Source organism: Bacillus cereus group sp. BceL291 (genome assembly GCF_051776705.1).
Classification (GTDB): Bacteria; Bacillota; Bacilli; order Bacillales; family Bacillaceae_G; genus Bacillus_A; species Bacillus_A cereus.
Map to the genome: position 1 here is coordinate 1 of NZ_JBPWAP010000048.1, position 40,771 is coordinate 40,771.

Genomic DNA, 40,771 nt, shown 5'->3' on the forward strand with positions numbered 1-40,771 from the left:
CTAATATTAAGAAAAAACATTCAATTTCTTTATATTCTATCACGAATATAAAGAAAGGATGGCATTTTTTACTTTTGGGGATAGTTAACACTTTTAAGTTGATGGGCATGCGGTTCAACCCCAGCATGTACAAATATATACTCTTCTGTTTCAATGTAATGATCTAATTCTTGAATAAACTTTATATGTTCCTCTAATACACGAGAGTGTAAAATCGGTTTTTGGAAGTCTTTCTCATTAACCGCAATATCTTCTTCTACAAATCCATAGCTATATAATGTCTTATCTCCACCATTTCTTTTTACCCAATGGTTCCATGAATGTTCCTCATTTGTCGTTAACGCCTTAATCATCATATCTTCATGATTTCCCTTTAAAATGAGTGCTCCCTCTTCTTTCAATTCTCTTACCTTTTCAATTACAGCACGCGCATTTGGACCACGATCTACATAATCTCCCAGTAAGATTAATTGATCCTGTTTCGCATCATATTGAGCTTCTTCCAATAACTGTTCAAACTTTTTTATCTCTCCATGAATATCACTAATAACAAGAATTCTTTTCATATTATCCCCTTCTTTCTAAACCACTCTCTTTCTAATTATAGTTCAAAACGGCAGAAATTTCTGAACTCAAATCTAAAATCACATTTATTACAAATAAAATGATTATCCTTACAACGATGTAAGTCTCTTGTCATCCAATTCGATAGTTGTAATTACTGTATTTCCTTATACTGAAAGTAAGAAATGAAACAAAAAACAAGGAGAGATGAGAGATGAAAAAAGTAATGGAAGTTGTAGTAGCGGTAGTAGAGGTTTTCGTAAATGGTAAACAAGTCGCAATGGAGTTAAATAAATAATGAAAAGGACAACATTTACTCTAGACCCTTTACTCATATAAAAGAGATAAGACTTCATCATTTCTTTGATCCCTTATCTCCCTATAAAGAAAGCCGTATCCCTTTTAAGGATACGGCTTTCTCTTATTTTTGACTCGTACGAGCTGAAATGCTAATTGCTCTATCTGTTGCTTTGGCAGCTTCATCTAACGCTTCTTTACTATTCTTCCCGTCATACATCGCTTCTAATGCTTTTACAACTGCATCTCTTGATTCTGGGAATACACTAATTAAAGCACCTTGTGTTGCTGGAGATTGCTTCGTTGCTTGCAGTTGATCTACTGTTACTTTCAACTGTGGGTATTTTTCATATTGCTCTTTTACTAATGGCTCATTATATGCATCTGGATTAATTGAGAAATAGCCTGTTGCAGTATGCCATTTTGCTTGTACGTCTGGCTTCGTTAAATATTTCATAAAGTCCCAAGCACCTTGTTGCGTTTCTTCTGAAACCATATTCGTCATCCATAATGATGCTCCACCAATAACAACACCATTTTGTTTCGAATCCTCTGGATACGGAATATATGAAACACCTACATTAAACTTAGATGCATCAATTAAATCACGAACACCTGCTGAAGAATCTAAATACATAGCAACTTGTCCAGACTGGAACGCGGCACGAATATCATCCCAACTTGCTCCATACTTTCCAAGTGCGCCAGCTTTATTTAAATCATCTAACATTCCAAATACTTTCTGTCCTTCTTTACCGTTAAATACCGCCTTTTTTGCAGCATCCTTACGGCCGTTTTCGTTATCTACATATAAAGCACCTTGTGTCGCTAACAATTCTTCAAAGAACCAACCGTAGTTAAGCATGGAGAATCCATATTGTTTTACATTTCCGCCTTCTTTAATCGTTAACTTTTTCGCTGCTTCTTGTAATTCCGCATATGTTTTCGGAGCTTTCTCTGGATCTAAGCCCGCCTTTGCGAAAGCATCTTTATTATAAATTAATACTGGTGTAGATGAATTAAATGGCATAGAATACATTTTTCCATCAACTGAATAATAATTTGTAATTGCTTTTTCTAATTTTGACGTATCGTACTTATCTTTTTTTATCCAGCTATCAATTGGTGTGATTTTTTTACTATCAATCATATATTTCGTTGTAATTTCACTCGATTGAACTAGAGCTGGCGCTTCTTTCGTTGCAGACATCGTTCTAAATTTCGTTAAAGACTCTTCATATGTTCCTTGGAACTCTGCCTTTATCTCATATTTATTTTGTGACTTATTATAGTCTGCAACAAGACCATCTAGTACTCCTTGTGTTTTTCCACCCATCGCATGCCAGAAGCGAATTACAGTTTTATCACCATTTTTTTCAACTGGTGCTACTTTTGCCTGTGCTTCAGGTTTTCCTTCTGTTTTACTATTTGAACAAGCGGCACTAGATAATGCCATTGTTGCTGCCATTAATAGAGCAGCACCTTTTTTAACTAGACTCATTTAAATCTCACCTTCTCTTAGTTATTTAATTGCACCTTTTGTTAATCCTTGTTGTAATTGCTTTTGCCCTAAAAATAGTAAAATCAATGTTGGAATAACGATAACCGTAACACCGGCCATTACGCTTCCCCAATCAGTTGCAACTTCTTGAGACTGAAGCTGCTTCACACCGATTTGCACTGTTCTTACTTTTTCATCAGTGGTCACTAAAAGTGGCCATAAATACATATTCCATGTTGTTAAAAAGCTATATACTCCAAGCGTAATAAAACTCGTTTTACAATACGGAATTACAACGCTGAATAGAAATCTTATATTTCCAATCCCTTCAATAAACGCAGCTTCTTTTAGTTCATTCGGAAGTGTCATAAAATGTTGACGTAACAAGAAAATACCGAAAGCTGTTGCAAAAAACGGCACTGTCATCCCGGCGAAACTATTGATCCAGCCAAAGTTTTGAATCGTTAAAAAGTTAGGCACCATCGTTGCTTCCCACGGAATCAGCATCGTTGAAATAAACAGGAAGAAAATTAAGTTTCTCCCTTTAAACTGAAGAAAAACAAAAGCATAAGCTGCTAAACTTGATACGATAAGTTGTCCAATCATAACGACTGTCGATACAATTAAACTGTTATATAAGTATGTAAAAAGTGGTACTTTTTGAAAAATATTAATGAAATTATCAAAAGTAAACTGGGTCGGAAATAACCTTCTCATTTGAATATCGTCTGGTGTCATAAAACTTATTAAAAATGCATACAGTACAGGAAAAAATACCATTACTGCACTAATAATGAGCAGCATGTATAATAGGAAATTTTGTTTCCACTGTTTAACAATCATTTATAATGCACCTTTCTCTCAGCAAACTTAAATTGAAGTAATGTAGCAAGAAAAATGAAAACAAATAATACCATTGCTTGTGCACTTGCTGTTCCAAATTGATGATTCACAAACGCCTCTTTGTAAATCGAGTACACAATCAAATTCGTTGCATCATTTGGTCCACCGTGCGTTAAAATATCAATTTGTCCAAAGCTTTGGAACGCACTAATTAATGTTACTGTTACAATAAAGAATAAAGTTGGTGATAGCATCGGTAATGTAACACGGCGAAGTTTATATAAATAACTAGCACCATCTATAGATGCACTCTCATATAACGACGTATCGATATTTTGTAAACCACCTAATATAACTAAAAATGCAAAACCTGTATTCACCCAAACTGTTGTAACTGATACAGAGAATAGTGCCCAGTCCGGACTCGTTAACCATGCGATTGCAGGAAGGTTCATAGAGGCTAATATATTATTAAATAATCCTACACTTGGATGAAATAAAAATAGCCAAATCACTGCACTAGCAGCTACTGATATTCCCATCGTCGAAGAAAACAGAACTCGGAATAACCCAATACCTCTTACTTTTCCATTTGCAATCAATGCAAGAAACAAAGCAAATATAATACTCGTAGGCACTGTATATAAAACAAATAATAAAGTTGATTTTATACTTTTGTAGAAGGCTGGATCAGAGAATAAGTATTGATAATTTTCTAAGCCAACGAAAAGATTAGCTTCCCCATGTATATCGGTTAAATAAAAGCTATAGTAAATTGTCCTAAACAATGGATAGAACAAAAAAATCGAAAATAACAAAATAGATGGCGCCAAAAACAATAATCCTATTCTTAAATCTTTCGTTCTCCCCCATAATTTTTTCTTTTTTGACACCTTTGTTTGAACTGGTAACTTACTTACTTCGATCATTATTTCGCCACCACTTTCAACTCTTCTTCAGCTACCACTTTTAAGCGTTCATTCGTGTTTTCATTAAAGAAGCATAACTTTTCTTGCGAGAATAATAATTTTACTTTGTCACCTTTGTTCAAGAGTAACTGTCCGATGACTTTCGCACTCCAAGTTGTTCCATTTACCGCAAAGTTCAATATAGATTCATTCCCTAATACTTCTACAGATTGCAACGTCACTTCTTGTCCCTCCTCAGACAGTGCAATATGCTCAGGACGCATGCCTATGCGAATTGTTCCTTCTGGTAATTGCTTTAACTGTCTAATAGATAATGGAATTTGCAATTGCCCTATATGTAATACACCTTTTTCTTTATTTACTTCCCCATCATTTATATTCATAGAAGGAGAACCTATAAAGCTTGCAACAAATTCGTTTGCTGGTTCGTTATATATGTCAAGTGGTGTTCCAACTTGCTGTATACTTCCTTTATTTAAAACCATGATACGATCTCCCATAGTCATCGCTTCTATTTGATCGTGGGTAACGTAAATCATCGTAATTCCTAATCGCTGCTGAATTTCTCTAATTTCAATTCTCATTTGCGCACGTAATTTCGCATCCAAATTCGAAAGTGGTTCATCCATTAAACAGATTGGTGCTTGACTCACAATTGCCCTGGCAAGTGCAACACGCTGTCTTTGTCCGCCTGATAATTGGCCTGGTTTCATTTTCACATACTCTTTCAGTCCTACCATTTCAATAGCTTCCATTAATCGCTTTTGTCGCTCTTCTTTTTGTACTTTTCTTACCTTAAGTCCAAATAAAATATTTTCTTCTACAGATAAGTGTGGATATAATGCATAATTTTGAAATACCATTGATAGATTACGGTCTTTCGGCTCTAGATCATTTGCAACACGTTCATTAATAATTAAATCTCCTGAAGAAATCTCTTCTAAGCCAGCGATCATTCGTAATAATGTGCTTTTCCCGCATCCCGAAGGTCCAACTAAAACAAAAAATTCACCCTTCTTAATATGAACCGATACGCCTTTAATCGCTGTCTCTTCTGCATTTTTATATACCTTTGAAACATTTTTCAATTCAATCACAAGGTTGCACTCCTTTTTTCTTCTTGTATCCATACTTCATAATGACTTGTTGAAATCGCACTTGCTCCTGCATGAATTGCAATTTCCGCATCTTCTCGCGTTTGAATCAGCCCACCTGCAATAATAGGAAACTCTATTTCCTCTACTAGCTGTTTAATTATAGAAGGCATAATCTCTACTGCATTTGGTTTAGTCGTTTTACAATTTTCAATTGATTTAGTAAGGGATAAAGTATCTACAATAAAAATACGTTGAATTGTTTTCAATCCAATTTTATTAGCATTTCGAATTGTTGAACCCTTTGTTGAAATAATACCTTGTGCCCCGATAACATCTTGAATATACAAAAGCGCTTCCTCTGTATTCGTATTTAAGCCTTGTATAAAATCACAATGAAGAAATACATCATGTCCATGTTTCTGCAATTCATATACACGCTCTGGTAATTCCAGCATTGAACCAGTCATAAGAAAAACTGTTTTCGGCAATTTTTTGTATGCTTTGTATCCTTTCCAATCCTTTATCATCGCAATATAAGGTTCTTTAAACATTTTTTCCACCTAACTGTTCTATTTTTATCCAAACTAAAAACACCTACTTACATAGAACGCCTTTCTCCTTATTTGAACTCTAGGGAATAGAGCACACCTAAGAAAGTGGCACATTATATGTAAGTGGGTGTTCTCAACTGTTCTCTACCCTATTTATTTTGTTACCTTTACTATATTACGCATTTATTAAGTCAGTTTTGATAGATTGTTAATTAGGTGTTAACCGAATGTTAATATTCACCATATCACTATTTACATTAATCCATATATCTGAATACAAACGAATAGAACGAAACAATACTTAAAATTCAATCAATATGTAAATTCATTCCATAGTTAATAAGTTTTAGTTTGCTTGCCACTGCTTGCGAAGCAAAGTTATCCCAAGCAGTACTATAAAGTGGAATGCGCTTTTCCTCTTGTATTGATAAGGCCCAGGCTGTAACAACATCAGTACCATATCCATTCCCTTGAAATTCCGCTAAAGTTTCCACACTTGCCTCAGCAGCTACAGGCGTACTTCTGGCACTGCAACAAACGGAAACTACCTTTTCATTTTTTACAATTGCAAAATAAGGTTTCCTCCATTCCATCTGTTCTATTAGATTAGGAAAATTTTCTCGCAAAAGCTCTCTATTCTTCTCAGTTATTTGTATTGTTCTAGTCGGCTTATGTAAATTACTATGAAACATGAAAGCAGGACCCATCCAAATATTTTCCACTGTTCTTTCTTCATTTAATATATTAATAATCTTTGCTATCTCTATATGCTTTGAAGGTTCTCGAATTAACTTCTCAATCTTACTTACCGTTTCATCGTCCACATTACAATGATATCTCGTTATACTCCCTTCACGAGTTCTGCCAAGAAAAAAACGTGGTGCTTTCGGATTTCCTTGTTCATTTACATATTTCATTTTTCCTACTTGATTATGAACAAATAAAACCTCTGCCTGAATTACTATTAAATCAAGTTTTGAGAGCCTCATTTTTATCCTCCTTATTTACTCCATATACCATCCATTCATAATCTATTTTTCATGTTCAAAATAAAAATCCCATTCAAATACACATTACTGAATCCATCATACTAACTGATTTCTTCATTCTGTCTATCTAAATGGGATTATTTTCCGTTTTTTACTCTACTGGTTGTTGTGGCTGTACTACTTCATTCGCTCCAGCTACCCTCAACATATTTACAATATCTTTAAAACCTCTTTTTTCAGCGTATTGCAGTGGCGTCAGATGTTCCTTGTTAGCCATGTTTACATCTGCACCGTGATCAATAAGCAATTGAATTACTTTCTTATGGTTTTCACTACCATTTCCTAATACAATTGCTTCTAATAACGCTGTTCCACCACGTTCATTTGTATAATTCACATCAATATCTGTATGCTCTAATAATTCTTTAACAACCTCTACATGGCCACGCTCAGATGCAGAAATAAGTGCTGTCCCACCTGACCTAGTCGTTTCTTTCGTATTAACTCCTGCATTAATTAATACTTTTACAATATCCGTATATCCTTCTCTACTTGCATAAAGAAGTGGATTACTTTTTTTCTCATCTTTAATTTCAATATTAGCACCTGCACCAATTAATGCTTTAACTGTCTCTACATGATTTTGGTACGTCGCTGCAAGGACAGGCGTTTCTCCGTTGTCACCTTCTACGTTTATATTCGCTCCATCCTGAATCAACTTCATAGCTGTCTCTGTGTCTCCAAGGGTAGCTGAAAGTAACAACTGTTTGTCCATTAAATTTATACTTTTCTCTTCTTTAGATTCTTCCTGTTCTTTATGCTTCTCTTTTTTCTTTTCATTTTTCACATGAACCGGTTTCGATTCTGGTTCTTCTTGCTTATCGCAAGCCACTACCGTCATTAAAAGTCCTAATAAAATACATAATAAAATTTTTTGTTTTCTCACAACTACAGCTCCTATGAAAGATAATGTTTTCTTAACCATTCCTCCATCACATACAATAACTCTTCTTGAGTACATTTATCCATAAGCCCTTTATATTCCTTCTTTAATCGGATTATCTTAAGCTTATACTATGTTTCTCAACCTATTGAAATGATACGCCTGATGGCCCCATCATTAACATTATGAAGCAATTAGTTTAGCACGTTTTTACCACATTTGTATACATTTCTAAAAAGTACATAAAGTGAAACTTTAATTAGTGGGGGTTTTGTTCATCCACCACTAATTATTAGCCCACACCAATCGGGCTTTTACGGGCAGCCCGACTCCACCTAACTTCTTTGCTTTCACTAAATTTTGAGGTGGGGATCTTATTGCCCGTTAATGCGGGATAAATGATTGCTTTAGGTTACTATATTCCATTGTAACCGTTCTTCTAAAAATTTTACACCTTTTCTATATTTGCACCTGAGTAATAATAGAAAAAGACAACTATATAGTTGTCTTTTTCTATTATTAATGATGTCCACCATGATTTCCTGCTTTCGGTTTCCCCATCATCTCTTTATTCATTTCCCATTTATGCTCTGCTAGCTCTTTATATGAAAGAACTTTCCCCTTATAGTTAGATACAAAGCTCTCTGCATCTTTTTTATTTTTAAATGAAATGACATTATAAGCCATCGGTGTCGTTATTGTTTTATCATATACGTAAGTAGCGTCTTCTAACGAAATCCAATCTTTCGAATCATAATCTCGAACAAATTTCTCTTTCGTCTTTTCACCTGAGTTGATCTCCATCCATTTATACATACAACCGATATCATCAAACTTTAACGCTTTTCCATTTTCTAAAATAATTTCTGTTGCAAATTGATTATCTGTTACCCCAATTTGACAAATATCACATTTATCATGTTTCTCATCAATAGCAACAGCTGCTGTTTCCTTTTTCCCACACCCGACTACCGTAAATACGAAACATAAACATATAGCAAGTACGACATATTTTACTTTCATCAATATTCCTCCCTAGAAACCGTATACTCCACGAAAAGAATACCAAAAGGTTGTGTGAGATTTGTGAAAAAACAATGTGCTTTTTGTAATATAGGAAACAAAAAAAGATGTGTAGTTATTTCTACACATCTCTCATCACTCACAACCTGTAATTAATAAATCATCTTCTAATTTAACTAATAATGTATCCTCACTAATTTCCTGTCCAACTTCTACATTTACCAATCTTATATTTCCACTAATCCCGACTGCAATTTTTTTAAGCTCACCGTCATTTTTTCGGATCATCAGTAATTTCTCCCATTCATATACGTAAGAAGATTCATTAATAAAAACCTCCTCTACTTTTCCTTCATAAGAGCTATAAATCTCTTCAATTCTCGTTTTCATATAACATCTACTCCCTATTTCACACTTCACTATTTTCATCTTATTCTACCATTCTTACGAGGAGCAGCTTACTTTTTAAAAATTCAAATTAACTACCATGAACAAAATGAACAAAATAAAAATTATGCTTCTAATGATGTTATTTTTCAAATTATTTACCATTTGAATAGATGCTTTTATTATAAATAAAAAACCTTTTTCTGAATTTTTATTCTATTTTGAAAGCGCAATCATTCTTTTGAGGGGGAAATTACATGTTAGCACTACTTGGATTTGCGATGGTATTTGTCTTTATGTTTTTAATTATGACGAAACGTATGTCAGCGCTAGTAGCATTAATATTAATTCCGAGTGTTTTTGCATTAATTGGCGGATTCTATGCCAATATGGGGCCTATGATGTTAGAGGGAATTCAAAAATTAGCACCTACTGGTATTATGCTTATGTTCGCTATTTTATATTTTGGGATTATGATTGATAGCGGTTTATTCGATCCTGTCATTAGTAAGATTTTAAAATTTGTAAAAGGAGATCCTTTAAAAATCGTTGTCGGAACGGCTATATTGACTATTATCGTTTCTCTAGATGGTGACGGTACAACAACATACATGATTACAGTTTCCGCAATGTATCCACTATATAAGCGCCTTGGAATGAACCCCCTCATATTAGCTGGAGTTGTTATGTTAGGGGCGGGGGTAACAAATCTTACACCTTGGGGTGGACCCACAGCTCGTGTTATGAGCGCACTTGGACTTGAGGCTTCTGAATTATTTACACCTCTTATTCCAGGAATGATTGCTGGTGCAATTTGGGTTGTTTTCGTTGCTTACTATCTTGGAAAAAAAGAAAGAAAACGTTTAGGAATTATGGATGTACAGTATTTAAAACAAATGCAAACAATGGATGAGCAAGCTGCAACTGTCGAAGCCGCAGTGCATAAACGTCCTAAACTTCTATGGATTAACTTTTTATTAACCGCTACATTACTTGTCTGTCTCATACTAGAAGTTATGCCGTTACCTGTTTTATTTACAGTCGCTTTTGCTATTGCTATTATGATTAACTATCCAAACTTAGAACAACAGAAAGAACGTATTGCTTCTCATGCAGGGAATGTATTAGCAGTTGTTTCTCTCGTATTTGCTGCCGGTATTTTCACTGGTATTTTATCTGGAACAAAGATGGTAGATGCAATGGCTAACAGTGTAGTAACTCTTATACCAGATGCACTTGGACCACAATTGCCAATTATTACAGCTCTTCTCAGTATGCCATTCACATTTTTCATGTCCAATGATGCATTTTACTTTGGGGTATTACCTATTTTAACTAAGGCTGCTGCTACTTACGGAATTAGTGCAGCTGAAATGGGACGTGCTTCCTTACTTGGGCAACCCGTTCACTTATTAAGTCCTCTTGTCGCTTCCACTTATTTATTGGTCGGAATGGCCAAAGTTGATTTCGGTGAACATCAACGCTTCACTTTATTATGGGCCGTTGGAACGACAATGGTAATGTTGATTACTGGAATTGCAATTGGGATTATTCCAATATAAGACGCAAAAAAACAGTAGAAGAAATAAAATCCTCTACTGTTTTTTATTATAAAGAAGCAAGAAAATACCGTCTCTCCGGTCTCCCCACACTCCCATATATTAGCTCTGCATGAACTTTCTTCCCAGATATCAAATACTCTAAATAGCGCCTTGCAGTTGATCGGCTTACGCCTACCATTGAACTTAGTACCTCTGCTGTAATCCCTTCTTCATTAACTGTTAACATATGCTTTTTTATTTTCGCTAAAGTTAAAGGATCTATCCCTTTCGGGGCATATTCCATTTCATTTCCCTTCACGCCTCTTTGAGACCATAAATATTCAATTTGTTCCGTAGATAATTGATTGTTTTTCTTTAACTGTATAATCTTTTTTTGATAGCCTTCCAGACTTGCTTTAAATCGGTCAAACATTAGTGGCTTTACGATATAATCTGTTACTCCGCCCCGCAGGGCGTGCCTCACTACATCTGCTTCCGATGCTGCTGTAATCATAATAATATCTGTATCGTGCAAATGATTCCTAATATATGTGACAAGTTCCGTTCCTTGCATATCAGGTAAGTACACATCTAATAAAACAAGCTGTGGCTTCACAAGCTCTAGCCATTCTTTCGCTTGTTCTCCAGTCGTTGCCGTTCCAATTACTTTAAATCCCTCAATTTTTTCAGTAAAACGACGATGAATGTCCGCAATCCGAATATCATCTTCTACAATTAATACTTCAATCTCCTCACCCATTACTATTCGCCTCTCTCTTTCGGTAGTGCAATAATAAATAACGCACCACCTAAATCCCCTTTTTCGATTGCAATACTTCCATTTAAATCTTCTACTAACTCTTTCACTTTTGCTAATCCATATCCTCGCTCTCCTCCTTCTTTCGTCGAAAAGCCTTTATAGAATATGCTAGTAATTATTTCATCATGAATCCCTTGCCCTGAATCTTCCACTTCAATTAATATTTCTTCTCCAATATCAGTTACAAACATCCTTACTTTCTTATCATTCTCTTCATTTTTTTCAATTGCTTCAAATGCATTCGTAATTAAATTTCCTAAAATAGAAACGACATAATTACTCTCAATATGTGGACTTAATTTGTCTAAACCACTTTCTCTATCTAGCATAAAATCAATCTTCAACTCTCGTGCTCTATTATAAAATCCAATTAAAATTCCACCTAGCCATGGATTTTGAATCCGCTTCATAATAAATTGAACAAAATCTTGATATACCGCTGTTTCCTTATGAATAAGCTCTAAAGCATCTTCGTATGATTCTAATTGGATAAGACCTGAAAGCGTATACAATAAATTGTTATATTCGTGCGCTTGCGCTCGTAATGCCTCTGTATATTGCTTCGTCTGAGATAATTCTGCTGTTAACTGATCCATTTCAGATTTCAAACGTAAGCTCGATACAACGCCAGTTACTTTATTCTTTACTTTAATAGGTAGACGGTTCGCAATAACAGCCTGTCCTTTTATATTTAATTGGCGATCAAACTGTTCTTCACCAGTTTGAAGTACATCTAGTATCGTTGAATTAGGAATTACATTTAAAATAAATTCCCCAATAATATTTTGTTGTTTATCTAGCGAAAGAATATCATAGGCTGCTTGATTGACTAAACTAATCATGCCATTTTTATCGATTACAATAATTCCTTCACGTACAGATTGAATCACTGTACTATGCTCTTCATATAAAGATGAAATTTCTTCTGGTTCCATACCGAACATCATTCTTTTTATACTTGCCGCTAAATATATAGAGCCGATTACTCCAATTAATAGCCCTATTATTGTAATCCAAAATACACGCTTTCCATACACTTCTACCGCTCCATGAATATCATCCATTGAAAATCCAACAGACACAACACCAATGATTTCATTTTCCTGATTACGGATTGGAACTTTTCCGCGTAATGAAGGGCCTAATGATCCAGTTGCTTTCGAAACATATGATTTTCCTTCTAATAAAACGCCTTTGTTATCTCCACCAATCATCGCTTCTCCTATTTTATCTCGCTCAGGATGTGCATATCGAATCCCCTCTTTATTTCCAACTACAATGAAGTCAGCCTCTGTATCCATTCGAATTCTTTCTGCAATCGGCTGAATAATAGAAGCTGGGTTTTCTTTTTGAAAAGCTTCCTTTATTTCAGGTATAGCAGCAACTGTTTTCGCAACATGTAAAGCCCTTTTGCCAATTTGCTCTTCTACCGTTTCAGATAATATGTAATAAAATAAATAACTCGTTAGCATAAGTACAACTAAAATAAGTGTACTAATAGTTAATGTAATTCTCGGTTGGAGTTTTAATTTTTTTAACTTCAAAACCATTCCCCTAACATGATTAAAGATAGAATTTAAAGAATATACAGTCTCTTTAATTATACTTAATCATAACACGGTTACTCTATATTTCTTTCTTTTTCTCTTCATAAAAAAAGAAACGAAGTAAAATTACTACCTCGTTTCTTAACATTCGTTATTACACTTTAAACTTACTAATCATCTCTTGTAATTCTTCTGCCATTTGTGATAAATGGACTGCTGCTGCATTTATTTCATCTACTGAAGCTAATTGTTCTTCTGAGGAACCAGCAATATTTTGAACGCTTGCTGCATTTTCTTCAATTGTAGCTGCAATTTCATTAATAGATGCACTTACTTGTTTTGCATCTACCGTCATTTGTTTTGCTACATCTACCATGTTATCAATTTGTAAAACTGTATCATTTGTAGACTTCAATATTTCGGCAAAGCTTTGCTTCGTTTCATTTGCAACTACAAGTCCTGATTGTACTTCTGCTCCAACTTGATTCATAGAGCTTACTGTTTCTTTTATATCAAATTGAATCTCTTTCACTAGTTTCCCAATTTCCGTAGAAGACTGTCCTGATTGTTCTGCTAGCTTTCGCACTTCATCTGCTACAATTGCAAATCCTCTTCCTTGCTCTCCAGCTCTCGCAGCCTCAATTGCCGCATTTAACGCTAATAAATTTGTCTGTTCTGCAATATGTTGAATCACTTCAAGGATTGCTCCAATTTGTTTCGACTTATCGTCTAACAAACCAATGATTTTGTCTGACTGTGAAACAGACTCATGAATTAATTGCATTTGATTCACAGTTTGTTCAACTAACTTCCCACCATTTTCAGCTTTTTTCTTCGTATACATAGAGGCTGTAGATACTAATGAAGAACTATCTGCAACACGCTGAATTCCTTCTGTAACTTCTTCTAACAATGTTGCTCCTTCTTCAACTTCTTTCGTTTGTATTTCTGCACCACTTGATACTTGCTCTATCGCCTGTGTAATTTGTTCCGTTGCTTCGCTTGTCTGCTTCATACTAGCTGTTAATTCTTCTGAAGATGCCGCTACATGACTTGCTGAAGTGTTTATATTGGAAATGACACTTTGTAACGATGCAGCCATCTCGTTAAAACTTTCTCCTAGCTGCCCAATTTCATCTTTAGAATGAACTGTAATTGACTCTGTTAAATCGCCTTCACTAATCTTTTTCGATGAGATAACAAGTTGTTTTAACGGACTAATAATAGAAGCAATTATGAAGTAAATTAAAATCCCACCAATTACTAATGAAATACCAATAACAGTTATTGTTTTATAGAAAATAGGGTTAGCTGCTTCGATAATTTCTTTTGAAGGCATAATTCCTGCTATTTTCCATCCAGTCTGCTTATTTGTTATAAAGGTAATATTGCGATCATCACCATCAAGTTTGAATTTAAAATCACCTGTTTCTTGTTTATACAATTCCTTCTCCACTTTTTCTTCTACCTTGTCACCTGGCTTCATCGTCGGATGCGCTATTACATTTTTAGATTGGTCAAAGATTGCTACATATCCTTTTTTGCCGATATTGACCATTTTTGAAGTATTTACAATATCATTAATAATTAAATCAATACCGAGAACACCACTTTTATCCTCATTTTGTTTTGCTATTGTAATAACAATATTCCCTGTTGTACTTGACTTATATGGGGCTGTGATAACCACTTCTCCGCTTTTTTTCGCTGCTTCTTTATACCAATCTCTTTCGGTAGGATTATACCCATCTGGCATTTGAATAGACGGTGATTGAATAAATTGTCCCGTACTAGATCCCGTATAAACTGCTTCTATTTCTGGATGTAATTTATTATATTCTTCTAATTTATTTTGCACATTTTGGAGCTGATCAGTTCCGTAACTTACTCCATTAAATAACTTTGTAAAATATACTGCGTCTACCTTTTTACTGTCTATCTCCTTGTTAATAACATTATTTAAAATCTTTACGTTATCTTCCGCTGATTGTAAAATTGTTTCATTAAAATTTGTCTTTGCTTGTTGATAAGACGTCCAACCAATTACAATACTTGGAAGAATTAAAATGATAACAAATGACACAAGTAACTTTGTTTTTAAACTACTACTCCTTAATTTCCCTTGAAACATATTTCTACCCCTCCATACCGTTTTAAATGTAATTATCTCACATTTAATTTATTTATATAAATTACACGATTAATTGTATTAACTCTTTGTCTCTTTTTCTATTAAAGAGTTAATACATACCTTTTTCATTCTATATAAATTAAATAATTAAAACAATATATAAAAATGTATATTATTCAAAATATTATAATTCACAGAAGAACCTCCAGTATTTCACTTACTAGAGGTTCTTTCCACCTTACTATTCTTTATCTTTTTCTACTTCTTTTTTCTCATCTTCTACTACAGATACAACAGGTTTATCACTTGATAATTGTTGTACCGCTCCTTTTCCAGCAAATCCTTCTAATAGCTCTTTTAAGTCAATTCCAGAAGAAGCTTTTAACGTTTCTTGCATCGTTGCCATTAAATCAGTTGCATAACCCGCAACTTTTCCGGCGCCGCTATTTTTACCACCGCCGCCTGTATCAACAACTGTAATTTTATCAATGTTACTAAGCGGACTTGCAACTTCCTTCGCATAACTTGGAAGCATTTTAAGAACCATATCCATAATTGCCGCTTGGCCATATAACTCAAATGCCTCTGCAATTTTTTGCTTCGCTTCTGCTTCTGCTAAACCTTTTAATCTAATAACATCTGCTTCCGCCGTACCTTGTGCTTTTTGTACTTCCGCTTTCGCTTGACCTTGCGCTTTTTCGATTTCCGCCTTCGCTAAACCTTCTACACGTACTTCTTCCGCACGAGCTCTCGCTTCAGCTTCAATCTTATATTGATCCGCATCTGCCTTTTTAATTTGTTTTACTTTTTCTGCTTCCGCTGATTGCTCAACAGCATAGCGATCTGCATCTGCTTTTTTCTTAACTTCTGCATCATATTGCTTTTCACGACGCGCAATCTCTTTTTCTTCTAACTCGATTTGCTTTTCACGCTCAATGATTTTAACGCGCATTTGCTCTTCTGTAACACCTTGTTGTGCTTTCGCTTGTTGTAATTCGTAAGAAAGATCCGCATCTGCACGGGCTTGCTCTTGTTCCCTCTTATAGGACTGTACTTTTAATTCTTTATGTTTTTCAGCTTCAGCGATTTGTGCATCACGTTGATATTCTGCTTCTTTTGCCTCTTTTTCAGCACGTGCTTTTTCAATACGTGCTTCTTTTTCACGCTCTGCGTTCGCAATTGTTGCATCACGCTTAACGGTCGCAATTTGCGGCTGACCAAGCGCATCTAAGTATCCGTTTTTATCCATTATTTCTTTAATTGTGAAAGAAACAATGCGAAGTCCCATCTTCTTTAAATCTGTAGAAGCTACTTCATGTACCTTTTGAGCAAATTGCTCTCTATTACTATACGCATCCTCTACTGTCATAGAAGATAAGATTGCACGTAAGTGACCTTCTAAAACCTCTTTTGCTTCTACTTTTAACTCTTCTGTTTCTTTTCCTAAATATTGCTCAGCTGCAGTAGATACTTCTTCAATTGTAGAACCTACTTTAATAATAGAAACACCATTTACTGTAACTGGAACACCTTGCTTCGTATACGTATCACGTGTACCAACTTCTAATTTGTAGTTTAATAGGCTTAAAGGTTCTGCTCTTTGCATAATTGGAACTACGAAAGTACCGCCCCCGCGGATAATCTTAATCTTCTTTCCATCATCAGTGGTAACAACATTCTTTCCTCCACCAAGCCAGTTCCCTGTAACAATTAACGCTTCATCTGGACCAACCGTACGATACTTCGTAATGAATACTAAAATGAGTAGAATTAAAATTGCGAGTAAAACTCCACCGATAATTAATGGAATCGTCATGTAAATTCCCCCTTATAATTTTGGTTTTTTTAAAGAATAAGCGATGTTTTGTACAAGTAAAACACCATCTTGGACTCCCTCGATAATAACTTCAGTTCCTTGTGAAATATCTTTTTTCCCAATTGTTTTAGCTGGGATTGCATTACTTCCAAATTGAGAGGAGATTAGTACTTCTCCAAATCCTTCTGTAGGAATTGTCGTAATGACTTCTCCTTTGCAACCGATAAATTCATCCATACGTTGTACGGTATTTTGCTCTGCTTCTGCAATCGGTTTTAAAATTAGTATTTTCATGATGAAAACACCGATAAAAGATATAGCAAATGCAGCCCCAAAAATAGTAATACTATTAAAGGAAAACAAATATTCTCCTATATAACTAAGCCCACATAACATGGCGAAGAAACTAAGTAATAAAGTAACAACGGATACAGATCCGCCCCCAAAACTAAATATCGATTCAAATATATCTCCAAAGAAGATATAAATAACAGTGAGTATAGTAGCAATAATAAATCCATATAAATAAATTGTTTCAAGTGGATAACCAAACAAGACCATTTCTTATCCCCCTTTCTTAAACAATCCCTTTTTTGTTATATGTATGCCCCACCTCTTTCAAAGATTATAGTTCTTAATTTTCAGTTATTTACCTTTTAAAGAAAAGCCTGTAAGACAGGCCTCTAAAAAAGAACAGGAGAAACCTATTGTGACAGGCTCCTCCTAGAAAATAACCGATATATTATATATCTATATAATATACTATTTTCCACAAAAAGTAAAGTTAAACATACATTGGAAAGACACTTATTTTACTGATAATTTGTACGTTCCATCACCATTATAATATTTATATACATACAAGTAATACTTGCCTGGTTTTGCATTAAATTTCGCTTCTATATGATTCCCATTGGCTTGACCGTAAGCTGCATAATTTTGCATATCTGATTCATGGTGAAGTACCCATGTCATCCCAATTCCATACTCATTTAAAACAGAAATGTCGATATCTTTCGCTGATGCTACATTAAATGTATAAACATCAGTGTGGTCCCCGCCAATAAGACTGCCTTTTATCGTACTATTTAGCCCGATACGATTTGCTTCTTCTAGACGATTATTTGGTTCTGATTCTGTTAAACTTCCATCTTTAATCGTAACAGTTGTTTCGCTTCTGCTCTCTTTGCCTTTATCATCTTTTACTCTTAATGATACTTTATAAGAACCTTCTCTTTCATATACATGTACTGGATTCACTTCTGCACTTGTGCTTCCATCTCCAAATTCCCATAAATAAGAAACAATTTTTCCATCTTCATCGTTTGAGCCATCACTTTTAAATTGAATTCCCTCTTTTACAAGACCGCTATAAGGGCCATTTATATTAACCGTTGGAGCTTTATTTTCTCCATCATCTTTTGCGATTCCATGGAAGACTACATCATATTCAAATTCATTTGAACTATTCACACGATAATTGACGAAGTATGCTGTAACAGTTTTGTAGCCACTCCATTCTTTTTGCGCCAATTGTTCTAAAGATTCATTTACTCTTTTACTCATTGCTTTCCAATCTTCTGATTCACCTTTTGTGACACTACCTGTATACGTACCTTCTAATGTAAATGTATTAAAGAATTGAGAATTATGTTTTGTCATTTTTGTATCTTTCATAGGCAACGTATCACTAATTTCTTTTTTCACTTCAGTTAACGATTTCGGTGCATGTTCAGCTAAATAATCATCTGCTACTTCCGGTACATTATATTTATCTTGATTATCAATTAACTGCTGCATATACTCTTGATACTCTTTATTTAACTTAGGATCTTTACTTAGATTTTCACGATATGCATCATAATTTTTCACGTCATTCGCACGAATCAAATCTTGAATTTTATCAAATGTTTCAAACTGATGCGTATATAAGTAAGACTGCAATGCGAACGAGTAATTATAGAAATCCCAAGAACCGTATTTAGCAAATAGTGTACGCTCTGCTGTATAACGGCTTGCAGGATCAGATGATAATCCGCTAATTATACTCTTTCTTGGTACAACGTTATTCGTACGAGTAGATCCTGCGAAAAACTCTGCATTTCCTTCTTGGAACCAAGTTAGCCTTTCATTTTGATACATATCTCCTCTTCCAAATAAACCAGGAACTTCATATCTCCCTTGCAGATAATGAGTAAATTCATGACGGAATAACTCTTCTAAACTATAAATACTTTGCTCTGGTGTACGCTCATATGTAAAGAATGTACCTGTCTCTTCAATATAAATTCCACCGTTGTTTGTTTCATATCCATACAATTGTCTATTTAACTGATATTCATCTGGACTATTATAAATTACGATCGTTAATACATCATCCGCATTTCCTGGCTCTAACGCTTTGTCATTTCCAATTACACGGTGATACTGTGCCTTTACTTCCTTCGCAGCCCAATATAGTCTCTTAATTTTTTCTTCTGATACTTTATCTCCTGTTTTGAACACAATTGATCCATCGTCGAATGTATACGTTTTTGGTAAGTATTGCTCTTTTCCTTCTTTACGTATTTTCTCTAAATCTACTGTATTCCCGCTATAATCTTTACCATTATAATTTGTTGTAATTTGTTCTACCGCAACAAAATACGGTTCACTTAAGCGCGGGTACATATGCATTGCTTGTGTAACAACCTCTAATCCTTTATTTGGATTACTATGAAACTTCCCTAAACGGCTAGCAAAATAAATGCCATTATTAACAAGCCATTTATTTTCTGGCGTTACTTCATTTAGAAGAGCAATACGATTTATTTCATTAATAAACCCATCTACTTTTCCATACCACATCGTTTCATTCGCTTCTTTACGAGCTTCAGTTAAGTACGACTGTATATCATAGTCAATACCTTGCATGATATCGTATATTGCTTGTCCCTTCATTCGATCATTTACATAAGTAGTATAATTATCATTGTATTGCTTTAAAATATTCGATGCGTATTGAACCGTTTCAACATCGCTTGAAGCATTACTAATTAATTTACCGTATGCAGATACGACTGTATCTTGTTCAACTGTACCAAGCTTAAAGTTTGGATTGTTTGCGATTGCTTTTAAAGCAGGTAAACATTTATCCTGGAAGCTTCTTTCATTTAAGTCGCTTAATTCACTATTATAAAATGCAAGATAAAAAGCTGAACGCAGCACTTCAGTAAACGTTTGAATTCCTTTTGAATCATCTTTCGTAAATGTACTACCTCTATGAGCTAATTCATCTATAATGACTTGCATTTTTCCTTTATCTTTATAAAAAGCCTTTGCATCTTCATTAAACTGGAATAAGTCTGTAATTTGGTGCCACTTAATACTGCCTAACGTTTCAACTAATTCTCGATCATTCATTTTGTTTAAATCAGCCATTGAATAGCTTTCTTTAACTTGCTTTACTGCAGTTTTCTTCGTAATAGATGCTGGTCGCTGTGAAAAATCTCCTACTTTTAAACGTTCTTGAAATGATAAAGTTTCATCAACTTTTGAAATATGTCCAACTTCATCTACCGACTTTTCAATTCCAACCGGTTTCGTTTTCAACACGTTATACGGTACTTTTTCTTCCGCTGCTGCATGAGTTTGAAGTGCGCCTAACGATAAAGCCATTGTACTAATGCTAAGCATCACTTTATTGATCTTTGATTTCTTGTTCATATCCTTGCCCCCTATTTTAATATTCCATTCAAGAATTTAACATAAAATCTGGATGTAACAATATAAAATGCAATATTTCATATTATTTCTTCCTATAATTTGTACATATCGTGAACACATTGCTCTTTACCTCCCTAAAACAAATTGCATCCTTTCACATTATAAAAAGGTAATTTTTTGACAATTAAAAACTTAATTGTTATGATTATTATAATTGTTAACTTTATTAAATAAGGGTGGGATTCTATGATAAAAAAAGAAAACAGTGTATTTTATATCTCCTTCTTGCTAACAACATTATTCATTATATGGGGAATTACCCCAGCAAGTTGGATACAAGGCTACGATTTACAAAGTGTTACATCTTCTTTAAACTCATTTATCCTCAATAAATTTGGGTGGTTTTACTCTCTACTTATGACTACAATGATTATTTTGGCTGTTTATTTAGCATTTTCTAAGTACGGTTCTATTCGTCTTGGTAAAGATGGAGAAAAGCCAAAATATAATTATCCATCTTGGCTATCCATGTTGTTTGGGGCAGGAATGGGAATTGGACTCCTCTTTTATGGAATCGCTGAACCGATTTCACATTTTACAGATCCATTAACAGGAAAAGCGGGGACAGAGGAAAGTGCCAAACTCGCTATGCAATATTCATTTTTCCACTGGGGACTCTTTCCGTGGTCACTATACGCAATGGTCGCTTTAACAATTGCATATTTCACATTCCGCAAACAAAAAGGTAGCACTATCGGGGCTACAGTTACTCCATTATTTAATCGATCGAAAAATTCTCGTATCGGAAAAACAGTTGATATTCTAGCTGTTTTAGCCACAGTATTTGGCATTGTGCCATCTGTTGGGATTGGTGCTCAACAAATTGCTGGAGGATTAAGCTATTTATTCCCTTCCATTCATAACACTTTACTTACTCAGCTCGTACTTATAGCTATCTTCGCTGTTTTATATTTAACGAGTGCACAAACTGGCTTAGATCGTGGGATTAAATATTTGAGTAACTTGAATTTCTCTCTTGCAGGTATTTTACTCATCTCTTTCTTACTTTTAGGACCAACTGTATTTATTATGAAATATTTCACATCTACACTCGGTTCTTATATCGGCGCTTTACCTAGTATGGGATTAAATTTAGGAGCATTTAATGAAAAATCTTCTTCTTGGATTGAAAACTGGACTATTTTCTATTGGGGATGGTGGATTTCTTGGTCTCCATTCGTCGGTACATTCATCGCTCGTATTTCTAAAGGGCGCACAATAAAAGAATTTATTTTTGGAGTTGTATTAGTCCCGACTCTTATCTGTACATTTTGGTTTGCAGTATTTGGTGGTACCGCAATCCATATGGAAATGTTCCAATCGCTTGGAATAGCTGATGAAATTGCAAAAAATGGTACAGAGATTGGATTATTTGCTGTTATTTCACACCTACCATTCTCTACATTTTTAACGATTATCGGGTTGATTCTAGTAGCCACATTTTTCGTTACTTCTGCCGATTCAGCAACATTTGTCGTTTCCATGCAAACGAGTAACGGAAGCTTATCACCGAAAAATAGTTTAAAACTTATATGGGGATTAACAATCGCGATAATTGCCGCTATTTTATTACAAGCTGGAGGATTAAATGCACTACAAATCGCAGCTATAATTGCTGCGCTACCATTTTCTATTGTAGTCGTTCTTATGGTTACTTCACTCTTTAAAGAGCTACGAAAAGAAAATGTTAATTTGCAAACGAAAGAAGTGCCGAAAAAAATAAAAAAGGTTATGTAACGATTGGCGCCTCAAATCACTTCTAAATCCGTAATAAAACCCATTCATATGAAATATCATTTTCATATGAATGGGTTTTTCACTCTATTATATAGTGTTGTAAACATGCTTTTTCCTCAAAACCTACTTTCTTGTACAATTTCATCGCACGATCATTATTCGTATTCAAACATAGTACTATCTCTCTCATCCCTTGGAAGGAGAAAATATACTGAATTGCAACTTGTAATAACTGCTCTCCGACACCTTTTCCATTTATATCCCCCTTAAAAAAGACATTATCATAAGCCTATTTCAAAATGAAACTGCCATGATAATGTCTTCTCAAAAACTTATACAATTATTTTACAATATAATAAGATAACACGTTATTTATTTCTTAAATAATTTCTTTCTAAATACAAACATACTCAGTGCTGAAAGAACTAATACTACGCCTGAAAGTAACTTTGATGTATTCGCTTGTCCACCTGTTGCTCCTAATGATTTCTTACTTTCTTCCTGTTTATTAGCAACTGGTTTATTTTCTTTCACAACTTGATGATTCATGTTTTGTTCTTGGACTACTTCGGATGGATTTACTGCTTCTTTTGAACCTTCAATTTCTTTTCCTGTTTCTTTCCCCTCCGCTTTCGACTCTTCAACTCCTGTTGTTAGCTCGTCCACTTCTTCTTTTGGCTCTTCAACTTCTTTTGCAGGTTCTTTCACTTCTTCTTTCGATCCTTCAACTTCTTTTACCGGTTCCTTCACTTCTTCTTTCGATCCTTCAACTTCTTTTATCGGTTCTTTCACTTCTTCTTTTGTTTCTTCAACTTCTTTTACCGGTTCCTTCACTTCTTCTTTCGATCCTTCAACTTCTTTTATCGGTTCTTTCACTTCTTCTTTTGCTTCTTCAACTTCTTTTACCGGTTCTTTCACTTCTTCTTTTGTTTCTTCAACTTCTTTTGTTGGTTCTTTCACTTCTTCTTTTGCTTCTTCAACTTCTTTTACCGGTTCTTTTACTTCTTCTTTTTCCACTATATTCTGTATAACTGTTCCGTTAAACCTTATGCTAATTTCATCAGAATCTAAATCAAATTTATACACCTTTTCACCTGGCGTATTCCATTTTATTACTCCGTTATTAAACGTCCCTCCCTCACTTGTCAATTGAATATTTTCAATACTTTCTCCTTCTAAATCATATACAGGAACTTGAATTTCTTCGTTTATTTTTGCATCATTTAAAATGATATTTTGTCTTCCAACATCAATTGTAAACCACTGCCCTAATTGTATTAACGACCTGACATCACGAATCTCATTCCCAGCTAGATTTAAGCTAAATAAGTTTAGCATGGAACCAATAACCGTTACATCTTTAATATGATTGTCCGCAAGATTTAACCACTGTAAATTTTCCAATGAAGATAGTGGTGTTATATCTTCAATTTGATTATGAGATACATTCACATTATTCAATTGTTTCAAGTTTGAGATGAACTCAATATTTTTCAGGCCTACTCCTTCTAAAGTGAGTTTTTCTAAGTTCGTCATGTACTCTAAACCTGTTATATTTTTTATCTCATTTCCATTTTCTTTAAATATCTCTAATTTTTTAATCTGTAATAAATCTTCTTTTGTAATAGGAGCGTTTAAATTCTCTCTACCTAAATTCTCTTTATTAATATGTTGTTGTAAAGTTTTATCGAGAATTATATTTTCCTTTTGTTCATTATCCTCTTTTATTGTTTCCTTGATTTCGTCTAATCTTTCAACAACATTTTGAATTATTGTTCCATTAAACTTAATACGATTCTCTTCTGGCTTTATATCCAACGTAAATTCATATGTTTTTTCACCAGTAGTCCCCCATTTAACAGAACCATTATTAACTATCCCATCTTCACTCTTCAATTGAATAGTATCAAGTGGCTCTCCTTGTAAATTATAGATAGGTATTTTAACTTCCTTATCTTTTTCTACATTATCTAAAAAGATTTTTTGTCTTTGAATATCGATATATATCCTTTTTCCTAGCTCTTGAACAGGTCTAACATCACGAATTTCATTTGAACCTAGCTTTAAATCATATAAGTCTGTTAAGTGACTAAGTGGCGTTATATCTGAAATATAGTTTTCTTCTAAATTAAGTGATTGTACAGTAGATAATCTTGATAAAGGTTCGATGTTTTCTAATTCATTTTTAGCAAGATCTAACTCTACTAATTTTTTCATTGATGTAATATGTTCAATATTCGTAAGTCCATTGTTACTTAAAGATAAGTTTTTTACATTTTTCAATTGCTCAATTCCAGCAAGGTTATCATTACTAATTTGATTATTTGCCACAGTCAAAGTCCTTAAAGATTTCACTGTAAATAATGGTTTAATATCTTTTATATAATTACTATTTAAATCTAGCATTTTAATCTTTTTCATTTGGCTTAATGGGCTTAAATCTGAGATTTTATTGTTTCTCAAAGTTAAAAACTCAATATGCTCTAACTCAGCCAAAGGTCCAATATCTTCAAGTTCACCATAGGTTATACTTAATGATTTTAATTGTCTCAATCCCGAGATAAATTTTATATTTTTTAACTTAACTTCTTCCAAAGTTAAGTTTTCTAAGTTCGTCATATATTCTAGACCGCTTACGTCTTGTATTCCTTTATTTTTAGCTTCAACGACTATTAAAGATTTAACTTTTAATAAATCTTCCTTAGTTATTGGGGTATCTAGATTTTCTCTATTCAAATTATATTTATTAATATGCCTTTGTAGTTGCTTATCTACTATTACATTTCCAATTCCATCTTGTTGATCCACTTTATCCTCTTTATTTTCCTTTTGTTTTTCTGGAACATTGTTCTCTAAATTCAATGTATTTACTTCAAACTGTACTTGATACTTATTGTCATAGGCCATCGTTGGAATATAAATATGCATTTGCATATTGTATCTTTTTCCTAATTCTCCAACTTCAAATTGAATAACCTTCGTCCCATTTTTCTTTTTGTCTTCTGATATGACCTTTACATCATGAAACACACCTGGAGTATGAATATCCTCTGTTTTCAAGTATTGAAAGAAATCACTATCACTTAATGTTGCTGTTACAATTTTCTTTCCATTCTCAATTGTTAATTTCGGATCCTTTATATAAACAGCTGCCATAGACTCTTCATTCGTTTTATCTTTATACGCTTTAATAACAGCGTCATATGTACCATCTTCTAAACCTTGTCCAGTTTTATTCGCCTCAATTGCTACTGCCGCTAAAGCAGGTGTTGAATAAACAGCAAACGGAAGTGATAACGCCGCCGCTATAATCATTGCATTTATACGTTTTCTTTTATTTTGTTTCAACTTTACATCTCCTCCGAAATATATAATTCGAAATGTAATCATTTCTCGAATAAATGATAATGATTTTCATTATCATTGTCAACTAGGAAAATAAAAAGTTTACAAAAAAAGAACCTCTTTAAAAGAGGTTATGCCATTTTCTCACCTGATTCTTCTCTAAAAAAGCTTTTCATCGCATGAAATACGTCTGCTTTCTGCTTTAAAATATAGTATCTAAAGTTTTCATCTTTAATATTTTTATAGGCTGACATGAGTGTACTATGGCGGTTATACTGGTTCACTTCCCCATACCCAAACATATTACACTTCTTCATTAGCTCTTCAACAAGTTTTACACATCTAGCATTATCTGATGTTAAATTATCACCATCTGAAAAATGGAATGGATAAATATTATAGCGGTCTGGTGAATATTTATTATCGATAAGTTCTAATGCTTTTTTATATACGGAAGAACATATCGTTCCGCCACTTTCTCCTTTTGAGAAAAATTCTTCTTCTGTAACGACTTTCGCTTCTGTATGATGAGCAATAAATTCAATATCAACTGTTTCATACTTTGTGCGTAAAAATCTTGTCATCCAGAAAAAGAAGCTACGTGCCATATATTTCTCCCATATTCCCATCGATCCACTCGTATCCATCATCGCTAATACAACAGCTTTTGAATCTGGCTTTAATACTTCATTCCAAGTGCGGAACTTTAAGTCTTCTTGGTGAATTGGATGAAAAGATGCTTTACCACTCATTGCATTTCGTTTATATGCGGATATCATTGTTCTTTTCTTATCGATATTTCCCCATAATCCTGTTTTTCTAATATCATTAAATTCAACATGTTCAATCCGGTTTTCATCCATTTCTTTTCTCTTTAAATTAGGCAGTTCTAACTCTCTGAAAAACGCTTGCTCTAATTCTAAAATAGAGACTTCAGCTTCATAGTAATCTTCCCCAGCTGCATCTCCTGCTCCTTGCCCTTTTCCTGGCCCTTTTTGTTTTTGACCACCTGATCCATCTCTCGCAACGACATCACCAACTTTGCTGTCACCGTTTCCTTGCCCAACATGTTTATTTTTATCATAATTGTATCTAATCTTATATTCATCTAGAGAACGAATTGGTATTTTTACAACATCCTTGCCATTAGACATAACTATACTTTCTTCTGTTACAAGATCGGGTAAATTATTCTTAATTGCCTCTTGTACTTTTTCTTGATGGCGCTGTTGGTCGTCATATCCTTTGCGATGGAGGGACCAGTTTTCCTGTGAAATCGTATAATTTGGTTGATTTTCTTCGCCCATTCCTTTCCCTCCTTACTGTAATTGTCTTCCTGTATGAACAGCAATCTATAAATTTTGTTCTGTAATGTGCAAGCTAGAATGTTTGAAAGGTAACTGCCCACAGAAAATCATCCCATAAACATTTATAACGTTTTTCATACAATACCCCGAGCATCCTAAACAAAATTTTGCCACTCACATAATAGAAAGAAATATTCAGCCACTGATAAGAAAGAAACACAATGCATTGTTGCACATATTTTTACTTTGCAACATATTGTATTGTGTTGGCTTTTTTCGTATGAATGGTTGGTTACTCTATCATATGCATATTGTAAAAATAATTGACAATAAATTCATAAAATTGCATCTTAATTTATTACATTTGGACAAGGTATGACACTTTATACACATATGAACGGATAATAAAACGCTGTCCCGCAAAATACAAGAGACAGCGTTTTGTTATCAAACTATCTGTTTAACAAGCTACCTACATAGCGTAGTAATTCATTTGCTGAAGAAGAATTATAGCCATGCTCATCAATTAAACGCGCAACAACATCATTGATTTTCTTAAGCTGATTTTCGTCCGGCGTTTTCGTTGACGTTGTAATTTTCACTATATCTTTTAAATCAGCAAATAGTTTTTTCTGAATCGCTTCACGAAGACGTTCATGTGAATTATAATCAAAGCGTTTTCCTTTACGGGCATAAGCAGAAATGCGAATTAAAATCTCTTCACGGAACGCTTTCTTAGCATTTTCTGAAATTCCAATTTGCTCTTCAATTGAGCGCATTAATTTTTCATCTGGACTCATTTCTTCTCCTGTTAACGGATCACGTAATTTCGATTTATTGCAGTACGCCTCGACGTTATCTAAGTAATTATCCATAAGCGTCTTAGCTGATTCTTCATATGAATAAACAAACGCTTTTTGTACTTCTTTCTTCGCGATTTCATCGTATTCTTTTCTCGCTAATGAGATGAAGTTCATGTAACGTTCACGGTCTTCATTACTAATGGATGGATGCTGATCTAGCCCATCTTTTAAAGATCTAAGTACATCTAACGCGTTAATAGATGGTACCTCTTTTCGAATGATTGTAGACGAAATTCGGTTAATGACATAACGAGGATCAATACCCTTCATACCTTCATCTTGATATTCGCGTTGTAATTCTTCTACATCAATCGCATTATAACCTTCTACCGTTTCTCCATCATACAAACGCATCTTTTTAATTAAATCAATATCCGGACGCTTCGGATCTTTTAAACGAGTTAAAATGGTGAACATTGCTGCAACGCGAAGTGTGTGTGGTGCAATGTGAACATTCGATACATCACTTTCACGAATCATTTTTTCATAAATATGTTCTTCTTCACTTACTCGTAAATTATAAGGAACTGGCATTACAATAATTCTTGAGTGCAATGCTTCATTTTTCTTATTTGCTATAAATGAGCGATACTCTGTTTCATTCGTATGCGCTACAATTAATTCATCTGCTGAAATAAGCGCAAATCTTCCCGCTTTGAAATTCCCTTCTTGCGTAAGCGATAATAAGTGCCATAAAAACTTCTCATCGCATTTTAACATCTCTTGGAACTCCATCATTCCTCGGTTTGCCTTATTTAATTCTCCATCAAATCGATACGCACGCGGATCTGATTCTGAACCATATTCTGCAATCGTAGAAAAGTCCAGACTACCTGTTAAATCTGCAATATCTTGTGATTTTGGATCAGACGGGCTAAATGTACCAATCCCTGTACGACGATCTTCAGAGAAGAAAATACGCTCTACAACTACATCCTCAATTCTTGATCCGTATTCTTGCTCTAAACGCATGACATTTAGTGGTGATAAATTCCCTTCAATTCTAACCCCATACTCATCAAAGAAATCATCTCGTAAATGATGTGGAATTAAATGCAGTGGATCCTCGTGCATTGGGCATCCTTTAATTGCAAAAATTGCTCCGCGATCTGTTCTTGAATATGTTTCTAATCCTCGTTTCAACATTGTAACTAACGTTGATTTCCCTCCACTAACAGGACCCATTAATAATAAAATTCTTTTTCTAACATCTAATCGTTTTGCAGATGGATGAAAATATTCCTCTACAAGACGTTCTAGAGCATCCTCTAATCCAAAGAGCTGATTACTAAAGAAGTTATACTTTCTTCTACCATCGACTTCTTCAATTCCAGCATCTTTTATCATATTGTAAATGCGAGAGTGTGCTGTTTGAGCCACCCATGGTCTTTCTTTCACAAGCTCCAAATACTCCGCAAACGTACCTTCCCATTGTAAACGCTCTTCTGCTGCTCGATGCTGTTCAATCTTTTTTAGAATATCCATTATAGCTCCTCCCCCATCTCCTTGTTCAATCGGATTATTATAAAAGGTATGCTAGGATGTCCTTAAACATTCTTTAAATCAAAACGAAATATATAATAGCACACTAAAATTCTCTCCAAAATTCAAAGAAAATTCTGTATAATATAGGTATTAACGTTTTTACACTGCTATTCATTATAAATAAATTCTTTTCTTCTAAGAACCTTACATACATTTTGGGTAATAAATAAAACTCATGAACCGAAAAAAGTAAGGAGGATATTAGTATGAAATTATTATTAATTTTAGGTGTATCACTCACATTTCTTACAGCTATTTTTACATCCGGTTACAATGACAAACCAGGTACACATAAAAAATGATGTGCTTTTAGCACATCATTTTTTTTATTTATAATACATATTTTCCATATCATATTTGGATAGTGGTCGGCTATAATAATAACCTTGTACAAGCTTCACATTCTTTTCTTTCAAAAACTGTATTTGCTCCTTTTTTTCTACTCCTTCTGCAATTACATTTAATTCTAAAGTATGAGCTAAATGAATAATTGCAGCTGTAATATTCGTATCACGTTCATCTATATGTATACCTTCCATAAAAGAACGATCAATTTTTAAAGTATCAATTGGATATGTTTTTAAATAACTTAAAGATGAATAGCCTGTTCCAAAATCATCTAAATGAATCTTTAAATTTTGCTCTTTTAATTGTAGTAACACTCTCTTCGATATATCTTTATGTATAAGAGCTCCTTCTGTAACCTCTATCGCTAATAAATGAGTTGGTACATTGTACTTATTTAAAGCCCGTGTAATCATCTCTATTAATGTAATAGAACGAAAGTGTCTAGCTGAAATATTAACTGCAATTGGGACCACATCATACCCTTTATTTAACCATTCGCGCAATTGCTGACACACTTGATTTACTACCCATTCATCCAGCTTAATAATAAATCCTGTTCTTTCTGCCAACGGAATAAATTGGTTTGGAGAAACAAATCCTAATTCCTTATTCTCCCACCTTATTAAAGCTTCCATACTAGCTATTTTTTTCGTTTCAATATTAATTTGTGGCTGATAATATAAGAAAAATTCATTTTTTTCTATAGCACGATGTAATTGATTTTCTATTATAAACCTTTGTTCACGCTCACAGTCTAATCCACTACAATAAAAATGATAATGTCCTTTTCCTTTTTCTTTTGCTTTTTCTAAAGCAGCATCGACTCTCTGAAATAGTATTTTTTCATCTTCTCCATCTGCTGGAGCCATTACAATTCCAATTGACGCGCTTAAATATACATCTTCTTCTTCGATTACAAAATATTCACTAATGTTTTTTAATATGCTTTTTGCAACTTCCTCTACATATTCTTTCGTTATATTTTCTATCAACATAACAAATTGATCATCGTGTTCTCTAAATAAGTGCATATCTTCTATTTTTAGATTACTTAAACATTCTGTAACTTTTTGTAATACTTTATCTCCCTCTTTATGACCAAATGTATCATTAATACGATGAAACTCATCTAAATCTATAAATACAAGTGCAAAATTTACACTCTCATTTAAAAAAGTATTTAACTTATTTGTACATGAAATTCTATTCATTAATCCCGTTAACTGGTCATAGTAAGCTAAATATTCTGTTCGCATTTCGTTTAATACTTGCCTTGTAACATCTCTCGTAACAATATAAATCCCAACAATTTCACCGTTCACAATAATCGGGATAGTTCTCAAAGAAATATATAGCTCGTACCCTTCTTTATGAACATATTTCTTTGAAACAATTTGTTTTGCTTTTCCTTGCATCGATCCCTTAAATATAATTTGAAAATCTTTTTCATATTCTTTATTAATGAATTCAAAAATAAATTTATTATTTAATTCCTCATACCGGTATCCAAATATTTCATACGTTGCCGGATTTGCATATGTAACTCTCCCTATAGAATCTATAGATATAATTGAGTCATTATTATATTCCAGTAACGACTTAAATAACATTTGTTTTTCCTCTATCTCTGTCTTCTCCTCAATTTGAGCTGTAATATCTCTTGTAATACAAATAACAAATTGACATATTCCTTCTTCGTCGCAGACAGGATTAAGTGAAGATTCATAGTGTATCTCACCTTTTGGTAAATTGACTACATCACAAAAGGTGTGTGCTTTCGCTTCTCTCACTACTTTTGCATATTGCCTTTGCAATATCCCCGCTATATCTTTTGGTAATACTTCTGCAAAGGTTTTTCCATAGCACTCTTCGCTTAACCTAGCATAATCCATTCCTATTTTATTCACATACATATATTGAAACGTTTCATTATCAATAACTTTCAATATGAATACTAAATCTTGAATAGCATGTAATAATCCTTGTCTAATTAAATCCATATCTATCATACTTAAAAAGGTATTTTGATTACTATATTCTTCCTTCATATTTATCTCAACCCGTCTTATCTATTTTTAATCATATATCCCATTCTATATGATTATGTCCTCTCTTTTAAATGTATGATTATATATTATTTTTATTTTATAAAAAAAAGTCGCCATATGGCGACTTTTAATAAACGATTTCTAAATCTAATCCAGGGTAATTTTGTTGACGGAACGCTTCATAAATTAAAATTGCTGCTGTATTAGATAAATTTAATGAACGTACTTTATCTGTCATTGGAATACGTAAACAATGATCAAAGTTTTCTTCGATTACATTAGCTGGTAAGCCGTTTGTTTCTCTTCCAAATACAAAATAGTAATCCTTCTCGCGCTTGCTATAGTCAAACGCTGTATGAGCTTTCTCGCCATACTTTGTTAAATAGAAGAATTCACCGTCTTTATTTTTTTCATAAAATTCTTCAATTGAATCATAATACGTAATTTTCACGTGCTGCCAATAATCTAATCCTGCACGCTTTAACATTTTATCATCCGTTGAAAATCCAAGCGGTCTAATCAAATGTAATTCTGTTCCAGTTGCTGCACAAGTACGAGCAATATTCCCTGTATTTGCTGGAATTTCTGGCTGATATAAAACAACATGTACTCCCACGCGATATTCACCTCTGTTTTTTGTCTACTACGTATTATACCACTTGAGCGAAAAATCTCTACCCATTAATAATATGAAAGAATTTATATTTCATTTGTGGTGTATATTTACTAGAGTCTTCATAGTTCCAATAACGTCGACGGCTATTCGCTGAATGTGCATTTACAAGCGGCATACCATCTGCATCTTTTGCTACTACAATCGTCGTATGATTCCATCTTCCGTCATCCTCGAAATCATAAGCAATGACATCTCCAAGAATAAGTTCTTCTGGCCTCTCTACCGCCTCTGCTCGAAGTCCTGTTGTAGCACCTGACAAATACCAATAAAAAGAATGTGCAACAGCCCAGCTCCAGCTCCACTGATTCTCCCTTTGCCACCATCCTTTACGAATATTAGGATATCCGCTCATAGGTACTTCTCCAGTATGAAGACATTGAGAAATGAAATTCGTACAATTATCAGGGAAATTACGATACATAGGATTTCGGTCATCCCACCAACGCTCTGCATATTTCACTGCCTCTAAACGATTATACTGATAAGAACCGTACTTCTCTTTCGTAATTTCCCTTTCTAATGTCTCACCCATTCTAATTTCTTCTGACACTTCAATAGCATAATCGCCTATAATTCGACTATTATTTAAACAAACTCTTCGTTTTAATTGTTCCTCTTCAATATAAAATAATTCTTTATGCTTAATTAAATATTTAAAATGTATTTGATAATCAATTTCTTGATGGTCATTACTATTTAATTGTCTAATGAAAGAAACATCCGCAGTTGCTTTCACTATATGTGCACTACGTCTTTGAAACAATTGTTTCTTTCTCAGTGCCATTTGTAGTAAATCCTCAGCAATACCATCCACATTCGTTCTTTTCTCCGTTATATATGCTAAAAATTGTTGTACTTGGTTTTCAATCTTCGTTTTTACAACCATTCTGTCTCCCTCCCATATTACAATATGAAAAAGGGAAATATTATCTACTCTTTTTTCTGTGCTAACAATTCAAGCCCGCGATTCATTTCATGAAGCACTTCTTCATCTTTCTCACGTTCCATCGCTTTCTCAATCGCTTCGCCTACTCCATCTCCGCCAATTTTCCCAAGTGCCCATGCTGCCGTTCCGCGTAGTACTGGTCTTGGGTCATCTTTCATAACACCAATTAAATCAGGAATTGCCGATGTTTCTTTAAAATGTGCTAATGCTAAAATCGCATTTCTTTGCAGTGGCTTTTTCCCTCTCCATGATCCTGACATAATCCCATATTTCTCTTTAAAATCACGATTACTAATTGTTAAAAGTGGTGTTAATAATGGTTTAACTAGCTCAGGATCCGGCTCCATCTCAGGATGATTATGAAAATCCATTCCTTTGTTTTTCGGGCAAACAGTCTGACACGTATCACATCCATATATACGATTTCCTATTTTATCGCGATATTCTTCAGGTAGGAATCCTTTCGTCTGTGTTAAAAACGCAATGCACTTCTTCGAATCTAACTGTCCCCCCTGTATTAAAGCACCGGTAGGACAAATATCGATACATTTCGTACAGCCCCCGCATTGATCTTCTATCGGCTTATCTGGCGGGAATGGAACATTTGTAATCATTTCCCCTAAGTATACGTACGAACCAAATTCAGGTGTAATAATAGAGCAGTTTTTACCGCTCCATCCAATGCCTGCACGCTCTGATACAGCTCGATCACTTAATTCACCTGTATCAACCATGGACTTCACTTCTATATCCGGAAGTTTTTCAATTAAATATGCTTCTAATTTTTGCAAACGATCTCGTAAAACAAGATGATAATCTTGTCCCCAAGAAGCACGACAAAAAATCCCACGGCGTTCTCCACGCTTACTTAATGGTGCATTTTTTAATTTTGAAGGATATGCTAAAGCAATCGCAATAATTGATTTAGCACCCGGTAATAACAGTTGCGGATTCGTTCTCTTCTCTATATCAGGCTCTTCAAATCCAGATTGGTAATTTAATTGTTGTTGCTGGATTAAGCGCTGCTTTAATTCCTCAAAAGGAGAAGCACTCGCAAAGCCTATTTTATCTATGCCAATTGTTTTACTATACGCAATTACATCTTGCTTTAATTGTTCAAAATCCACTCTTAATCGCCTCCTCAGATGAATCCATCCCTTATGTAACGACTCTATTGGTTAGTAATTCACTTTTGGAATACTATTATTTACTTCTATTTTCGCATGTAATTAGGTTTTTCAAACATTAAAAAACGCAATGCCTCGTTTATCTCGGAAACGAAACACTGCGTTGATCACAATTTATAGAAAAACATTTAATAAAATTTGGAGCGGGTGAAGAGAATCGAACTCTCGACCAGAGCTTGGAAGGCTCTTGTTTTACCACTAAACTACACCCGCAAATATGAATTACATATAAGATATTAGAATAACTTATGTAAAGTAGTATAGCATGTAAAAAAAGTAGAGGCAAGAATTTTATCGAAAAAAGTCGAAAAAGTGATGAGAGACCTCATCACTTTTTCAATTCTTTATCAATTGCCTTCTTCATACTATCGAAATCAGGGTTTGCAAGATTTCCGTTTACATATACAGAAGGAGCACCTTGAACTTTTAATTTTTGAGCACGATCTGAATCTTTACGTACTTTTTCTTTAATGTCTTTACTATGTAAATCTTTCTTAAATTGCTCTACATCAACTTTTGGAAGTTTCTCTTTCACAATGCTAAGAAGCAAATCTTCTGTAATCCATTCTTCCGTATCTTTCTTTTGATTTTGATAAATCTCATCATAGAAGATCCAGAATGAATCTTTATCTTGTTTATAAATTGCTTCACCAGCTGCTGCACCTAAATCCGAGTCTTTTCCGATAAATGGGAAGTTAATAAAATATAACTGCACTTTTCCTTTATCAATATACTCTTCTTTTAATCGAGGTAATACTGTTACATCCCAAGTACGACAAGCAGGACATTTAAAGTCTCCAAATTCAACTACCTTAACTGGAGCATCATCTTTCCCTAAAGATTGTTGCGTAGAATAAGCAAACATCTCATTCCCTTTATCTTTTTTGTCATTTATGATGCTATACGCAATTGTTCCAATTACAATCAATACTGCGATAGAAAAAACTATACCAAGAGCCATGAGTTTATTTGATTTCATATACATTCCTCTTTAAATTCATATTCTGTATACAGCATTGTACACAATACACATAATATCAACACTTATATACGTCACGCAATGAACACGCTCACATAAATTACAAAAACACAATAATTGTGACGATATTGTGTCACAATTTGTCACAATTTATTCAAAAAAAGAAGCTCCTCTGTAGGAACTTCTCTTAACTTACTGCTTTTTTACGCGCGCTATTTAACATCGACTGCTCTATTTTTATATCATGACGAATTACTAATTTCTCACTAACTGCTTGAACATACTCATCATGGCTTATATAGCCTTCTTTCTCCATTAGTCTCAAAACGACATTTCGTCTCTCTACTGCTTTATCATAGTTTTGGGCAGGTGAGTAATAAGCAGGTGCTTTTACTACAGCAGCCATCATTGCACTTTCAGCCAACGTTAATTGGTTCACCTTTTTACCGAAGTAAAGGTTTGCTGCTTTTTCAATTCCCCACGCTCCTTCTCCATAATAAATATTACTTACATATAATTTTAAAATTTCATCCTTCGTAAATGTGCGTTCAATTTTTTTCGTATAAAAAATCTCTTTCCACTTACGAGAAAATGTACGTTCATTTGTTAAAAAAGCATTTTTAGATAGCTGTTGTGTAATCGTGCTTCCTCCTTGCACGACACCACCAGCCTTTATATTCTCAACTGAGGCTCTAATAATTGCTATATAATCTAAACCGTTATGATGATAAAATCTTTTATCTTCTGTCGCAATAAATGCATGTGTTAATGATTCTGGCACCTCTAACTTAGCCGGTACATGTAATTTACTAATATCACTTTTCTCAATCATTACATTTCCAATGAATAATAACGTACAACTTAACAATAATAATAATATAATGGCTTTATAAAAAAGTTTAGTCATTGGATTTAATGCAACTTTTTGATGATAGTTCACCCTAGATAATACTCGTTCTTTCATCTTGAACACCTCTTTTCCACACAGCATATAACTCTTACTTTAAGAATACATTGTTGTAAAAAAATATCCCATCGATTTCTCTTACACGTACCTTACATCATTGTAAGGTATAAAGTGAAACTTTAATGAGCCCTCATCAATCAGGCTTACTGCCCAGCAAATAGTGGGATAAAAAAGTATTGTATCACAGTATTTTTTTATCTACTATTCATCTGAAATATTGAATATAGGTTATGTTAAAGCACGAATAACCAATAAAAGAGAAACCCTTAAGACTATTATATTTTCACTTTACACTTTAATTATATCATCTACAAATATATATACTTTTGACTATCTAGTAATCTAAATGTATATAACATATAGATTTATTATACAGAACAAACGTTCTACAAATCAATACTAGTGCTATTATTATTTTGACCTTTTTCTTAAACAGTATACAAAAAAGAGTAGTGATTCGAATGTATCTCAAATCGGCTACTCTTTTCTTTACAATCTTCCTATTAAATTATACGGCTGTACTTCCCACGTTTCATACGGAATAAAATGTGTTGCTCTCATTGCATCAAGCGTTCTGGATTTCATATGAGGACGCGTTATATACTCATCTATGTTCTCTTCATTTAAATCAACAAATTTAGCCTCTTGTATCTCTTCAGGTTGAGTTTTTATTTCACCACTTATATATGCTACTTTAAAAACAACAGCTAGAATATGCATAGAGGTATTATAATAAACCCCTGTAATTCCGATAGGCTTCACCGTTAACCCTGTTTCCTCTTTTATTTCCCTACAGACAGCTTGATCGAGCGCTTCGCCTTCTTCTACCTGTCCTCCTGGCAACTCCCACGTATCAGCTCGCCAGTGCACTTTTGTTAATAACACTTCATTTTTTTCATTTGTTAAATAACCTGCTACAGCAACTATATGCTTTGGTGTCTTATGTTCCATATTAAGCCTCCTAGAGATAATGAATATTTTATATATCCCTATAATCATATTCACTACCTACAACAAAATACCTTTAATACTTCATCACCTTAATTAACTTCATAAAAAAGACCCTATCCGCTAAGCGAAAAGGGTCATCTATCGTATTACTCTCCTAAGTCTACGTTGTGATAAACTTGTTGAACATCTTCCAAATCTTCTAATGCATCAACCATTTTCTCAAATTGTGCTTGAGCATCTTCAGGAAGTGTTACATCACTTTGTGCAAGCATTGTTAATTCTGCAACTGTAAACTCCTCAACGCCAGCACCTTTAAGTGCAGATTGTACTGCATGGAATTGATCTGGTTCAGCATACACGATAACAGAATCTTCTTCTTCTAGAATGTCACGTGCATCTACATCTGCTTCCATTAAAATTTCAAGAACTTCATCTGATGTTTTACCTTCAAGGCCGATAACAGCTGTCGCATCAAACATGTAAGCTACAGAACCGTTCACACCCATATTACCACTGTTTTTGCTAAATGCAGCTCGTACATCTGCTGCAGTACGGTTTACGTTATTTGTAAGTGTATCTACAATAACCATAGCTCCATTTGGTCCGAATCCTTCATAACGAAGCTCGTCATAATTTTCTTCTGAACCGCCTTTTGCTTTTTCAACTGCACGATCAATAATTGTTCTTGGAACATTGTATGTTTTCGCACGCTCTAATACAACTCTTAGCGCTTGGTTTGATTCTGGATCTGGCTCGCCTTGTTTTGCTGCCACATAAATTTCACGCCCAAATTTCGCGTATATACGGCTTGTATTTGCATCTTTTGATGCTTTTTTGTCTTTAATATTGTTCCATTTACGGCCCATACTTTCCACTCTCTTTCCCGTTTTAAATCTACATAAAAATATTAATATGAAATATAATGTGTGTTCAACACATTTTTAAAAGAAATATAAAAAGTTCATTTTTGATTCATATTACAGACATAATATAAATCACTATCATTTTGTTCTTTCGACAAGTTATATTATACATGAATTCCTACGTTTATTACGAATTTTAGAAGCACATAGTATAATTTAACAAAAAGACTCTAACATTTCTGTTAGAGTCTTTTTATATTGCTGACACCTATTCCCATAATTACTTTCTATTGTTGTATAATAAAAATAGGGAAAAATTTGAAGAAAAGAGAGAAGGAGAATTATGACACATTCAAATGAGAAAAAAGCACATAGTCTTAAAGGGATAGAAGAAAAGTTAAACCCAACTATCTATCAAGTGAGATTCATGAAATTAGATGAACCAATTCAATTTGAGTCGTTCCCTGAATTAAAAGATTTAGGGGACTGGTTAAGTACTTCAACGCATATGTGGGCGTGCCACTCAACTATGTATAAGTACAACAGAGAAGGGTTTGAAAAGAAGTTTTTAGAGGTTACAAACTTAACCGTTGATAGTGTACTAATATCTACTGGTGGTATCGGATTTAACTTCATGTCACCGGGGTGGAGAAATTCTCTCTAGAGTACTCGAAAGAAATATTGTATATACAATACTTTTTCTGCTTATTTTGTCATGTAATGAAAAGAAAACAAAAAAGCTCTATACTAATTGTATAGAGCTTTTTTACGCCGTTCATGATACCGATGGTCGGGGTCGAACCGACACTCCCGAAGGAACACGATTTTGAGTCGTGCGCGTCTGCCAATTCCGCCACATCGGCACAAAAGAAAAGGCGGCAACCGGATTTGAACCGGTGATAAAGGTTTTGCAGACCTCTGCCTTACCACTTGGCTATGCCGCCATATTAAATTTTATTGGAGCGGAAGACGGGATTCGAACCCGCGACCCCAACCTTGGCAAGGTTGTATTCTACCACTGAACTACTTCCGCAAAAATGGCTGGGCTAGCTGGATTCGAACCAGCGCATGACGGAGTCAAAGTCCGTTGCCTTACCGCTTGGCTATAGCCCATCGAATTCTTACTTAATTATATGTAAGTATCCATTAGATTATTTGTAATTTTTAAAATAAAAATGGGGCGACTGATGGGAATCGAACCCACGAATGCCGGAGCCACAATCCGGTGCGTTAACCACTTCGCCACAACCGCCATGTTGTGTAAATATATTTGGCAGGGGCAGTAGGAATCGAACCCACACTGGAGGTTTTGGAGACCTCAGTTCTACCTTTAAACTATGCCCCTATGTAAATGGTGGAGGGGGGCAGATTCGAACTGCCGAACCCGAAGGAGCGGATTTACAGTCCGCCGCGTTTAGCCACTTCGCTACCCCTCCGAAACTTACATGGTGCCGGCTAGAGGACTTGAACCCCCAACCTACTGATTACAAGTCAGTTGCTCTACCAATTGAGCTAAGCCGGCGTATTTTATTAAAATAAATGGTGGCTCGGGACGGAATCGAACCGCCGACACGAGGATTTTCAGTCCTCTGCTCTACCGACTGAGCTACCGAGCCTTATTAAAATGGCGGTCCCGACCGGGGTCGAACCGGCGATCTCCTGCGTGACAGGCAGGCATGTTAACCACTACACCACGGGACCATTTGGTTGCGGGGACAGGATTTGAACCTGCGACCTTCGGGTTATGAGCCCGACGAGCTACCGTGCTGCTCCACCCCGCGATAATACTATTCATATAAAATTTATATGGTGGAGGATGACGGGATCGAACCGCCGCCCCCCTGCTTGTAAGGCAGGTGCTCTCCCAGCTGAGCTAATCCTCCAAAGTGGTGACCCGTACGGGATTCGAACCCGTGTTACCGCCGTGAAAGGGCGGTGTCTTAACCACTTGACCAACGGGCCAAATACTATAAATCCTATGGCGGAGAGCAAGGGATTCGAACCCTTGATACGCTTGTGACGTATACACGATTTCCAATCGTGCTCCTTCGGCCAACTCGGACAGCTCTCCAATGGCTCCGCAGGTAGGAATCGAACCTACGACCGATCGGTTAACAGCCGATAGCTCTACCGCTGAGCTACTACGGAATAATATTGCCTGGCAACGTCCTACTCTCACAGGGACAAGGTCCCAACTACCATCGGCGCTAGAGAGCTTAACTTCCGTGTTCGGTATGGGAACGGGTGTGACCTCTCTGCCATCAT

General features: G+C 34.6%; 29 protein-coding genes, 16 tRNA genes, 1 rRNA gene and 3 pseudogenes. 3 read left to right on the top strand and 46 right to left on the bottom strand.

The features are described 5' to 3' along the window. Positions 1 to 110: 110 nt before the first annotated feature. The 10 genes and pseudogenes from ACS2CR_RS24110 to ACS2CR_RS24155 form a co-directional block, all read right to left on the bottom strand. Positions 111 to 566, bottom strand: a pseudogene (locus tag ACS2CR_RS24110) (metallophosphoesterase); the annotation flags it as partial. A gap of 419 nt (positions 567 to 985) precedes the next feature. Then, complete coding sequence (locus tag ACS2CR_RS24115; RefSeq protein WP_000060579.1) at positions 986 to 2,362, bottom strand: ABC transporter substrate-binding protein; 1,377 nt, start codon at positions 2,360 to 2,362, stop codon at positions 986 to 988. A 21-nt stretch (positions 2,363 to 2,383) separates the two neighbouring features. Then, positions 2,384 to 3,205: a carbohydrate ABC transporter permease gene (locus ACS2CR_RS24120; protein WP_000635946.1), complete on the bottom strand. Its 822-nt coding sequence runs from the start codon at positions 3,203 to 3,205 to the stop codon at positions 2,384 to 2,386. Next, positions 3,202 to 4,134, bottom strand: a complete 933-nt coding sequence (locus tag ACS2CR_RS24125; RefSeq protein WP_000573803.1) for a carbohydrate ABC transporter permease — start codon at positions 4,132 to 4,134, stop codon at positions 3,202 to 3,204. Before ACS2CR_RS24125 ends, ACS2CR_RS24120 begins: the two co-directional genes overlap by 4 nt. Beyond that, a complete protein-coding gene (locus ACS2CR_RS24130; protein ID WP_053514397.1) occupies positions 4,134 to 5,231 on the bottom strand; it encodes an ABC transporter ATP-binding protein in 1,098 nt (365 codons plus the stop codon). The genes ACS2CR_RS24125 and ACS2CR_RS24130 overlap by 1 nt, the downstream gene beginning before the upstream one ends. Then, positions 5,228 to 5,782, bottom strand: coding sequence for a glycerol-3-phosphate responsive antiterminator (locus ACS2CR_RS24135; RefSeq protein WP_153602793.1), 555 nt, complete (start codon positions 5,780 to 5,782; stop codon positions 5,228 to 5,230). Before ACS2CR_RS24135 ends, ACS2CR_RS24130 begins: the two co-directional genes overlap by 4 nt. Before the next feature lie 308 nt (positions 5,783 to 6,090). After that, complete coding sequence (locus tag ACS2CR_RS24140) at positions 6,091 to 6,771, bottom strand: GNAT family N-acetyltransferase (RefSeq protein ID WP_001239778.1); 681 nt, start codon at positions 6,769 to 6,771, stop codon at positions 6,091 to 6,093. Positions 6,772 to 6,922: 151 nt separating this feature from the next. Beyond that, positions 6,923 to 7,792 carry an ankyrin repeat domain-containing protein gene (locus ACS2CR_RS24145; RefSeq protein ID WP_000287338.1) on the bottom strand — a complete coding sequence of 290 codons (870 nt, stop codon included), beginning with the start codon at positions 7,790 to 7,792 and terminating at the stop codon, positions 6,923 to 6,925. A 441-nt stretch (positions 7,793 to 8,233) separates the two neighbouring features. Beyond that, a complete protein-coding gene (locus tag ACS2CR_RS24150) occupies positions 8,234 to 8,737 on the bottom strand; it encodes a nitrous oxide reductase accessory protein NosL (protein ID WP_000865666.1) in 504 nt (167 codons plus the stop codon). A gap of 135 nt (positions 8,738 to 8,872) precedes the next feature. Further along, positions 8,873 to 9,127 carry a hypothetical protein gene (locus ACS2CR_RS24155; RefSeq protein WP_053514396.1) on the bottom strand — a complete coding sequence of 85 codons (255 nt, stop codon included), beginning with the start codon at positions 9,125 to 9,127 and terminating at the stop codon, positions 8,873 to 8,875. 254 nt (positions 9,128 to 9,381) lie between these two features. On the opposite strand from ACS2CR_RS24155, the gene ACS2CR_RS24160 reads away from it, so the two are divergent. Further along, entirely contained in the window at positions 9,382 to 10,686 is a 1,305-nt protein-coding gene (locus ACS2CR_RS24160) for a CitMHS family transporter (protein ID WP_053514395.1), read from the top strand. Positions 10,687 to 10,732: 46 nt separating this feature from the next. Here the strand turns inward: ACS2CR_RS24160 and ACS2CR_RS24165 are convergent, their stop codons facing one another. The 7 genes and pseudogenes from ACS2CR_RS24165 to colA form a co-directional block, all read right to left on the bottom strand. Continuing rightward, the gene (locus ACS2CR_RS24165) at positions 10,733 to 11,425 is read right to left on the bottom strand and encodes a response regulator (protein WP_053514394.1); all 693 of its coding nucleotides are present in this window, start codon (positions 11,423 to 11,425) and stop codon (positions 10,733 to 10,735) included. 2 nt (positions 11,426 to 11,427) lie between these two features. Next, a complete protein-coding gene (locus ACS2CR_RS24170; protein WP_074643197.1) occupies positions 11,428 to 13,035 on the bottom strand; it encodes an ATP-binding protein in 1,608 nt (535 codons plus the stop codon). 151 nt (positions 13,036 to 13,186) lie between these two features. Continuing rightward, positions 13,187 to 14,134: a methyl-accepting chemotaxis protein gene (locus ACS2CR_RS24175; RefSeq protein ID WP_374050066.1), complete on the bottom strand. Its 948-nt coding sequence runs from the start codon at positions 14,132 to 14,134 to the stop codon at positions 13,187 to 13,189. Next, positions 14,129 to 15,163 (bottom strand): annotated as a pseudogene (locus ACS2CR_RS24180) (HAMP domain-containing protein); the annotation flags it as partial. The gene ACS2CR_RS24175 and the pseudogene ACS2CR_RS24180, both read right to left, overlap by 6 nt. A 241-nt stretch (positions 15,164 to 15,404) precedes the next feature. Further along, positions 15,405 to 16,979, bottom strand: coding sequence for a flotillin family protein (locus tag ACS2CR_RS24185; protein ID WP_000155019.1), 1,575 nt, complete (start codon positions 16,977 to 16,979; stop codon positions 15,405 to 15,407). 12 nt (positions 16,980 to 16,991) lie between these two features. Then, positions 16,992 to 17,540, bottom strand: a complete 549-nt coding sequence (locus ACS2CR_RS24190) for an NfeD family protein (protein WP_000242446.1) — start codon at positions 17,538 to 17,540, stop codon at positions 16,992 to 16,994. Positions 17,541 to 17,786: 246 nt separating this feature from the next. Continuing rightward, complete coding sequence (gene colA / locus ACS2CR_RS24195) at positions 17,787 to 20,684, bottom strand: collagenase ColA (protein ID WP_153602792.1); 2,898 nt, start codon at positions 20,682 to 20,684, stop codon at positions 17,787 to 17,789. Positions 20,685 to 20,930: 246 nt separating this feature from the next. Between colA and opuD the strand changes: the two genes are divergently transcribed. Then, on the top strand, positions 20,931 to 22,481 hold the full coding sequence (gene opuD, locus ACS2CR_RS24200) for a glycine betaine transporter OpuD (RefSeq protein ID WP_053514392.1): 1,551 nt from the start codon (positions 20,931 to 20,933) through the stop codon (positions 22,479 to 22,481). A gap of 79 nt (positions 22,482 to 22,560) precedes the next feature. On the opposite strand, the pseudogene ACS2CR_RS24205 reads toward opuD, so the two are convergent. The 13 genes and pseudogenes from ACS2CR_RS24205 to ACS2CR_RS24265 form a co-directional block, all read right to left on the bottom strand. Further along, a pseudogene (locus ACS2CR_RS24205) lies at positions 22,561 to 22,731 on the bottom strand (GNAT family N-acetyltransferase); the annotation flags it as partial. 122 nt (positions 22,732 to 22,853) lie between these two features. Continuing rightward, on the bottom strand, positions 22,854 to 25,829 hold the full coding sequence (locus ACS2CR_RS24210) for an NEAT domain-containing protein (RefSeq protein WP_081003160.1): 2,976 nt from the start codon (positions 25,827 to 25,829) through the stop codon (positions 22,854 to 22,856). A 128-nt stretch (positions 25,830 to 25,957) separates the two neighbouring features. Then, complete coding sequence (gene yhbH, locus ACS2CR_RS24215; RefSeq protein ID WP_000503520.1) at positions 25,958 to 27,133, bottom strand: sporulation protein YhbH; 1,176 nt, start codon at positions 27,131 to 27,133, stop codon at positions 25,958 to 25,960. A 452-nt stretch (positions 27,134 to 27,585) separates the two neighbouring features. Continuing rightward, positions 27,586 to 29,481, bottom strand: coding sequence for a PrkA family serine protein kinase (locus ACS2CR_RS24220; protein ID WP_000353273.1), 1,896 nt, complete (start codon positions 29,479 to 29,481; stop codon positions 27,586 to 27,588). 386 nt (positions 29,482 to 29,867) lie between these two features. Beyond that, the gene (locus tag ACS2CR_RS24225; protein ID WP_044307500.1) at positions 29,868 to 31,937 is read right to left on the bottom strand and encodes a sensor domain-containing protein; all 2,070 of its coding nucleotides are present in this window, start codon (positions 31,935 to 31,937) and stop codon (positions 29,868 to 29,870) included. A gap of 127 nt (positions 31,938 to 32,064) precedes the next feature. Beyond that, a complete protein-coding gene (trmL, locus tag ACS2CR_RS24230) occupies positions 32,065 to 32,553 on the bottom strand; it encodes a tRNA (uridine(34)/cytosine(34)/5-carboxymethylaminomethyluridine(34)-2'-O)-methyltransferase TrmL (RefSeq protein ID WP_000538147.1) in 489 nt (162 codons plus the stop codon). 58 nt (positions 32,554 to 32,611) lie between these two features. Then, a complete protein-coding gene (locus ACS2CR_RS24235; RefSeq protein WP_000260592.1) occupies positions 32,612 to 33,499 on the bottom strand; it encodes an amidase domain-containing protein in 888 nt (295 codons plus the stop codon). Positions 33,500 to 33,543: 44 nt separating this feature from the next. Then, positions 33,544 to 34,686: a tRNA epoxyqueuosine(34) reductase QueG gene (queG, locus tag ACS2CR_RS24240; protein ID WP_000345216.1), complete on the bottom strand. Its 1,143-nt coding sequence runs from the start codon at positions 34,684 to 34,686 to the stop codon at positions 33,544 to 33,546. Between the two features lie 199 nt (positions 34,687 to 34,885). After that, a tRNA-Gly gene (locus ACS2CR_RS24245) sits at positions 34,886 to 34,959 on the bottom strand. A 115-nt stretch (positions 34,960 to 35,074) separates the two neighbouring features. Further along, complete coding sequence (locus ACS2CR_RS24250) at positions 35,075 to 35,725, bottom strand: DsbA family protein (RefSeq protein ID WP_000841306.1); 651 nt, start codon at positions 35,723 to 35,725, stop codon at positions 35,075 to 35,077. A gap of 187 nt (positions 35,726 to 35,912) precedes the next feature. Further along, the gene (locus ACS2CR_RS24255; RefSeq protein ID WP_000664715.1) at positions 35,913 to 36,689 is read right to left on the bottom strand and encodes a transglycosylase domain-containing protein; all 777 of its coding nucleotides are present in this window, start codon (positions 36,687 to 36,689) and stop codon (positions 35,913 to 35,915) included. Positions 36,690 to 37,181: 492 nt separating this feature from the next. Further along, on the bottom strand, positions 37,182 to 37,643 hold the full coding sequence (locus tag ACS2CR_RS24260; protein ID WP_000400456.1) for an NUDIX hydrolase: 462 nt from the start codon (positions 37,641 to 37,643) through the stop codon (positions 37,182 to 37,184). A 146-nt stretch (positions 37,644 to 37,789) separates the two neighbouring features. After that, entirely contained in the window at positions 37,790 to 38,509 is a 720-nt protein-coding gene (locus tag ACS2CR_RS24265; RefSeq protein WP_000532952.1) for a YebC/PmpR family DNA-binding transcriptional regulator, read from the bottom strand. 340 nt (positions 38,510 to 38,849) lie between these two features. On the opposite strand from ACS2CR_RS24265, the gene ACS2CR_RS24270 reads away from it, so the two are divergent. After that, on the top strand, positions 38,850 to 39,170 hold the full coding sequence (locus tag ACS2CR_RS24270; protein WP_000149817.1) for a DUF3884 family protein: 321 nt from the start codon (positions 38,850 to 38,852) through the stop codon (positions 39,168 to 39,170). 117 nt (positions 39,171 to 39,287) lie between these two features. Here the strand turns inward: ACS2CR_RS24270 and ACS2CR_RS24275 are convergent. The 16 genes from ACS2CR_RS24275 to rrf all read right to left on the bottom strand — a co-directional run. After that, positions 39,288 to 39,369 (bottom strand) — tRNA-Leu (locus ACS2CR_RS24275). 10 nt (positions 39,370 to 39,379) lie between these two features. After that, positions 39,380 to 39,450: transfer RNA gene (locus ACS2CR_RS24280), tRNA-Cys, on the bottom strand. A 14-nt stretch (positions 39,451 to 39,464) separates the two neighbouring features. After that, positions 39,465 to 39,539: transfer RNA gene (locus ACS2CR_RS24285), tRNA-Gly, on the bottom strand. A gap of 5 nt (positions 39,540 to 39,544) precedes the next feature. Next, positions 39,545 to 39,619, bottom strand: a tRNA-Gln gene (locus ACS2CR_RS24290). 63 nt (positions 39,620 to 39,682) lie between these two features. Further along, positions 39,683 to 39,758 (bottom strand) — tRNA-His (locus ACS2CR_RS24295). Between the two features lie 19 nt (positions 39,759 to 39,777). Then, positions 39,778 to 39,851 (bottom strand) — tRNA-Trp (locus tag ACS2CR_RS24300). A 7-nt stretch (positions 39,852 to 39,858) separates the two neighbouring features. After that, positions 39,859 to 39,942, bottom strand: a tRNA-Tyr gene (locus ACS2CR_RS24305). A 10-nt stretch (positions 39,943 to 39,952) separates the two neighbouring features. Further along, positions 39,953 to 40,028, bottom strand: a tRNA-Thr gene (locus ACS2CR_RS24310). Positions 40,029 to 40,046: 18 nt separating this feature from the next. Then, positions 40,047 to 40,122, bottom strand: a tRNA-Phe gene (locus ACS2CR_RS24315). Between the two features lie 9 nt (positions 40,123 to 40,131). After that, positions 40,132 to 40,207: transfer RNA gene (locus ACS2CR_RS24320), tRNA-Asp, on the bottom strand. Between the two features lie 3 nt (positions 40,208 to 40,210). After that, positions 40,211 to 40,287 (bottom strand) — tRNA-Met (locus tag ACS2CR_RS24325). Between the two features lie 26 nt (positions 40,288 to 40,313). After that, positions 40,314 to 40,389, bottom strand: a tRNA-Val gene (locus ACS2CR_RS24330). A gap of 4 nt (positions 40,390 to 40,393) precedes the next feature. Beyond that, positions 40,394 to 40,468: transfer RNA gene (locus tag ACS2CR_RS24335), tRNA-Glu, on the bottom strand. 17 nt (positions 40,469 to 40,485) lie between these two features. Continuing rightward, a tRNA-Ser gene (locus ACS2CR_RS24340) sits at positions 40,486 to 40,577 on the bottom strand. 2 nt (positions 40,578 to 40,579) lie between these two features. Further along, positions 40,580 to 40,654: transfer RNA gene (locus ACS2CR_RS24345), tRNA-Asn, on the bottom strand. An 8-nt stretch (positions 40,655 to 40,662) separates the two neighbouring features. Further along, positions 40,663 to 40,771, bottom strand: a 5S ribosomal RNA gene (gene rrf, locus ACS2CR_RS24350); the annotation flags it as partial.

Bases quoted from the DNA above. Each gene is read 5' to 3' on its own strand.
- ACS2CR_RS24115 (WP_000060579.1), bottom strand. From the start codon at position 2,362: ATGAGTCTAGTTAAAAAAGGTGCTGCTCTATTAATGGCAGCAACAATG.
- ACS2CR_RS24120 (WP_000635946.1), bottom strand. From the start codon at position 3,205: ATGATTGTTAAACAGTGGAAACAAAATTTCCTATTATACATGCTGCTC.
- ACS2CR_RS24125 (WP_000573803.1), bottom strand. From the start codon at position 4,134: ATGATCGAAGTAAGTAAGTTACCAGTTCAAACAAAGGTGTCAAAAAAG.
- ACS2CR_RS24135 (WP_153602793.1), bottom strand. From the start codon at position 5,782: ATGTTTAAAGAACCTTATATTGCGATGATAAAGGATTGGAAAGGATAC.
- ACS2CR_RS24140 (WP_001239778.1), bottom strand. From the start codon at position 6,771: ATGAGGCTCTCAAAACTTGATTTAATAGTAATTCAGGCAGAGGTTTTA.
- ACS2CR_RS24145 (WP_000287338.1), bottom strand. From the start codon at position 7,792: ATGTACTCAAGAAGAGTTATTGTATGTGATGGAGGAATGGTTAAGAAA.
- ACS2CR_RS24150 (WP_000865666.1), bottom strand. From the start codon at position 8,737: ATGAAAGTAAAATATGTCGTACTTGCTATATGTTTATGTTTCGTATTT.
- ACS2CR_RS24155 (WP_053514396.1), bottom strand. From the start codon at position 9,127: ATGAAAACGAGAATTGAAGAGATTTATAGCTCTTATGAAGGAAAAGTA.
- ACS2CR_RS24160 (WP_053514395.1), top strand. From the start codon at position 9,382: ATGTTAGCACTACTTGGATTTGCGATGGTATTTGTCTTTATGTTTTTA.
- ACS2CR_RS24165 (WP_053514394.1), bottom strand. From the start codon at position 11,425: ATGGGTGAGGAGATTGAAGTATTAATTGTAGAAGATGATATTCGGATT.
- ACS2CR_RS24170 (WP_074643197.1), bottom strand. From the start codon at position 13,035: ATGGTTTTGAAGTTAAAAAAATTAAAACTCCAACCGAGAATTACATTA.
- ACS2CR_RS24175 (WP_374050066.1), bottom strand. From the start codon at position 14,134: ATGGCTGCATCGTTACAAAGTGTCATTTCCAATATAAACACTTCAGCA.
- ACS2CR_RS24185 (WP_000155019.1), bottom strand. From the start codon at position 16,979: ATGACGATTCCATTAATTATCGGTGGAGTTTTACTCGCAATTTTAATT.
- ACS2CR_RS24190 (WP_000242446.1), bottom strand. From the start codon at position 17,540: ATGGTCTTGTTTGGTTATCCACTTGAAACAATTTATTTATATGGATTT.
- colA (WP_153602792.1), bottom strand. From the start codon at position 20,684: ATGAACAAGAAATCAAAGATCAATAAAGTGATGCTTAGCATTAGTACA.
- opuD (WP_053514392.1), top strand. From the start codon at position 20,931: ATGATAAAAAAAGAAAACAGTGTATTTTATATCTCCTTCTTGCTAACA.
- yhbH (WP_000503520.1), bottom strand. From the start codon at position 27,133: ATGGGCGAAGAAAATCAACCAAATTATACGATTTCACAGGAAAACTGG.
- ACS2CR_RS24220 (WP_000353273.1), bottom strand. From the start codon at position 29,481: ATGGATATTCTAAAAAAGATTGAACAGCATCGAGCAGCAGAAGAGCGT.
- ACS2CR_RS24225 (WP_044307500.1), bottom strand. From the start codon at position 31,937: ATGAAGGAAGAATATAGTAATCAAAATACCTTTTTAAGTATGATAGAT.
- ACS2CR_RS24235 (WP_000260592.1), bottom strand. From the start codon at position 33,499: ATGGTTGTAAAAACGAAGATTGAAAACCAAGTACAACAATTTTTAGCA.
- ACS2CR_RS24250 (WP_000841306.1), bottom strand. From the start codon at position 35,725: ATGAAATCAAATAAACTCATGGCTCTTGGTATAGTTTTTTCTATCGCA.
- ACS2CR_RS24255 (WP_000664715.1), bottom strand. From the start codon at position 36,689: ATGAAAGAACGAGTATTATCTAGGGTGAACTATCATCAAAAAGTTGCA.
- ACS2CR_RS24260 (WP_000400456.1), bottom strand. From the start codon at position 37,643: ATGGAACATAAGACACCAAAGCATATAGTTGCTGTAGCAGGTTATTTA.
- ACS2CR_RS24265 (WP_000532952.1), bottom strand. From the start codon at position 38,509: ATGGGCCGTAAATGGAACAATATTAAAGACAAAAAAGCATCAAAAGAT.
- ACS2CR_RS24270 (WP_000149817.1), top strand. From the start codon at position 38,850: ATGACACATTCAAATGAGAAAAAAGCACATAGTCTTAAAGGGATAGAA.